Genomic DNA, 55916 nt, shown 5'->3' with positions numbered 1-55916 from the left:
GTAGGGCAAGTGCTGCGAAGGCCAGTATAAGGTTCCGCATCAATTTCTCCACATCGTTTCCGAAGGACATATCCGAAAGCCCACTGATCGGCAGAAAGTTCCATTCCCCACCAGGCCGGATTTTGGAGACGCCTGATGAACCATGAGTGACCCCAATAGATAGCCGCTCGTCAACCGTGTAGCGACATTGCGCGGCCGCACCTCAAGCGGGCTCGTTGAGATGCCCATTTGCAAGGCCGGATTTCTCGCTTCAGGTGAGACGCCTTTTGCCTGATGCCTGGCCGGAGCCATCTGGCCCTCATAGGTGAGGTTGCAGCGTCAGGCCTTGGCGGATCAACCACCTCATGTGATGTCGCAGCGACCATTGCGAGCGCAGCCTATGTCATAGGTTAATGCGCTGCTCGAGGGGCTCGATTATGGGTGTGCAGCACTCCTGTGCCCCGTGCAATGAAGTCCCGGCCAAGGACCTGCCTCGGCATCCTGAATTCCCAGTTCCCGACCAGCAGTCCGGCGCCTCGTTACGGCTATCCGGAACTTTTGACGCGGATGCAAGTTCGATAACCAACATCAGCTAGGTAGCCACTTTGTCACCCACTTCATCCTCGGATGTACTTATCCGCAAGCTCCAGAGCATCTCGGATCTCCGAGAGGGCGATATTGATGTTTTGAAAGACATCCAAATTCAGGAGAAGGATTTTCTTGCCAATTACGACCTGGTGCGTGAGGGTGACCGCCCTGTCAATTCGTTCGTGGTTTTGGATGGCCTGCTCGGTTCCACCAAACTTACCGGCGATGGCAAACGGCAGATTACATCCTTCTTTGTGGCTGGGGACATTCCCGATCTGCATGGACTGCATCTGTCGGTCATGGATTGCAATTTCACGACCCTGACAGCAGCCAGACTGGGCTTCATGCGACATGACGCTCTTCGAGCCATTTGCGAACAGCATCCCCGAATCGCGACGGCTTTTTGGCGCTCGACGCTGATCGATGCAGCGATTTACAGGGAATGGGTAACGAATGTGGGACGACGAGAGGCCTATACGCGCATGGCTCACATCTTGTGCGAACTGATCTTTCGCTTGCGCTCGGTTGGACGCATCCAGGATCACGTCGCGGATCTTCCCATTACCCAGGCAGCACTTGGCGATGCATTGGGCTTGTCTACAGTCCACGTCAACCGAATGCTTCAGGAACTTCGACGTAGAGGCCTCATCGCCACCACAGGCCCAAGGGTGCAGGCTCTTGATTGGCCCGGCCTCACTCGTGCAGGTGATTTCGAAACGACCTACCTGCACCAAAGGAACCCCGCAGCTTAGTGGTGACGGAAGCTTTCGGATGGCACGATTTTTCTTTGATAGTGGCGATCACGATGTGGTCATCCAGGACGAAATCGGCATCGAATGTGCCGGTCTGGAGGAGGTGCGCCGCGTAGGCTTCGAAGGCCTTATCGACCTTACGAGAGATGCACTGACCGAGGTGGACGGGCAGCAAGTATTTGTTGAAGTGCGGAACGAAAATGGCGACAGGATTCTGAGGCTGAGCATCTCGCTTCAGATCAAGCTGATGAGATAACGTGCGATAGGACTTGCTGCGACAGAATGCTGCCGAACGCCGGCACACCAAACGGAGCGGCGACGAAACCGAATGCCGCGTGGCCGGACTGACGCACGAAGATGCCGCCGCCATTTGCGACCAGCTCGGGTTCTCCACATTGGACAAATCGGAAAGCCGCAGCAGAAGGGCATGCCCGCCTCAGTGGCGCAATCCGACTGATTTAATCGATGTCGCGATTTTTGTATGAAGTTCTGGAACGCGCACTCTCAGCGCTCGTTCATGTTGTCTCAGCAGAGGGTCGTCGAGATGCAACGAAAAGCGAACGAGGCAAGCCGGGTTGCGAAAGGCCAGGACCTTGAGGTCGAACATCTGGTCGAGCTCACGGAAATTGACCCCAAGCAGGCACGAACGCTGCTTCGCAGGCATGGCTCCGATTGGCCGAAGCTCAAAGACGAGGCGGAAGCTCTGAAGAAGGAAGACTAATCGTCACCTTCCGAGCGGTTGGCGAGAAAGCAGTTCTAGCTCATCCTCATCCGTGACCCCAGCCTGGTAGTAAGCCAGAATACGTGATGCGCGCCGCTCCTTCTCGGTTGCGGTTTCGTTTTTGATTTTGCTGCGTGCGAAGACGCGACTGAGCAGGGCAAGTTCTGATGGGGTGAAGGCGTCTCTATGCATCGCATCTCAACTCCCGCGCGCCCGTCTCGAGAGCGTCGAGGTGGGCTGAAGCCGTGTTGCAGCCTCTGCGCGTCTTTCGGAGATTAAACAAAAAGGCTGTCCGCACCAGCCAGAAACGGTCTTTTTCGGGTTCACGGCGTGATCTGCCCGGCGGCCGCAACATCTGGCTCGAGGGCGACAGCGGAGAAACCGGCTTCAACCCGATCGCAAGACGCCTGGCTCCTCTGTTTCCTTGAACTCTTCCGTATCCCTGGGCGCGGCGACCAGATCCTGGAATCCGAGAGTGGCGACGAGATAGCCTGCTTCGTCGTAAACCTTCGTCACCCAACTGGTCGGGTCCACGCCATCGACAATTCCGTCGAGCATGGCCTCCTTGGCTGCACGCTTCGCCTCTCTGACAGCCTCATCTCGATCAGCCATATCGGCAAAGATTGCAGGCTGGGCCATGCCTTCGATAAACTCGAAGCGGAATTTCGGCATCGGTCGCTCCAGTCATTGTGCCAGCGCATCGGACATTTCTGGCAGGTTTGACGCTCAACGCGGCGGTGTCGAAAAGGATGCAGCGGGTTGATTGCGCTTGATCATCAAACCTCAGGCAGCATTGCTGCCTCCCATCTCCCAGTCGCCTTGCCAACGTGCGCGCACGGCGATCATCAGTGTGGCCGCTTCCGTCATTCCTGTTTCAAACAACCTGATCAGCTCTCTCGCTACGGCGTTGGCCGCCGCCGTGTCGGGCAAGATAGCAAATTCCTGGCACAGCGCGTCGAACGCGTCGCGAAGGATGTTCAGGTCACTGGGGTAGAGAGCTTCCGTATTCGTGCGGGTTGGTCGGCTAAGCATCAGGCGCTCCTATTCGGCTACAGTGGGATTGCTCCCAAGCAGCGGCGCCCGTTACACAGCCGCTGACAATGGCTTTATGCGGCACAGCCCAGCAGGTGTCATTAAACTATGATGCACGGCGCGTCGTTCGCCCGTTGAGGGCGCATATGGAGTTGTCCTTGGCTGTCGTGACGCAAGTTTCTTCGCAATGCGTCGGCGGCCTAGCCCCGACCTGTTGTCCGGCGCCTGGAACTCTTCGCGACTGACGGCATTATCTAGTCCGACCAACCGGGGGCGAAATGGGAGTCACGTCACGCGAACGTTCGTCTGAAGTGCAGCGCTTCCAGCTTCTGGCGGGGTTGGGTGACAGGATTCGGGAGATCGATGATCCTGCCGAACTGGCATTTGCGGCAGCGGAATTGCTTGGGAAGCATTTTGGCATCAGTCGAGCCGGATATGGCACGATCGATCTCGAGAAAGAAACGATAGTCATCGACAGAGACTGGAACGCGCCGGGAATCCGAAGTCTGGCCGGAACTCTGAACTTCAGGGACTACGGCTCCTATGTCGATGATTTGAAACGAGGCGAGACGGTCGTCTTCGAGAATGCCGAGACAGACCCGCGAACCCACGACCATGCCGAGGCTCTCAAAGCAATCAGCGCCCAATCCGTCATCAACATGCCGGTTACGGAGCGCGGCGGGTTGGTTGCGTTATTGTACCTCAATCACTCCGAGCCAAGACACTGGACGCCGGCCGAGGTTGCTCTGGTTTCGGAAGTGGCTGACCGGACGCGCACCGCAATTGAACGGCTTCGTGCGGAGAAGGCCCTGCGTGAAAATGCCGAGCGCCTGGCCTTTCTGGATCGCCTCGGCAGAGAGATATCCCCGGCGACAGATGCCGACGCTGTCATGGAGGTCACCACCCGTCTACTTGGCGAACATCTAGGCGTTTCGATTTGCGCCTACGCTGACATGGAGCCGGACCAGGACCACTTCACCATTCGCGGCGACTGGAGCGCTCCTGGCTCGCCTAGCATCAGGGGATACTACAGTCTTGCCGATTTCGGTCGCCTCGCTGTTGGCAATCTGACCGCCAATCGGCCGCTCGTCATCAACGACAATCTCGAGGAAATTGCGCCCGAGGAAGCAAAGACCTTTCAGGATATCGGCATAACGGCAACGATCTGCATGCCCTTGGTCAAGCAAGGCCGGCTGGCTGCGCTAATGGCCGTTCACGACACGCAGCGCCGCGTCTGGTCGCAGCGCGAACTGTCCTTGCTGGCGGAGGTGACAGAGCGGTCATGGGCTCACATCGAGCGCGTCCGCTCGGAACAGGCTGCCCGAGCGAGCGAGGAGCGGCTAAGGCTAGCGACCGATGCAGCCGCTATCGGAACGTGGGACTATGATCCCATCACAAGGGTGCTGCGTTGGGACGACCGATGCAAAGCTCTCTTCGGTCTGCCACCTGAGGCGGAGGTGACATATGAGAGCGCGTTCCTGGCCGGTCTCCATCCAGAAGACCGTGAACGGGCGGATGAGGCCGTACGCCGGGCGCTCGCGCCGGGCGAGTCTTCCCGCTACGACATCGAATATCGGACGATCGGGCTGCGCGACGGAAAGGAGCGTTGGATAGCTGCAACGGGCGAATCTCTTTTCCGGTCCGGACGCGCGGTGCGTTTCATCGGCACCGTCATGGATATTACCGCGCGAAAGCGGGTGGAGAACCAGCTTCAGATGATGAATGCGACTGCCGCCGCCGTGGCAGCCGAGCTGGACGTGGAGCGCATTGTCCAGATTGTCACCGACGCTGGCGTCGCGCTGTCAGGCGCGCAATTCGGAGCTTTTTTCTACAATGTCCTCGATGACACGGGGGACAGCTATGTGCTCTACGCCCTGTCGGGAGCGCCACGCTCCGCTTTCGAAAATTTTCCCATGCCACGCAACACGGCCGTGTTCGAGCCTACTTTTCGCGGGACGGGCGTGGTGCGTTCCGATGATATCCTCATGGATGTGCGCTATGGAAAAAATTCGCCGAGGAAGGGAATGCCGGAAGGCCATCTTCCCGTGCGATCCTATCTTGCCGTGCCGGTCATTTCGCGATCGGGCGAAGTGCTGGGTGGGCTGTTCTTCGGACATTCCGGTTGCGGTGTCTTTGCCGCAGAGCATGAGACAGCCTTGCTGGGGCTGGCCGGTCATGCCGCCACGGCAATCGACAACTCCCGACTGTTCAAAGCGCTGCAGACGCTCAACGCCACTCTTGAGCAGCGTGTGGCTGAGGAAGTTGCCGAACGCGTCCGAGCAGAAGAGCACCTGCGCCAGGCGCAGAAGATGGAGGCCGTGGGACAGCTTACCGGTGGCATCGCCCACGACTTCAACAATATGCTGGCTGTCATCATTGGCGGTTTGAATCTCGTGCAGCGCAAGCTCCGAAACGGCGACACGAACGTGAACCACTTCGTCACCGGTGCAATCGATGGGGCACAACGCGCTGCGGAACTTACCAAGCGGCTGCTTGCCTTCTCTCGCCAGCAGCCCTTGGCACCGACGCGCCTGAATCCTAATCGACTCGTCTCCGGCATGAGCGAACTGCTGAGCCGAACGCTTGGAGAGACCATAGCAATCGAGACGGTGCTCGCCGCTGGGCTGTGGCATGTGGAGGCCGATGCAGGGCAATTGGAAAGCGCATTGCTCAACCTTTGCGTCAACGCACGCGATGCCATGCCCGGCGGCGGAAAGCTCACGATTGAAACGTCTAACGCCCATATTGACGATCGGTATGCGAGAGAAAACGCGATCTCCTCGGGCCAGTATGTGATGATAGCGGTCACCGATTCCGGAACGGGCATGACTGCGGACGTGCTGGCAAGAGCCTTCGATCCGTTCTTCACCACAAAGGGAGTCGGCAAGGGTACCGGATTGGGACTTAGCCAAGTGTATGGGTTTGTTCGTCAGTCCGGCGGCAGCGTCAAGATCTATTCCGAACTCGGTGTCGGAACCACCTTGAAGATCTATCTACCGCGGTCGCATGGCGGCATTCCCGACAGCCCGGCCGCCGCCTTGGCGGGCGAGCATCCGGGACATTCAGACGAGGTCATCATGATCGTCGAGGATGAAGATCGTGTACGCCTGATGGCCGCAGAAGCGCTGCGAGAACTGGGCTATTCCGTCCTGGAAATGTCGGGGCCACGAGATGCACTTGCCGCCGTGGAGAGCGGGCATGTGCCTTCGCTTCTGTTCACCGATGTGGTCATGCCGGAAATGTCAGGCCGCGAACTGGTGGACAAGGTCAGGACATCGCACCCGTCACTAAAGGTGCTCTACACCACCGGCTACACGCGAAACGCGATTGTTCACAATGGCACGCTCGATTTTGGAACGGAGCTTTTGACCAAACCCTACACGATCGACGAGCTGGCCGAGAAGGTCCGAAAGGTGCTCGATCGAAAGTAACGATCGGCCAGAGGCGATGTACTCAAGCGGCCGACCCAAATCCACTGCAGGCACGGCGGGGCGGTATGATGCCTCGCCGGAACCAGGGGGGACTGCCGCGAGTTCTCTGGAATGGCAAATCATCCGATCACCAGCGCCCTTACCACAATCGGCACACTGACTTCCCGTCCCGCTGCGTTCCTGGTCTTGTTGGCCTACGCAATTCTTTGGATGATTTTCGAGCGACAGAGCTTGGATTGGCATGGAGCCGCAACATTGTTCACCTGGGCGATGACGCTGTTCATCCAGCGCGCGGAGCACCGCGACACTCAAGCGATCCACGCCAAGCTGGACGAGATCCTGCGGTCAGATCACGCGGCTTCAAACATCACCCGGATCGACGATGAAGAGCCTGAGGAGATCGAAAAACATCGCCATCGCCAGCAACAGGGCGATTGACGTGCAGCCTTTCGGTTCCGTTGCGTCAGGCGCCCGCAAGAAGACCTCCCGCATTGCGCCTTGGCGAAAGGTGCTCATCTATCTGGCCATTGCCGCCATCGGCAGCCTGCTCACGGTGTTGATCATAAACCTCACTCCACAGCCGCGCGTTCTACGATCTATCGTCCCCCACCGGTTCGACGCTACGGATCCCCAATTTCCCAAGACGATGAGCAGCTATTCGCAAGGGCAGATGTTCCGTTCCAACGCGGTCCAAACTCTCGTCAACGGAGACGAAATATTTCCCTCAATGCTGCAAGCAATCGGGGCGGCTCGATCCAGCGTCAACATGGAAACGTATATTTATTGGTCAGGAGCCATCGGCTACGAGTTCGCGATCGCATTGGCGACGAAGGCCCGCGAAGGCGTGGAAGTCCGCGTGAACGTCGACTGGGTTGGCAGCCTTCCCTTCGACGAGGACCTGATCCGCATCATGACGACGGCAGGTGTGCGGTTCGAACGCTATCGGCCGCTACGCTGGTATACGTTGGACCGTGTAAACAACCGAACTCATCGCAAGCTGATCGTTGATGGCCGGATCGCTTTCACTGGCGGGGTCGGCATTGCCGATGATTGGCGCGGGAACGCACGCAACTCAAATGAATGGCGCGACACGCATTACCGGATCGAAGGACCAGCCGTGCCCGCATTCCAGGCGGCGTTCGCCGAAAACTGGCTTGAGACGACCGGCGAGACATTGCAGGGCGGGAAGTTCTACCCTGCAGTTGCGGCCGCTGGCGGTCTCGATGCGCAGTTGATACTTTCTTCGCAGCCAAACGGCTCGGAGAACATGGAGTTGATGATGTTGGCGGCAATAGCCGCGGCCAAGGATCATCTGCGCATCGGCATGGCCTACTTCGTGCCGGACGACATCGCGCTGCAGCAGATTCTTGATGCAAGGAAGCGAGGCGTCTCGGTCGATGTCATCGTTCCCAATTGGCTCACGGATGTGCCTGTGGTGCGAAAGGGCTCGCGCTTTTTCTGGGGCGAATTGCTCAAGGCCGGTGTGCGCATCTTTGAGTTTCAACCCACAATGTACCATCCCAAGCTTTTGATCGTCGACGATGCCTGGGTGAGCTTTGGCTCGGCTAATCTGGATGAGCGATCCTTGCTCCTCAACGATGAGGCCAGTCTGAACGTCTACGGCTTGGAATTCGCGCGGACGCAAATAGACGTTTTCAACGAGGACCTGAAGCGATCAAGGCAGGTCAGTCTGGAAGAATGGCAAGCGCGTCCGCTAAGCGAAAAGGTCACCGACTACTTTGCGAGCAGGTTTCGCTCCCAGCTCTGATAATGGCGAGGAGGCGGAGATCCAAAGTCCCCGCGATTGCTCGCCAGGTATTTCGCAGCCTTGCTGGATCAGGTCGCGGAAGCCCTCCCTCCCAGCCGCGCTCGCCGCTGGACTCTCCCAGTGTTCCGCACGGATGTGGAGAGCCTAAAAGACTTCGATCACCTTACGGCTTCTCTTTTTGAGAGCCTGGATGGGTTTGCGGCGAGTTTGCGGCTGCGCCGGCGACGACTCCACCGGACGCTGTGCAAGCCTTGCTTGTCTCAGCCGCGCCGTCTTCTCGGCGCGTTGTGCGCGTTCAGCGTCCAGCGTCTCTTGGCTGATGCGTTTGGCGCGGTCGTATCTTTCCTTGTCATGATTGCCCGTCACGGACACCTCCTAGCCAGCAACAAAAATCCTGCGAACCTTTTTGGTGACACGCTGCTTGCGTTCCATGGGAGACGGCGTGATGGCCTGTGCGAGGCGCGCTTCCTTCAACCGCGCCGTCTTGGCGGCGCGCTCAGCACGTTCCTTGTCGACAATGATTGCTGCAGCTGATGTGGTCTTCTCGTTGCGAGCGTCATTATTGGTCCGCGGCATCTCAGCGCCTCGCCTTAATTCTTGTCGCCCGCAGAGCCATTTTGTACCTGGGTCGTGCTCTAACCTGGTGTATCGCCCCCTTGGGCGAGATTTTGCCTCGATGAGCCGGCTTCTTGCGCAGGTGGTTGTCGTTGTCCGCTTGTGGGATGGCCATCTCGGTTCTCCTATGCGGCCGAACTTCGATATGACCCAAGTGTTCCAAGGCAACGCGCAAGCTGCTGGGCTATTTTCGATGCAAGGAAACGCGCTTCAGGCGCGTGATCGGGGAACCGTGACAGGGGGGCCGTAGCTGGAACTTTGAGAGCGCAGATAGCGTCGGCGCCTGCACACGGCGGACCTCTCCCAAACGCTGTCAGCCGCGGCGGTGCGATTACCGGCAGCAAAGGAGCTTGGTGTCGACGATGAACTTCCTGGCGACGAGATCGTTCGGACTTTGCTGCGGCGCAGGATCCCCCCGCGAGCGCATTAGCTGGGTGTTGTAGGGCGTTAGGGCCGTTGAACCACCACCGGGGTGTGTCAGTAGCACCTTACAGGCAGCCGCAGGTCCAAACGAGCAGCACCGTTCCAAGCGCATAAGGGACCAGAAGCAAACCTATCGTCACCCAGAAAGCCGGCTCTGCCAAGGCGGCCATGTCCTTGCGAAACTGCTCCATGGGGCTACCCCGGCAACTTCGACAAACGAAAAGAGCTGATCTGGTATGGCCTACGGCCCGCTTTTGGCATCTTCGACCTCCAGCGCATCCATGAGGGCTGCCACATCGCTGGGTTCGCCAGCGGCGTCACCATGCACGCCAGTTCGCGATTTCTTGAGCGCTTGCTCGATCGCATCTTCAATGTTTCCGAGCTCGTCCTCACGCACCTCGCGACCATAACCGGCCGCTTCGGCATCCTGCTCGAATTGCTGGGCCAGCACGGCGAAGCTCACTTCCTCTTGGCCGGCAAGAGTGCCGACATTCTCCTGCAGCCAGCTTTCAAAAAACTCTTTGGTCGCGTTCATCGGATAACTCCTCCACCGGATTAAGCGCGGCGGCGATCCGAAGTTCCGCCATGGCGTCACTTTCTCAATCAGACGAACAGAAGCGCGTGCGCTGACATTCACGGAAGGCAGCTGAACTTTCAGGTGCCACATGACCGCCGCTTCATTTGGCCTTTTGCGTATCCGGCGCGAACAGGGCTTGGCCTGCCAGCTTCGCGTGCAACGTGCGGGCCAGGTCAAGATGTTCAAGCACCGTCCGCAGCTTTTCGGAGGCGAAGCGCTGAAGCGCTGCATCCTCGCCCGAACCTATCTCCCAAGCCAGGAGCTGCGCCGTCCTTTGGTGATCGACGATCTGCGCCCTCAGGTACGCCAGCTCAAACGCGGCGCCGTCGAGCTTTTCGAGATCGGAACGGATTTTCTTGTGATCTGGGTCGAGCCCTTCGGGAAGTGGAATCTTGCTTTTATCGGCCACGGATTTCAGCTGCTCATTGGCCTTGTTGTGATCATCGACCATCCGATTTGCAAATTCACGGAGGTCTTCGTGGCTTGTCTTTCCAGCCGCGAGTCGCCCGAACTCTATCTCGGCCCTGCCGCCTGCCGTAATTAGCTGTACGAAAAGCCGATCCTGATAATTCGTCTGGTGCGGTGCTGGAACTCCAGGCTTCTCCATACTGGTATCGGGGGCAAGACCGGCTGGATTGCCAATTTGCGCCAGCGCACAGCAGGGCGACACTGCCAGGACTACTGTCATTATGGCGGCACGCATGAACTGTCCTCCATTCAATACCTAGTTGATTGTCGGCCGCGGTTTTTCCCGGATGATGTCTAGAGCGTGAGCAAATAGGCCACCAATGCTTCCTTTTCCGATTGGTCGAGCTTCGTTCCGAGCACCAGGTTGAAGAACTCAACGGTATCGCCCAGCGTCATCAGACGGCCGTCATGAAGATAGGGCGGAGAATCCTTGATCCCGCGCAACGTGAAGGTCTTGATGGGTCCATCTGGAATGGCAACCTGGTCGTTGAACGTCTGACCAACTTTGTAGAATCGCTCGAGCTTCAGGTCGTGCATATTGTTGTCCATGAAGGACTGGGCTGGAACATGACATTCGCCGCAGCGGCCCTTTCCCATGAACACCTGCTCGCCCTTGATCTCCAGCGCACTGGCGGTAGCCGGGTCAAGTCGTCCAAAGGGATCGAGCTTGGGTGCCGGAGGAAAATCGATGATGTTCTGCATCTGCGCCATCATCGCGACCTGGTTGGGCCGATCCGGCAGGTTCACGCCCTTGCGGGTGGCGCTCACGTGATCGCCGTTGAAATAGGCGGTGCGCTGTTCGAACTCCGTAAAGTCTTCCACGGAACGCAGCGAGCGCTTGGATCCGTGGATCTGCTGGTTGAACAAGCCGCGCAGGCTGGTTGTGTCGAGCCGGAAGCGCTCGGCTTGCGGCCGCACGTCCGGGGTGAGGTGAAACGCCCCGTTGGTGTGGAAATTGGAATGGCAATCGAGGCAAGCGACACCCGTGCTTTGCATCGCTACCTTCCTGTCCTCGGTCTGGTTGAATTCCTCCTGCGGAAATGGCGTCAGCAGCAGACGAAGTCCTTCCATCTGCACGGGCGTGATGATGCCGTTCATGTATTCGTAGAAGTTGCGTATCGTCAGCAGATCCCCTCGCGACACATCTCCAAGCTCCGGGTGCGTGGTCAGAAATATTGGAGGTGGAAACTCCGGGGTAAGGTGATCCGGTAGATCGAAATCGACGTCGAAGCGGCGCAGATCGCGTCCTTCATCAGCGCCGATCTCTCTAATCTCACTTTCAGGAAAGACCTGACCTCCGGCGGCCTGCTTGACGTGCGGCAACGGTAGGAAGCCTTGCGGCAACAGACCACGATCACGAATTTCCTGAGGGGTTTTCGCTGCCAGGCTGCTCCAGGTTTCGCCTGCCGGCAGTTTCACTCGCGAGCCTTCTTGTACAGCCTTGCGCCCGCCCGACATCATGACGCCGGGCATCGGCCGGTCGGCCAGATCGTAACGGCTCTCGAGCAGGCCGCGTTGCCGTTGTGTCACAGCCGGCTTTTGCGCCTCGTCAGTTTCCTTGACCGCAGAAAAAGGCAAGCTTGGCAATGGACGATACGTCAGATCCGGCGGCAGCGGGTCCGAAGCAACATTGAGCGTGAACGTTGCAGCGCCAAGCAGGACCGGCAAACCAAGATTGAAGATACGCGACATATCCCCTCCCCACAGCGTTGAATTTGGCCCCAACCAGTGCGCGCAAGCTTTGTTCCATAGCTTTGAGAGCCCCAACGCTCACGCTCGGCTTTTCGATGATCACCGGTGTCGCTGCTTTGGAGGGTGCGATCTGCGTGCCTTGCCTGCGTACCGTTCTCGCCATCTTCTGGCTGATGACTGCACGTCCGCTGCCGACTCGTGGCCTTGCAGCAGGCCTGCATCGAGCGAAGCTATCTATCCCGACATTCCGGATTGTATCACCCCATCGGGCGACGACCCGTCAGACATCGCCGCATTGTTGATCTGGTCCGTCCCGAACTGAGCGACCTGAACCATCATGGCCCTGGCCTTTGCAATGAGTTCATCGTCGGGAAGAGTATGCCCGGCCTGCAGGGTAACTGTAATACACTCGCCTCCCTCGCCCCGAAATTCCACGACCGGAGCCTGGTCTCGGCTGACGACAACTCCCATCATCTGCATAAAAACCTCCTCGTCGCTTCCTGCATTGGCCAGACAAACGCAACCCAGCTCGGCTATCTAATCCTTGACATAGGCCCCAGGTTGACGCCCGCCTCTGGGCGCCTTGGCGTCTTTCGAATGCTCGGCGACCGCAGGGCCTGCTCCGGATATTTTCTCTGGGGCCGGTGAAGGTGTCGCCGGCTTTGACGGGGTCCTGCCGCTCGATTTCTCGGGGCGGGGTGATATGTCAGTTGAAGACTTGTCTGAAGAAGTCATGGCTCTTTCCCTAGCGCGAAACTCCAATACCAACCTGCGAAACGCCGGGACGTTCCATCGCGATATGATCTCCGTTGTTGAACCTGGAGGCCTTGCTGGGGCGCACCGGCAACGGGCTGATTTCGCAAGACGAATGGCAAGCGGCCAAGGCGCTCGGGCAAGACACAGCCTGACACATTGCGGCGCGGGTATTGGAATGCGAGCCGACGCGAAACGCTTCATTGAGATCATCCATCACGGAACCCGCGGCAGGCAGCAGCTTCGTCATTTCTGCAGGAATGCGTTTTGCCAACGCGGACACCGCGACCATGCCCGTCGCCCGCCACTCTCTCCTGGTGCCAAGCGCCCGCTTGCAGCGCCTACCTCAAGGAGCCTGCAATACAGGCTGACTCCGCAGCTCAACCGATGAGGAACAATATCTCCCTTTGAAAGTTCTGGCCGACCCATGAAGGAGGTATGAAATGTCAGAATCACGCGAATGGCTTGTCCAATGGCTCAGGGATGCTCACGCCATGGAGGAGCAGGCCGAAACCATGTTGAATGGGCAACTGAACCGGATAGAGAACTATCCTGAGCTCAGCGAGCGGATTCGCCAGCACATCCAGGAGACCAGACAGCAGGCTGCTCGGCTGGAAACCTGTCTTGACCGCATCGGACAAGGATCTTCCACACTGAAGGATGCCGGCGGCAAGCTGACGGCAATGGCGCAGTCGCTCAGTGGGGTGTTCGCCGGGGACGAAGTGATGAAGGGATCGCTTGCAAGCTACACGTTCGAGCACATGGAAATCGCCTCCTACACAATCCTGATCGCCGCCGCCAAATCGCTAGGCGAAGCAGAGGTCGCCCAGCTCTGCGAAGAGAATCTGCGTGAGGAAGTTGCGATGGCGGACTGGTTGAAAAGCCATATTCCAGCGACAGCCGAGCAGTTCCTCGCGCGGGCCGACTCGGAGAGTGACAACGCCAAGCGCTGATCTACGATCGTGGCTCGCAGGCGATAGTGAGCGCCGGTCAGCGCAGCGTACGGGCCCACGCTGACCGCCGTGGCGCGGGCCCACATAGCAACTACCTTGACCAGGTAGTATTCGTATCGGTCTTGGGGGTGACCGTCCTGTTTGGGCGGCAACGACAAACCATCGACCTGGTCTGATGACGGCAGTTCCTCATGCGGGCGTGGAGCGTCATTCCGATTGAAAACAGGAACTGAGAGAGCGGCATCTTGCGTCAAGACGCAAGTCGCAAGAAGCATCGTTAGGCCACTGAAGTGAGAACCTCCGTCGGGCCGGGCCACGAAACATTCGGCAGCGGTCGGGCGTTGTCTCGAGAGTTTGGGGCGACCCGCACCGCCATGTTTTCTTGGCAGGTGATCGAGTGCGTTCTGGGAAATGCGCGTGCCACCGGCCTCCGTTATGGCCTGACGATTCGTCCCATCAAGCTGGTCGTTTGTGCCCTCATGCGAGGAGGAAGTCCTTCCAGGCCGAGCGGGTCAGGCAACACCGAAGTATTTTTTCATTACCCTTGCTGCTCGCACGAGTGACGACCAATCAGCTCCCATAGTGGCGACGAGGTCACTAGCTTCTTCGCTGGAAATGCCGGTGCGGGCGGCGAGCTTCTTCGCAAGCAAATCGAAAGCCAGTTCGACTATCGTCATCGTTCAGCCCTTTCGCTAAGCTCTCCAATACCCTCTCGGAGGGTCTCTCGCATTAGCCCATGTTAATGACGCCATTATCCGCGAGGCGAGAAGCAATTTCCTTCACCTCGTGGGCGGCACGACCTATCTCGAATTCTGCAACACACGCAGGGCGCCTGGCGCGCTGCTGTCGCTTCCGATGATGCACAAGAGTGAGAACGGTCGCCGCTCACACTTCATCACCGCCAATTTTCAGATCGCAGACGGCCCGGCTGCCGACGAGATCGTCGTGGCCATCGGTGCTGCGGAGGCGGCTGGGTCGGCATGCGTCAGGAAGGCAGTCGCCGATTGACGGGAACAATTTAGCGAACAGTAAATTCAACGGTCTTCTGGTAGGAGGCAAAAGTGTCCCAGCGAAGCGTCGACAAAGACCGATTGGAGCGCGCAGACCGCGAGGCAAAAGTTGCTAACGCGGCCGAGAGAGAGGCGCGTTATTTGAAAACTGCGCGACTTCGAGAACAACGCCTTGCTGCCGAAGCCAAGGGTCCCCAGGCTTCGAAGAAAGGCCGATCCAGGAGCTAAGGCGCTTAGCCGCCGAGGCTGGCCGTGAGACAGCGACGCCCTTCTGATGGAACATACACCACGCTAATAGTTCTAGCGCGCCGGGGCACGCGACGATCCCGGCACATCCTCATTGGGGCGCCCGCCGCTGCCGTCAAGGAGGCCGGCGCAAGGCGCGCTCGACGCCTGAGCGAGGGCAACATCATGAATCCCGAAAAGCCCAGCATTTATGCGCCATCCGCCGAGCTGCTCGCTGCCATGGCTAATGAAAAGCGCCTTCTCGCTCTAATGATTCTTGCTGACGGAGAAATGTCCGTTTCTGATCTGGCGCCGCGATTGGGGCTTAGCAACTCAGCACTCTCCCAGCATCTCGGCATGATGCGAGAATCTGGTCTGGTCACCCGGAGGCAGGAGCGCCATAAAGCGTACTACTCGTGCACAGATCTTGCCCTGAAAGTCCTTGAGCTCCTGGACTGGCTTGTTGAGCGGAAAACTCTGCCTGGCCGCGACCATCATCCATAAAGCCGGACCTTTGGAAGGTTGCGATGTCGGGACTCAAGGCTCGTCACCGGATTGTGGAGATTTGTAAGCTTCGACCCCGCCGCCAGCGATGGCGGCGGGGTTGGATGGTTCGTTCAGTCGTAAACCTTGATGATTTTCCGGGTGCCCGGGTCCACCAGCACCGTGCGGTTGTCGACCACAACGTAGCGATATTTGACGTTGGGGACCTCATGGATCTCAACCGTTTCCGGCAGGGCTGTCCCGACATTCAGTTCCACGCCGGGGAGCTTGACCGACGCCAGGGGCTGCTTCTTCACATATTCGCGGATGACGGTGTCCTGTTCCGGCTGGATGATGATGTCGTCCGCGGCGGCTGAGCCGATCCCAGCCAATAGCAACATCGCTGCTGCGGTGTTCTTTAGAAGCATGTTCATATCTGCACTCCTGTAGGGACGGGCGCAACACGATCATCGTCCCGCGCCGCCCGGCAAGTTGAACATGGAGCCGCCCTAAACGTTCCGACCTAGGTACTTAGGTCTAGTCCCCTTGGGACCTAAGTCTGGTTCTGGAAACCGCATTGGTCCTGTCAGCGGCAGCGGCTGGAACGCTTGGCTTCCGCGGCTGTTGTCTCTCGAATTTGGAAGAATGCAGATGGATAAAGTGTGGACCAAGCACGCTGGTTATTCGCGGCTGTTCCCTTTCTCGTGATGGCACTCGTTCTTGGCTGGCATGTGGTGGATCGGCGGGCAAACGTCCCTTCCGACGCCGAACCCGTATCTTTAACCTGCAGTAGGTGACCTGATGTTGCGCGACAAGGAGAGTCGGATCTTAGAGGCAGGCCTGTTGGCGGCGGTGCCTGTTTGTGTGGCGATTACCGCACTGGTCGCCTTGATGACCTTGGCCAGCATATGAATCGGTTCCTTTTCGCGGCCTCCGACTTCCTATCTCGGCCGCCAGGCTTCTATGTCATGCTCATGGCAATGGTTTTGTGCACCGCCCTGGTGCCTTTTGGACTGACAAATGCGGTCACCTATGCCCTGTCGGTTGCCGCCATCGTGATCACCGGTGTTGTCCTTTTACAAGGCTATCGCGATACCGCCGCCATTCACGCAAAACTCGACGAGATCATCGTTTCACTGAAGGAAACCAGGAACGACGTTGTCGGATTGGAGCATGCCGAGCCGGACGAGATCAGGGAGAAGCTTGTAAAACTCGAAGAAGAAGCGTCCCAAACGATCGGGGCTGCCAGGCGCGAACTTTCGAAAGCAACAGGAGAGAGATCATGAACAATCTCATTTGGCTCGTTGGTGCGGTGGTCGTCGTCTTGGCGATTTTGAGTTTTTTTGGCCTTCGGTAGGCGACGAGCATTTCCGCCGACAACCTGAAGGATCAGGGGGAACTACACTTGGCGTCGCAAATTGCTTTCATGAATGACAATCAGCCGCCCCCCGACAAGTTGATATCCGAGCCACCGCCAGATTGGCAGGGCGTGTTTTTTGCCACCGCTGCCCTCGTCTCGTCCTTATGCGCCCTGCTGCTGGCATTTTGGATGTCTGTTTGATCGCTGTCGGAGGGGCCATTGTCCTATAAAGAGCCAAAAAGGTTTGGCATCAAAGTTGCTTTGACAAGTTGGGGCGGATGAAGCCCGCCGCTTCGCAAATGGGGCGGCGGGCTTTCATAAGCTAACCCTCAGAAACGAGCCTTGGCCGGCATTTTACTTGGCGAAGGTCACGCATGTCGACCTGCTGACGCCGCAGGGATGCCTGGGTAAGCGCAATCTGTGGCGCTACCGACGTCTTTCCGCCGTGTGGTGATCTTCTGGTCGGCCGTCCCGTCTGCTTCAGGCTCTTTGCCGGCAAGCATACCAAACTCACCGTTGGTTTTCCGCCATCAGGTCCCCTCTGCGAGCAATGGCAACTCTTCGATCGGTCTGGGGTTCCTGGACAATCTGGGATCGGTGTCACTCCGCCCAGCTCGTGACGGCGGGAATGGCGCCCCGAAAATATCCGACATTTATCAAGGCCCGGAACAAAGATGGCGCCGGGAGATTGGAGTTCATCGTCCTCCTCAACCAAGGAACCTAAGCATGAGAACCAAACTACGCATGGCATCGCTGTCGATCGCGACCGCAATGACCGCTGTACTGCCTGCCTTGTCAGCAGAGACGGCCCAGGACTTCGTCACGAAGGCCGCGATCGGCGGGATGTTCGAAGTGCAGTCCAGCAAGGTCGCTCAAAGCAGGCTCCAGGATCCGACCCTTAAGGATTTCGCGCAGAAGATGATCTCCGACCACGGTGCTGCGAACGCCAAACTCGAGAGTATTGCCGGCGAACAGAAATTGCAGGTGCCCGCCGACCTCGACGCTGCCCACAAGAGCGACGTCGACAAGTTGCAGTCAGCTGCGGCGCCAGTCGATGCAACCTATGCCGACATGCAGAAGACGGCGCATGCCGATGCTGTAAGCATGTTTGAAAGCTACGCCAGGGACGGCGAGAATTCCGCTCTCAAGTCGTTTGCAAGCGAGACGTTGCCGACCCTCAAGATGCATCAGGAGATGGTTGGCAAGGTCGCGGCTGCCGCTCCTGCCCCCGACAGTTCCGCGCCAGCCGCGTCCGATGCGGCCGCCACAAATTCTGTGGCCCCGGTGCCTGGCGCCAACAGCTTCACCGAGGACCAGGCCAAGAGCGCCATCGAAAAGGCGGGCTACTCGGACGTCTCCGCCCTGACGAAGGATGACAAGGGCATCTGGCGTGGAACGGCGAGCAAGGACGGCAAAGCAGCACCCATCGCCCTCGACTTTCAAGGCAACGTCGTTGCCGGCAAGAATTGATCACCAACCAAGGACAAATCAGATGAAAACCGTAACAGGCCTCTTCGACAATTATGATCAAGCAAGCGACGCTGTGGGCGAGCTTGAAGCCACGGGCGTTCCGCACGACGATATTAGCATCGTGGCGGGTAATTCGGGCGGCCGGCTTACGGGCGAAGCGTCGGAGGCTGGCGAGGATGCGGCAGCAGGGGCTGGTGTCGGCGCCGTAGTCGGCGGGGCCGGCGGCCTGCTCACCGGCCTTGGCCTGATGGCCATACCTGGTCTCGGCCCCGTGGTTGCCGCGGGCTGGCTGGCAGCGACTGCGGTCGGCGCTGTCGGCGGTGCCGTGGTCGGTGGCGCAGCTGGCGGCATCATCGGCGCGATGACAGAGTCCGGTGTGCCGGAAAGCGACGCACATGTTTATGCCGAAGGCGTTCGGCGCGGGGGAACAATGGTTATAGCCAGGGTCGAAGACGACCTTGTCCCCGACGCGGAACAGATACTGAAGCAATATAATTCCGTCGACATAGCCCATCGGCGAACCGAATACGAAGCAGGCGGTTGGACCGGCTTCGATCCAACGGATGAAGTCTACACAGGTGATGACCTGGAAAGCGCCAGAGGTCGTCGCAACGTGTGAGATGAAATGACTGGGCGGCTAACAGCCGCCCTCGTCCTTCCTGCGCGATGTGCAACGCTGGTATCTCAGGTAGCACCAAGGTCGAATGGTCGTCGCGACGACTTGCAGTTCACCAGGGCCCTGCCGCTGAGCAACACACGACTTGTGATGCTGATCGCAGCCCGAAAGGGCCTCGTATTCTCGAAGAAAGAGTTATCGGCCTGTCGTCATCACGAAGGTGAACCGGCTTTTCCTAGGTGAGAAACGACGTCAATACTCCGCCAAGCCCCTGACAATCTCGCTGCGGTGTATAGTCCATGGCCTAAGGTTTGTTTGCTGGCTTTCCCTTTGCCCCGATAGAGCGGCCGGAACACAGTTTCTGTTGCCGCGGGCGGGACGAGAGGGGAACTGCTGGCGACACTGACCGCAGGTTGGCCAGCCCGCGTCAGGCTTGCGCGGCGACCTCATTCACGAATGTGGTGTCGTGTGGGATTTCCAAGAAGGCATCCGAATATCGGATGTCAGTTCATTGGCCAGACGATCATAAGCATCGGCACAGCAACAATGACTACGAGGAAAGACAGGGGCAGTCCCAGACGCGGATAGTCGCTGAAGCGGTAGCCACCCGGCCCCATGACAAGCGTGTTGCACTGGTGTCCGATCGGGGTGAGAAAATCACAGCCGGCGCCAATGGCGACAGCCATCAAGAACGGTTCGGGCCTGTAGCCCAGATCACTAGCAAATTCGGCGGCGATAGGCGCCATGACAAGGACGGTGGCGGCATTGTTGAGGAATGGCGTAACGGCCATGGCGGCGACAAGGATGAGCGTCAGTGCGCCGGACGCCGGAAGGAGGGTCCCCAGTCTAGCAAGCTCGCCGGCAACTACTCCCGTAGCTCCTGTACTGCGTAGTGAATCGCTCACTGGAATGAGAACGGCGAGCATGACGAGGATAGGCCCATCGAGCGATTGGTAAACATCGCGAAGCGGAATGACCTTGAAAAGCACAATCGCGACCGCGGCCGCGAAAAAAGCGACGGACACTGGCAGCAGCCCAAACGCCGTCGCCACCATGGCGAGAGCAAGGACCACTACCGGCACGATACCCTTGCGGACGCTACCAAGAAGGATAGCCCTTTCTGCCAGCGGTAAGCAGCCGAGTTCACGAAGTATCTCGGGCATCCTCGCTGCACTGCCCCGCAAGACGACAACGTCCCCGAGCCTCAGCTCGACTGCGGCCAGCCTGCGGTCGAGGCGCTCCCCACGACGGCTGACGGCCAGGAGGTTGACATTGAAGCGATCGTAAAGGGCAAGGCGCTGGGCGGTCCAGCCGATCAAAGAGGAGCTTTCACCGATTACGGCTTCGATAGCGACCATTTCGTTGGTGGTGTCGTCACCACCGCCCCTATCCCCGGTCACGCTGAGCCTGCCCTGGGAGACAAGGCGATCCAGCGCTTCTGGGTCGCCCTCGAGCAACAGGATGTCATCCACCTTGAGGACCACGTCGGGCAGTGGCGTCATCCGCATCGTGCGATTGCGCAGGATCGACGTCACGATTGCATCGCCCCCGGCGAGCTTCATGAGGTCTGCGACGGTTTTCCCGAGCACCGTGGAGTCGGCGACAATTCGAGCCTCTGTAAGGTAATTCTTGATGTCGAGGGCTTCATTCAGTGACCCGCCATGCTTTTCGCGCACCGGCAACAACCAATAGAAAAACAGCAGGAAGATCGTTCCGGCAGCGGCTATGGCAGCTCCAACAGGTGTGAAGTCGAACATTGTGAAGGCGGTTCCGATCAGCTCCTCTCGCACTCGGGACACTACGATGTTGGGTGATGTTCCCACCTGCGTCATTAGTCCGCCGAGCAGTGACCCGAATGCCATGGGCATCAGGAATATCGAGGGTGAAATGTTAGACCGGCGCGCGAACTGGAAGGCGATCGGAATCATGATAGCGAGCGCCCCGATATTCTTTACAAAGGCAGAGAGGATCGTGACCACGATCACCAGCAGCGCCAGTTGCGACCGAACTCCCGATAATTTCGGAGCAAAGCGCTTGATCGCTGCCTCCATGATTCCCGAGCGTGCTATCCCTGCGCTCACCAGCAGAGCACTGCCGACAATAACCACGATATCGTCGCTGAACCCGCTGAAGGCTTCGTCAAAAGGCACAATGCCAACCGCGACAGCAAGCAACAGTGCCACAGCCGCGACCAGATCATATCGATAGCGACCCCACACGAACGCTGCCATCATCACGAAGGTTACGGCAAATGACAAAATTTGCGGCGTAGTCATGTCTTCGAATGCCCCGGCCCGCCAGTGCGACTAATGAGAACGGCCAAACCGCCCCTTTTGTTGCTTCGCTCATTGCTGCGCCAAAGCGGTCCGGCGGCGTTTGGCCAGGAGCGGATCGGCAGCGTTTAGAAACGGATTTTACGAAGCGGTCTTCGGACTTTGACAGACATCGATGTGCCCCGACCAATCCGACGCTTCAGCCCCAAACCAGGAAGGCCCGAGCCGAGATCAAAAAGCATGCGCTTGCCTCATGTCGAGTCACCTGGAAAATCGCCCGGACACCACGGATCGGGCGGCGTGCGGAGATCTTTTTCTCACCTGAAGTGCCACAGCAACACCCCCGATATGCAGGGAGGGTGCCTCTGGTGCCTGACCCGTGTGCGAGCAGTTTTCTTCGCTACATTCGATTCTCAGGAAGCTTGAATCACGCGGCCTCTCTTTTGTTTTCGTAGCTGACAGGAGCCCCCTCGAAAGCCAGATCACTCCCGCGAGCCCAGTTCTTCTCAGCATCGATCAGCTCATTCTCCCCAGTCAAGCCGTTCAGAAACAGCCTGAGTACGTGCGCAGCTGTCCGTTCTCCGGCCCGCGAAGCAACAGGTACGCCGCGCTGTTCGCAGACCGTCGCACAAACACGGGCAAGCATCACAATATCGCTCGGTTCCAAAAATCGACCTGGATACAACATACCGTCCTCTGTTGGAAAGCCTCGTGAGCCTTTGATTACGCGAGGTCACCGGCAGCAACAATCAACTATGATAGTCTGCACCTCGACTGGGTCAGTAAATTTGAGCGGCCCTTCAGACGATCAGCATTGCGCCCCTCCGGATCGGAAGGACGGGGCTATCAGGTGGGTTTTCCCGGCAGGTCGATCCGATTCGAATCGCGTGGGCTTGGGAAATGCGCACGGTCGCAGGTCTAAGGCAAGTTGGCCGGTGAAATGCCATGTCGGCATTTCGGGCACCTCGAATTGAAGCCTGATTTGCAGGAGCTGGAATCGCTTGATGGCGAAGACTGCGCAAATCAGATCGAGGCGCGCGCCATCGCCCGGTGAAAGGGACCTCGACGAGTTGCCGCGTAAACGTTTGGAGGCCTGACCGTCGCTCATCCCCTCTGCCAAAGCAGGGAACAAGATCCTGTTTGCAATGTTGGGCGAAATGCCAATTTCTTCCCCCGGTCATGAATTCGACGTGGCTATTGTCGGCGGCGGCCCCGCAGGACTTGCGGCAGGCATGTATCTGGCCAGATTCCTGCATTCGGTGATCGTGGTAGACGCCGGCGACGCACGAGCCAAGCTCATTCCAAAATCGCATAACTGTCCTGGCTTCCCGGACGGCGTAGGCGGGTCAGAGTTGCTCGGCCGTCTCAAAGCCCAGGCACAGAGATACGGTGCAGGCGTAGTGGACGGTCGTGTAGCGGGCGCCAAGAAGCGCGACGGGACCTTTGTGCTGACGACCACCTTCGGGACCATCCGAGCAAGGCGCGTGGTTCTTGCAACCGGGATCGTGGACAAGGCCCCGGCAATAGAAGGGCTGGAGGAGGCCGTCGCGGCCGGCACTGTCCGACTGTGTCCGGTCTGCGACGCCTATGAGGCCGTGGGCAAGCGCATCGGCGTCGTCGGCCCAGAGCGTCTGGCGCTCAAGGAAGCCCTGTTTTTGAAGGAGTACAGCGGTCAGGTTACCTTGCTCGCCAACTATCCGGAGGATATTTCCGATGCCGCCCGCGGCATGGCCTCGGCAGGCGCCATCGAAATCTGGGACACCGTCGAGGATCTTGTTGCTCGAGCAACCGGGTTCGGCGTTGTCATGGCCGACGGTGCGCCAATGCGGGAATTGGATGTGGTGTACCCCGCAATGGGGTCTGATGTGCGCTCTGAACTTGCCGCCGCACTCGGTGCAGAGTGTGACGCGCAAGGATATGTTCTGGTCAGCCGACACCTCGAAACGTCGACTGCGGGTCTCTATGCCATTGGAGACGTGGCTGAGGGCCTCAATCAAATTGCCGTTGCGTTTGGCCATGCCGCCACCGCAGCAACACATATCCACAATGCACTTCAGTCTAGACCGGAAAGCTGACCGGCCACCCTAGCACAGGGCCATAACGCTCCAGGTCAGTGCGCTTCGAAGGACGCTTCAGATCCGCTCACCGGTGGCCGGCCTCGGGCGCGAAACGTTCAAATCAATTTTGTCCGGCAGGTCTGGCCAGGCATTTTTGATAGCGGTGGTTGTCATTCGATGGACAGGCGGGATGATGACCATCCGGACGTGTCGTTCAGGCCAGAGCGGGTTCCCGAAAATCAGAAAAACGACTGCTACCAGGACACTGACCAACCCCGCTGCAAACACGTTCGCGATGATCTCACCAGGCTGCATACACTCTCCATGAATGAGTACCCGCCACGCCAAGCGAGCCGTGGCGGGTAAACAACCAACCGACGATGAAGGGACGATGATCGACGGTCACATTCCAAATGTGGAAAAGGCTTCCTTGTTTCATAGGTCAGACCTTTGCGATTCCATGTCGGGCTTTGGTCGGGCCCAGACACGGTAGAGTGCTTGCAATGAGGTGTGTAGCAGCGCCAGCGCGAAGGCCCGTCATCAGCAACAAACCAGTTTGCCTGGATCCGCAACATATTTAGTGGGTCCGCCCCCACTTGCGGGTAGAGGCGGACCCGGGCGAGGCTTGGGGACCTCGACCGGCAGCGGGGGACGCTGCCGCTCTTCCAACCTGCCGTGGCATATCAGGTTCCGCTGATTCACAAAAAGCCGGCCACCGCGAAGTGGTGGCGGGCAGGTTCTGGAGTGTGCTGGGACCAACCAGCATAGGTCAACGAGCCGCAACAGGGTTGGTTGCGATAGCGGGCGGACGCCCGCCAACCCTCAGCGCTCGCTTCAGGCGCCCACTGCTTGCCCCCCTCGTCCCAGTGCCGGCCTATTGCCTGACGCATGCATCGCTGAGACATCGCTCGTGACGACCGTCCCCCGCGCGGGAATTGCTCGATCTTTCGATCGTCGATAGATCGAAGGAACATTTTAGACGTATCGAATGTTCAAATCCTATGGACAGCCGAACCCAACTTTCACCAGCTCAATCGAGAGCAGCACGCGCCCTGCTGAACTGGCCGCGAGTACGGCTTGCCGCAAAAGCGAGCGTTAGCGAAATGACGATCAGAGATTTTGAGAACGGTATTCGAAATCCGCGTCCCCACAAGATCGCGGCCATGCGTCAGGCGTTTGAGGACGCGGGAATTGCTTTCACCTTCGAAGGCGCTCCATCGCTAGCCCGCCCTGAAGGGCATAGCAGTCTCTCCACCACCAATAGAATGTGGCGCAGCCGGCAGAGACAAGCATAACGATAAAGGTCCTTGAGCCTCGTATTAGCAATCCACTTGACCCACAGCCCACCTAAAGGGGCGAGCCAAGAAACCGGTCAAGCCGTTGAGGCGTCGTTGCTGTATGCATCGTTTGAACATTACTTCGGATACGCTCCTGACTTCTTCATTGACCTCGTCAGGCTTGGTACCGGCATCACCGGCGGCTGGTCCGCAAGGTCGCTGGCAGCCATGGGGGGAGCCGGTTCTGGAAACGGCAGATGGCTCGCGATCCAATCGTCGAGGAACGTGCGGCATCATCCGGTCAAACCAGGATCGTGCCATAGAGGCTGTCGATGGGCTGGCGGAAGCGTCCATGCAGTCACGATGCTTTCAGCTCATCGAACCTCGGGCGCCAAAGAGTGTTCCGTTGGTTTTTGCTGAAATGGCGGGAACTTTTTCCTCCGGCGGTGATTTTTCGTCGCCATGACAAAACTGTCTGACCTTGGACCTCGCATCCCCCGCAACGGGGGTAATTGCATTCGCGAAAAGGACCGCTTCTACGCGTGTCCATCTTGCGGCCAGAAAGTCGATCAGACCGATTTGCGGCAAGTCATGTGGCACGAACGGCCTGGCCACGAGCCGCTGGAGCCGGAAGACAGCGCGACGATAATCAAGTTCCCGGAGCCCCGGAAATAGCGATCAGTCGCATGTGATCCGCCGTCCATCGAGGCAGCGGGCGCGACTTCCCCCCCTCGCAAAAATTAAAGGAACAAAGGTCAGATCTCGCAGTTGTGCGATCACCTGGGAGGGAACGATGTTGCATCACGAAATCGGCACTGTTTCGGACTGGTCGAAGTTGGTGGCGGACGATCCTCTCATCGCCGCCGATATCGCCCAGCGTCTTTCTGTGCTAGCGTGCAATGACAAGTCTACCGCTGCCCACGTCCAGTCGCCCAGCGCCGTGAGATTTCGAGGTTCCGACCTCACCAGCCTCGCAGCACCCACCGAGTATCCGCGGCCGATTGTGCTTCTAGCGACGATCTGTGGGTCGACGGTCGTGGGTATAACGCTGCTTCTGGCGGCGGCAGTTTGAGCCACGGGACCTGATGCCGCTCCCCCAGACACTGTCTTCGATTGAGATGACGCTCGAATGTCCGGCATGCGGAACGGCTTTCATCAAACCGGGGCGTTGGTTCATCGCTGCCGCCCACTATCGGTGCGAAGGTTGCCAGCGTTTACACCGCCTTACCTATCCAGAAAAGGTGGAATTGTTCGACAGAAATACCAAGCGTCTGACGACAGTCTCGCAGCGAGGGACAACGAGGCCGCGCGAGTGCCCCAGCTTACAAGGCAACGACAAGGCCAGTGACGCTCCACCGGGACGGGAAGGGTAACCGACGAGGCAGCGGAAGAGTGTTCGCCTGCCAGCACGTCCGACTGATGCTTGGTTCGAGTACTCGTTTTCTGACCATCTCGTTGACGCGCGGAATTTCGTTCATAAAACCGAGGAGGAACGGACCAGGCGGCGACGGGCCGCACCAGACCGCTTGGCTGTGCAGGGCAAGCTGCATACCGAACATCGATCTTTTCATCAGGTTCCAGCGCCGTGGTTCGGACCGGAGGAGGCCGGTTCTGGTAAGGCAGCGTCCAGGTCGCCGACAGGCACCACACGAACATATATCCCAAAAATTGCGATCGCATCGGGAGGACTTCGAAACTGTCGCCAACTTCAGGCACCGATGATGGGAAGCGACGCGCGCGTGTCCGGCCAAAGTCGCTATAATGTCCAAGGTTGCATCCCAACAAAAAAGCCCGCCACCTTTCGGCGGCGGGCAGTCTCACAGGGGGAAAACACACTGAACGGGAACAGTGCCCCCTTCGAAGCTCGTTGATGCGAGAATGTTCCAGCGCGTCCGCCAGAATAGTTGAAAGCTCACATGGGAGATCGCATGCTCTATGGGATGCGATTTTCAAACTGGCCACACAAACTGGCTATGATCGCCTCTGGAACGACGTTCTCTGCCGTACGGCGTTCCTTGAGAGCCCGCCTAGCTGCCCCTTGATCTGACTGTTTCAATCGCTCTTTGTCTGACGACGGTTCCCTCATGGGTCGTCTCTCCAGGCTCGGCTCCGTCCCCAACCATCTCCGCCAGCCGGCTGAGGAAGTCCACCAAAGCAGCTTGCGGCTCGTCGATTTCGCCGACGACGACCGAAATGCCCCAACGTCCAAGCACGGCCTCCTCCACAGGGTTTCGGCTGGTCATGAAGATGAACGACGGCGGGCGATCTTTCTCATAGCCGGACCGATGCCACGTCTGCCAGAGACGGTGCAGCAACAACCGAATGTTTGGGTCGGAAAGGCTATAGCCAATGAAGAGGATCGTGCTGCCGAGTGCATCCGAGCGAAAACGCACGTCCAGCGGAGAATTGAAGGAGAGACGATCAAGGTAGTCCGTTTCGGTGAGGACGAGGGAAGAATCCTCGTCGAAATCACCATGGAATTTGACGATGTGGGTAACGCCTTGGCGGGCCTGCGCTACATCGCGTGCATTGGCCACTTTCACGTAGTCCCGACCGTATATTTCATAAGCCAGTTCCAGGTTACGGTCATAATTGGTTGTGTAGATGACAGGGAAATCGAGCTTCACGATGAGACGATGCAACTCGGATTTCTCGATCCGGTCCTTGGGGACAGACCAATTTCGGTCCATCCAACTGCGAAGTGGCCCGATGCTGCCATGCTTGATCCGATAGTACTCGGCCAGGGTTTGAAAACGATCGCGTCGCATGGAAAATTCGTCGTCGACACCGAGCTCCTTTGCCATTCGCTCTATCAGCTTCTCCCAAGAAGGGAGTCCAACACTGATCGACACCCCTGCCCCAACAAACAGAATTGCGCTGCGGTGGTGAATTGCGTTGGCGAGCGAATCTACAGGGTCATCGTTCATGGCCAAGGCTTTCGAGGCCACGCGCGCAGGCAGACCCTAAAGGCGCTTGTTGTTTCGGTTGCTGTCGATCTTGGAATGCAGCCAACCATCTGGAACCGCACGGCTCATGGCAGCCGCATTGTGGTTTGCTGCCCGCGACCGGCTCCTGTTTCTGCTTACCGGTCATGTGGATCCGGTTCTCCGCCAGCCACTTGCCGCGGCTTCGTTCCAGTCGCGCAATTGCTGAGAGCCTGCGTCGCTTCGGGCCAGGGAAGACGGCGAGAGGGTAGTTCATTGTCGTGACGGCGATGATTGTCATTGCGGCCTAAACACCCGTGGGCTGACATGTTCCTTGTGCTCGAAAATATTCCATGTGGTGCCTTCGCCAGAGCTACGGGTTCAATGCGGGAATGGTCTCGCGTCCAGGGTCGCGGCCCGCCTCGCCGAAAGCGGTGGCATTGCAGTGTGCGTGACCGTCACGGTATGCGGTCACCGCCTCCCCCCGGAATTCGACCACCTTGTTGACCACGACGATTTCCTGCACCTGCCTGTCTTCCTCCCTTCACATCTGATCGTTGTAGGGCTGCTTGGTTATCCCGACTTGCCTGGCCAGCTCGGCAAACGGTGGCACACCCGCTTCGAACTGTTTGGTGTTAGCCAACCGCAAAAGCCGCAAAGGAAAACAGACTGCGTCCCGGTTGGCGGGCGACATGTCCTCGAAGAGGCGCTCATCAGCCGTGAACGAGGCCTCCGCGGTTTTCAAAGCCATATCGATATCATCAACCGAAAGAAGGCCCCTCCGGACCAAGGCGTTATTGACGGCAGCGACCGCCATAAGCAAACCTTCCAATTGCAGGTTGGCGACGTTCATGGGCCATTGTCCTTCATATCGTTGGGCGCCCGTCTATCGATTGCGTGCGGCGATGGGATTGCCGGCTTGCTAGAGCGTTTCGGCTGCGCGGCCGCGCCGGAACTGGCATCTGGTAGCGCCATGGCTTGGATCTCCGCTGGGCTGCTGGACAACTCTCCACATGCCTCGAGGTTCCGGATCGCCATGGCAACCTCGCAAGCAGAGGCAAGGCTTCAGCCGGAGCCAACAGCGTGTCTGTCGGCGAGCCATGGGCGGGAAATCTCGCGAATGGAACCGGAATACCACCACCGAACTCAGGCTGAGAAGTGCGTTCACCATAACCATGCCCTTTGAGGGTGGTCGCAACAAAAACTCTTCCGGTTCGGGCCCCTTGAAGTCGTCACGGACCTCGCCACCAAAGCCACCTCTTTTGGGCCGGCGCTTCAAATGCGATCAATCGGGTGGTTGCCAACTGCTCCTCGCGCGCTACCTGCTTCGCCCAAGCCGGGCGCGAAGGGTGGGAGCGTGCCTTCGGGGATCGAACAAATCCGGAGTGAACGTTGATCGCTCAATTCACCGCAGCGGGCGACGGACTTGCCTACGACATCTGCATTGTCGGAGGTGGCACTGTCGGCCTGGCCATTGCCGCGGCGCTCGAAAATGCAAAGCTACGCGTCTGCGTTCTGGAAGCGGGCGGCAGGTGGCAGACCAAGAGATCGCAGGAGCTCTACCACGGCATTGTCGCAGATCCCCTCGTCCACCCGCCTGTCCAGAATTTCCGGATACGAGCGCTGGGAGGATCGAGCCGAGCATGGGGTGGCCGCTGCGTGCCGTTCGATGGCATCGACTTCCAGAAGCGGGAATGGGTGTGCAATTCGGGCTGGCCGATCACCTATGAAACCCTGCTGCCCTACTACCGTCGGGCGCACGAGGTGATCGAGGTCGGGTCTTACGACTACGATCCAACAAGCGCGTTGCCTGGTTCTCGCGTTGAACTATTCGAGGGCGTCGACGGCGATTTGTTCAGGACCCGCCTGGAGCGGTTTAGTCGACCAACCAACGTGTGGAAACGGCTTTCCGGGTTGCTGCGGACTTCGCGTCATATCCACATCTGGTTAAACGCTGCGGCGACGGGAATTCGCCTGGCGCCGAACGGGCGTTGCGTCCACCACATCGACTGTGTTGACTTGAAGGGCACAAAGCGTGAGGTCACGGCTTGCCATTACATTGTAGCCGCCGGCGGCTTTGAGACCACCCGATTGCTACTTGCCTCGAATGATGTGATGCCAGCTGGTATCGGCAACGCCCGAGATCAGCTCGGTCGTTTCTATATGGCCCATCTGGGAGGCACAGTCGGAGCACTAAAGTTGCCGAACGCCCAGCAGGCGGTTGCTTTTGGCTACGAGCGGGACGCGGCCGGCATCTACTGCCGAAGGCGGCTGTCGCTCACGGAGCGAGCGCAGCGGGAGCATTGCTTGCTCAACCAGATCTTCCGCACCCATCTCCCAGATCCAGCCGATCCCAGCCACAACGACCCGATCCTCTCGGCGATGTATCTCGTGAAAAAGACATTTCTCCCGAAACACCTCAGAGGTCGGCAGCAGCATTCAGTGACGCTGGACCAAAAGCTCGCGCACGTTCAGAACGTCGTATCGTCGCCAGTGCGCCTCGGGCGCTTCGGTTTGCGCTGGATGGCGAACAGAACTTTCGCACGGCGAAAGCTGCCCTCCATCGTATTGGGGCCGCGCGCCAATGGGGTCAATCTTGAGTTTCATTCGGAACAGGAGCCGAACCCCGCAAGCAGACTGACGTTGGTGAGCGAACGCGACCGATTGGGTATGCCGAAGCTGCGCGTCGATTGGAAAACCACGAGCAACGATCTCCAAAGCATCGCGCGCGCCTATCGACTGCTCGGTTGGAAGCTGGAGAAGATCGGAGCTACCATTTCAGGATTTGAACCTGGCCATGTGATCGAAATGGCAGGCAAATCAGGCGCCATGGACGGTCATCACCTCGGTACCACGCGAATGTCTGCGAGCCCGACCGACGGGGTTGTTGACGCTGAATGCCGAGTTCATGGACTGATGAACCTGCACATCGCGGGCGGCTCGGTTCTGGCAACATCCAGCCAGGCGAATCCCACCTTGACGATTTTGGCCCTTGGGCTCCGCCTCGCCGACAGGCTTCGCCGGTGATGATCACACCGGCAGCTGCTGAGTGACTGCGCCCAACTCGCGCCTAACGTGGGCTGCTTCATCACATTCGGAGGCCGCTTCCTGTGTGTCAGTCTATCTGCTGCCCGCACGTATCGCGGCAGCGTCTCTAGTTCGCGCCGCGCGAATGTGGGCAAGCTCGCCAGCGAGGCACGCATACTCGTAAGCTGGTGCTTAAGGCTCGTCCGCCACCTTCGCCATCTCTGTGCCATTAAGCGGCGAAAAACGACGCGACCGCGCAGCCGGTTGGCGGCTGTAAAGCATCCGAGCGCAGTTCGTTCGGCCTCGATTGGCGCCTTTTGCAAAGCGCCGTGCAAGAACCGTGGCTCGCAGCAGGCCTTACCCGACTGGAGTCGATAGCGAGGAGAGGAGTGCTTCGTTCAAAATCCCGCCATCGTGCCAACTTGCGCGCTTGATTGTTCCATTTCAGCACGTGCGCCGCTGTCTCCATTTTGCGACCGCTTGCCCGAAGTCGGGGTTCCTTAAAATCAAAGCGGCCGCCTCGCAACTTCGGCCGTAGTCGTACATTGTGCGATTCACTGCGTAGGAGTTCACAACATGCCGATAACAACCCGGAAGCAAAAGAGCGACTTTGCCAATGACAAACCCATCTTCGAGGAGGATGCTGCCGTACTGGAGAGCATCGCGGGCCACGAGGATAGACACGGTGCGGGACCGGGCGTTTTGGGGTCCCACGACATCGAACAGCCGATCGGCGCGCAGCCTCGAAGCGAGATCACGGGCCGTCACGACGAGGGAGCCGGCGCAAATGAAACGGTCGACGGGTTGAGCGACACCGAAGAGATGACCCGCAGCTTCGCTGAGGACATCCCTACCGGACGAAGCGAAGGAGATGATGAAGACGTTCCGGTTTTTGAGCGAGGGCGGACCAGAACGGATCTTTGAACCAACGACGATGCTCCGCCCCCGCCGGCTTGGTCGCGTGGCGCTTAGAAGCGCCTGTAGACTGGCTCACCCATAAAGCGCACCGCCGGTCCCTCCCCACGCCGGCGTGGAATTTATACACCTAAGGGCCGACCTGCTCGCTCGTTGTTGGAGATGATGCCGGTTGCAGGGCTCGGATGTTGTTTCATCGGCGTATCAGGCGGCGACGCTCGGCAGGTTAGCAGATCCGAGGGGGGAACAAACCCGGCACGGTGATGGTTCGGTGGCATCAAAAGGTGATTGGGAACGATGGGTAAGAAGCCCAAACAGCCCTCAGAAGCCACGGCGGATCGTGAAAGGGCGATCGAAGCGCTCTACTTTGCGCGCAAGTGCGGCCTCACCAAGGAGGAGGCACTCAAGATGCTCAGGGAAGCCCAAATCAGGATCGATGGTGGACCCAAAAAAAGCTCCGGCAACCGAACTTAGAAGCGATCGTCGATCGCTCGTCACAGCCAGCGGCGGCATGATCTTCTTCACCTCCGACACGCATTTCAACGATCCCCGCATTCTGCGGCTCGGCCCCCGCCCCTTCAGTTCATTGGCGGGGCATGACCAAGCACTGATTGAACTTTGGAACGAGACTGTTGCTCCAAGCGACGAGGTCTGGCACCTCGGCGACTTCGCCAAGGGATCTGCCGAGACAGTGTCTTCGCTGCTGTCCTGCCTCCACGGCACGAAGCACCTGATCATCGGCAACAACGACGGCGTGGTAACGCTCGGCGCTTCGGCTTGGGCAAGCGTCCAACACTACAAGGAGCTAACTGTCGAGGGCAGTTTCCTGGTTCTTTGCCACTACCCGTTCCGCACCTGGAACCAGATCGGCAAGAAATCAATAAACCTGCACGGCCATTCTCATGGCCGGCTGAAGCCAATGACGCGCCAGCACGATGTCGGCGTTGACGCCTGGGATTTTCGCCCAGTGACTTTTGCTGCCATTCAGGCCAGGCGCCGCCGAGGTTAGCGCAACAGAGGGCCGAGCGATCGACGTCTTCACGTCGTGATGCTAGCCGCAAAGAGAAGCCCAGAATCCTGCCCCTGGGAATGCAGCCTTGCCTGGAAGCACCGCAAGTAGAGCGCCCACCCGTCTGCGTGACAACCTTTGGGTGCCGAACCCCCTCGTCACCACGGCGGAGCGCTGGCGCGTCAATCGTTCATCCACCTCGCTCTGAACGAGCTTCAATCGCCGTCCTTGGCGACCTCAATGCCACATTCTTTCTCTGAGCCACTTGAGAAGCCTGTTCCCTCCGATTGACCGGCGGACTCGAGCGGCAGCCCACTGCCCTCTGAACGTGGTTCCGACATGGCAACTGCAGACGATGTCATGCAATTCCCCGTCGGACAGTTCGAAGAAGCGCTTTGCTTCCCCATAGGTGTCATCCTTCAGGCCTAACGCACGCAGTAGCGGGTCCTCGAAGGCCACTGTAATCGGCGAGCCCTCACCGCGCGCCGCGTCGCGAGCTTCGCGCTTCAGATACTCAGTGCCAGTAAGCGCTCTCAGGCGTCGCTCGGGACGTTGTTCCAGCAACTCTGCCCAGCGCTCGATTCGCTGTTGGCGGGTCATGATCGGGTATGTCGACAGGGGTTCTACATCTGCAATTGTCTGCAGTTGGCTTAGAGTTTGGTGTTCCATCGTCGGCTCCTTTTGATCGAAGTCCCTTCCCCACAAAAATTATCGCGCGCCGACGCGCTGACAAGAGCTGGCAAGGCGGCCTTACCCGACAATGGATTGCGAAATGACGAAACAGCGCATTGCTCCGCCGGCGCGCGAAACGATATCTCACTCCTAATCAGAGCGAAGACGTTCCGAACGGACAGTTCGCCACCCGCCTACGGCAACTGTTAAATTAGCAACGTCTTATGGAACTTTGGGGCTGGCGTTTCATTTCATCGGCATGGAGGCCACTGTGATCCAAGGTACCGGGACCGGAGCGAACGTGTCGCTGCGCTACTCACTGGTTCTGCCGATATACAACGAAGAACAAGTGCTGCCTCGCCTGGTCGAGCGCATCAGGTTGCTAATCCACCAGCTGGACGGTGAGACCGAGGCTATTTTCGTTGATGACGGAAGCCACGACGGTAGCGTCAGATACCTTCGGTGCGTGGTTGCCGCCGAGCCTCGTTTTCGGCTGATCGAACTTTCGCGCAATTTTGGGCATCAGATAGCAATTACAGCCGGTATGGACGCCGCCCAGGGGGATGCTGTCATCGTCATGGATGCCGACCTCCAAGACCCACCCGAGGTGGTCCTCGATCTGGTGGCGAAGTGGAAGGAAGGTTTCGAGATTGTCTATGCCCGGCGCGTTAAACGCGAAGGCGAATCTTTGTTCAAGCGCTTCACGGCAAGTCTCTTTTATCGCTTACTGGAAAAGATGACGACCGTCGACATTCCGCGCGACGTTGGAGATTTCCGGTTGGTCGGCCCCAAAGCGCTGAGAACTTTCAGACAGATGCCCGAACAGGATCGCTTCGTCAGGGGCATGTTTGGCTGGATGGGATTCAAGCAGGCGGCGGTGCCGTTCGAACGTCCAGCACGAGCCCTTGGCCAGACCAAATATCCATTCTGGAAGATGGTGCATCTTGCTGCTCACGCCATCGTCAGCTTCTCGGAACGGCCGCTGCGCCTGGCGCTCTGGGGTGGCTTGGCCATTTCTGCGCTGGCCGTCGCCTTTGGTGCGTTTGCAATTTATGCCTGGGCTTTTGAAACCGGCGTTGTTGCCGGCTGGACCTCGACCGTGATGATTGTATCGCTCCTGTGCGGCATCAACCTTTTCATGACCGGCGTAGTCGGGATGTATGTCGGAAGCATCCACGCTGAAGTGAAACGGCGCCCACTTTACGTGATCGATCGCCTCACCGGCTTCGACCGGGCGATGCCTGCCGTTCCCGTCAAGAACCGACGATCGTCTCGAAAATCCCGGATTGGAGTGCCGGCCAATGTCCGAACTCTTCGACAGTTATAGATCGATCTATGACGAGACAGTCCAGGGATCGATCCGATTTTCGGGGCTTAAGCACGACTTCTTTCTTAAGGCCAAGGCCGAGTTTCTGCGACGCGTTGTGGTTGAACGAGGGCTGGGCCCTGATGGCTCGGGTGTGCGGGCGCTTGATGTCGGCTGCGGCGTAGGCGTTCTCCATCCATTTCTCAAAGGCGCCTTCGCGTCCCTGGACGGCTGCGACATCTCGCCGGACTCCATCCTGCGTGCCAGGGAGGAAAATCCTGGCGTCATGTACAAGGTCTGCTCCAGCCTGACCCTGCCATACGACAACGGCGTCTTCGATCTGGCCTTCGCCAGCTGCGTCGTCCATCATGTACCGCCAGCTTCCTGGCTTGAGTTCGTACGCGAGATGCGGCGCGTCCTTCGCCCGGGCGGTGTCGCCTGCATCATCGAGCATAATCCCTATAACCCGCTGACGCGTCTGGCTGTGTTCCGGTGTCCCTTCGACCGAGATGCCGTGCTGCTCAGCGCAGCCAAAACAGCGTCACTCTTGCAGATGACAGGCTTCACGAACATCCGGTCCGAGCACTTCCTGCTGCTGCCGTCAGGCAGACCGTTTGCCCGAAACGTCGAGCGCATGCTCGCCCGCCTGCCGTTGGGAGCACAGTATGTGTCTAGTGCGCGTGCCTGAGCACCTGTCTCCCGGCGACGACGCGCTCACGCTGCTGGCACGCTTCGGCATGGTCGGCATCTCTGCCACAATTCTGTATGCCGCTTTGGTTGCCGCTTTTTCCAAATCGCAACTGCTCGGTTTCACGCCCATCCAGGCTTCGCTTGGGGCATATGCCGCAGCCACCTTGTTTTCGTATCTCGCGCACAAATACCTGACGTTCGTGTCGGGCCGGTCGCATCGAACCGCAGCGCCACGTTTTCTCCTGCTGGCGGCAACAGGCTTTGCCATTGCCTATGGCGCGCCGGCACTTATGACGGTGAAGCTGGGCTTGCCGCTCGTCGTTCCCGTCCTGATTACGTGCCTGCTCGTTCCCACCATCAATTTCTTCGTCCTTGACCGGTGGGTTTTTGCCGATCGCCGTCCCGGTCGGCAGGGCAACCGCTCCCGCCAGCGGCGATAATACTTAAACGGCGTCCAGTCGAAACGACACCAATTTGATGGAGCGTTTGTAAATGCTGCTGGCGGCCTTGCTGGGCGGGATCCCGTCGAGATAGTCAAACGTCATCTCGAACGTGCTGGCGTTCGAAAAAGCTGCGTGCGGAATGAAGAACGAGACGGTCATGGGTTGCTTGCCCGACAGCGTAACCTTATGCACGGATACGCCATGGACTGAGATAATCACCCTCTGGGTCATCTGTGGCGGACGAACGACAGCGGCCATTTGTAGCGTTGCCTTTAGGCCGTCGCGAAGCGGCGGTATCTGCAGGCGGAGCCGCGAGGTTTCACCCAGCGAATGCGTGCCGTCGGCTGCTGGCCCCGACCAGCCACAAACTTTCATGCCGGAAGCCCGTCTGGCGCCGTCGGACCGGAAGGACACTGTCTGGCCGAGTGAGTAGATGCCAACGGTATCGCGGTTGAGGCAGGTTGTCGTGCGGTCGATGTAATAGGCCCGATAGTCGGGGTGGACATTCGGATGGAGAGCCAGCGCAAGGATGAGGATTTCTGACACGGCCAAAGCCGCGGCGAGCGCGTAACACCCAAGCGAGATCGCGCGTGCGTAGGGGTTGCCGACGTCAGACCAAAGCAAGGTAGCCCCCAATCCATGCCACTGTCATGAAATAGCAGGCGACCAGAAAGAGAAACAAAGCGGCTATCCAGGTCAGTTTCGATGCCGACAGCAAGAACGCCATCAACAGTATCAGAGGCGCAAGCCCAATGACGTATCTGACCATGGAGGCCAGATTCGTAATCAATGGCACGACAATGCTGATCGCGCAAAAGATACCAGCGCCATATTGCTTGCGAGCCATCAGCACGACTGATAGCGCCAGCCCGGCGATTGCCGCGAGCGCACTCCATTGCGGCGCCGTGGGCAGCCACCCGGTCTTGGGAAACGCTGAGAGGCCGTCCCACAGAAACAGGATCGGGTTCCCAGCCACTCGTCCAAAGGCGCGTTGGACGTGCAGGAACGCAAAGCCGTCGCCGACAGTGACATACAAAAACAGGATGTAAGCGAACAAGCCGGCAGGCGAGATCAAGATAGCGACGAGCAGATCCGGCCGACCGAGCACCCAACGAGGAAAGGAGAGTGGTGAGCCGCCCCCTTTCCGATGCTGTTGGAACATTTCAATGACGGTCGCAAAGACGACAAGGACCCCAACAAGCCGCGTTGCCGAGAGGAGCGCTGACGAGATGCCAGCGGCGGGATAGCTGGAGCGTTTGAGTGCCAGGAAAACGCTCGAGGTCAGGAGCACGAAAAGAGGTTCGGAAAGGAAAGTGGTGAAGTGGAAGGAGAACGGGCCACTAAGCAAAAAAGCGCAGTACAGCACATAGGCCTGCATGTTCTTCTTCAGCAGCGGCCATGCCACCAGACATGCGGCGTAGCTGCATGCAAGTGAAGCGACGGTTGCGACCACTATCGTGGGGAAAGGAAAAATTGCTCGGATCACCGCTACCAGCAACGGGTAGAATGGAAAGAAGCCCCATCGTCCGACATTGCTTTGGTTCGGGATGGGAAAGCGCTCGTAGCCGCGTTCGGAAATATCCACATACCAGTGGCAATCCCATCGGCAGAGCGCACGAGCATAAGCCTCGAAGCCTGGCTCTGCCAATGTTGAAGCAACAGCGGCATAACGGATGGCAAGGCCAGTGAAACCGAACAGGAGCGGGACTGCCACCACCGCTGCCGCTACCATGTGGCGCCTGTTGATCGTCGGGCCGTAGTCGGGGAAAATCTCGAACTGCTCTGCGCCCTTCATCGACGGCGCATCGCCGGGGCTCTTGATGGCCGGGACGAGATTGTCAGTCCCGGATTTTCTCATCGCGAAGCACCGGCGCGGCGCGTTTCCATCCCCTGATGGGAGCCCGCTTCGACTGTGACCAAACCGCCGACCGTGGCCTTGCCAGCTTCATAGTCGACCGGCGTGGCGTGGCCCGGCGCCTTTGCCTTCTCCGGCGCGTTGCTTGCCCGACGGTCGTCGCGCAGTTCCAGATGAGTGACGCCGCCTGCCGTCACCTCGAGCCCAAAGTCGATGCCAGTCTGTCTCTGCGCCATGTGAGAGATTCTGGAGCGCGGCCGGCGGTCGTCAAGAGGTTGCTAATATTCGAACGGCAAAGGGCAACAATCCTTTGCCTGCATCACATATCAGTTCATTTTGAACCAGCCTTCGGGAACGCCTAAGGGCCGCGTTCGGCACCTTTGCCAAGGCGCGTTGTAACAAGCCGCAGCAACCGTTTGCATTCCGGCTCATGACGCAAAGCTCCGGCCAAGGACTCTTTTCAGGCCGGTCGTGCCAAGCGGCCACGGCCCCAAGTCGCGCATGTCGACCTGCTAGCAACAGACCAAGGAAATCATAATTTGTCGAGCTCGCCGCTTCTCGTATGGACCGGTCGTTGTCGCCGTTTTGATGACCTCGGGACGATCGTGGGGCCAAATTGCTTGCCTAGTGGAGGTCAGCGTCGTCGACGGGCGGAGGCGCGAAGACCGAGATCGCCTTTGGATGGACCTTGAAATGGGCTGGTGTCGAGGTGACGATCTCACCATCGGTGTTGACCGGCATCGGCTTCTCCGTCTCGATGTCGAACTCGACGCACCTAGCCGTGCGCACCTCTCGCCAGGCGCCATGCCTTCCAGACCGGAAGGAGCGGAGCATCAGCGCCAGCTTCCAGAGGTTCGTCATTTCCAAGCTATAAAGATCGAGATGTCCGTCATCGATCTCGGCCGTCTCTTCCACCACGTTGCCGCCGCCGTAATGGCGACCGTTTCCCACCGCAATCTGGTAGGTTTCGACGTCGGTCGACGCGCCTTTCTCAATAATCTTCGCGTGGAATCGCGTGGCCCGCGTCAACACTTTCACCGCCGCCAGCGCATAGCCGAGCCTGCCGAAACGCTTCTTCAAAGTGGGATCCAGACCCTTCGCCAATTCAGTGCTGAGTCCGATACTCGCAACGTTGAAGAAGGCATTGCCATTGACCGTGCCGATATCGATCTGCCGGAGTCGGCCCCGCACGATCACGTCAGCGGCCTGCAGAAGATCCATAGGGATGTCGAGTGTGCGAGCGAGGTCATTAGCCGTTCCCATAGGAATAATGCCCATCGGCAGGCGGCTTTCCACTACAGCCATCGCCGCCGCCGACAACGAACCATCGCCACCGCACACGACCACAAGGTCCGCCGTTTGGCGCAAGCGAACGATGTCACGAGCGATCTCCGGCAACGCCTCGAACTTTTCGACAGTGACAGAAAGCCGGCCGCGCTCCAGCCGCTCCACAATCGGGGCGATCAGCTCCTGGCCGCGCCGCGCCTTTGGATTGAGGAGCAGCAATGCGCGCCTTTTGGCCAGTTTGCTCATTCAAAGATCGATCCGATGGTTCATAACGCATGCACACAAGGCGGCTGTTCATTCGACCGCAGCCGACGTTTTTGGCTCTCCGGACCTACCTCCACCGCGGTTGCGAACGGCGCAATTTTTTGACCTCCAGCGGCCCCTGGATCGCTATCCGAGTTCGTGGCCGTCACGCCGTGCACAACCGTCCTGGCAATTTCGCACAGGTTCTGGTGGTGCGTGAGATAGACCACTTGGCCAGCACATGCCATTCCCAAACAAGCTGAAACCTCCTCGGAGAGGACATGGTCGAAGGAATGATCATCGGCGCGCCTATTTATCGCGGAAGAGGTTGAAGCGCGGTCGATCGCATCGCGGATATATCCGGGGCGGATTTGCAGTCCGTCCTTCAGCGCGCCGCTTTGATGCTCCGGAACGTCGCCGGCGTCCCGCTGGAGCCTGAGACAGAAGATGCGCTCAAGCCCATTGCCGGAGAGATTTAAATCGGCAGCGCCAGATCGGCCTGGCTCTGTAAAATCTGGGAGCCGGTCGCGATTGGCCGGAACCAAACAGAACAGCCGTAATTATCAGCCGAGGGAAGCAACCGCATAGGAAGCGGAACGATGGCTGAAATTCTTGAAACTTGGCAGTTCAAGGTTGCGCTTCAAACGTGCTGAGAAATCGTTGAGGCGCGCAAAGGAAGAAACGGACAGGAAAAATGGCGTGGTGAATATCGCCCTGTGCTGCAGGGTCCGGGCAGCTCAACAGCGCGTGACGGAGGCCTCGGGAGCGCCAGACCAATATCTATACGCGGGCGGCCTCCAAATCACCCCCGAATGGACATGAAATGGCGAGGAGTTGCCGTCATGACAATACTGTTTGAGCCGCTGGACTCGGATTACCATAAGCGCAGCGTGCTTTACCACGCCACGCGGTTGTCGATGCTCCACGATCGAATGCTGATGCGTTTCGACAAGGTAGACGAAGCGGCCGATAAGGTTGAAGCCGCAGCGGCCGTGCTGGTCGATATCACCCACGGCTCTGCCCTTGACGCGTTCCAGAACTCGGTGTTGCGGAATTCGTCGGCAGATTTCCTTCAGATGGAAACGGGTCAGACCCTCGGCCTCTGATCTGCGAGGAATGGCCGCAAGCGTTCGGCGGCTAGGGGGAAGGTCCCGCATCCGCGCCCGATGGGCAGGGCTCTCGCGGGTGTCCCGCCAAACTTGCGATTCGGGTCCAAGGTTCCGCTCAGAAGCCTGCCACGTTTCGGCAGCATTCTCGTTGGTGCGCGCTCTTCGCCCAACCGGCCCCAGTCGCCCCACTTCACGCTCAAGCCAGCTTCGCCTGACGGACGCGTCCTACCCCTCGGGCATTAACGTTTTGATAACCCTCCTGAGTTTGAAGACAAAACCTATCGGCTCCTTTTGCCTTGCATCGTGTTAGGGCTTGGAACAAACCAACGGAGCTGCAAGCAAAATGGCCGCCGTAACCAATGCCAAGGGCGTTCCGCTCCCCTATAGTGGGTCCTCCGCAAGGTGGTACTCGGCGACGAATTCGGGCCCGGCCCTCTACGGCAGCATCTACAACGATTCGCTGTATGGCGACGGCAGCGTCAGCGTTACGATGTATGGCGGCCAGGGCGACGATATCTACTACCTGTACTCCGCGAAAAACAAAGCGGCGGAGCTGCCCAACGAGGGCATCGATACGATCTCGACCTGGATGAGCTACAGGCTGCCGGCGAATTTTGAGAATCTGACGGTCACCGGCGATAAACAATATGCCTTCGGAAACGCATTGAACAATATCGTCGTCGGCGGTTCCGGCCAGCAGACGCTCGACGGCTTGAAGGGCGACGACGTTCTCAAGGGTGGCTCCGGCGCTGACATTTTCGTCGTCAAACCAGGCAATGGCAGCGACCTTATTCTCGACTTCGGCGCCGACGACACCGTGCGCGTCGGAGGCTACGGCTTCCTCTCTTTCGACCAGGTGCACGCCGCCATGGTGCAGTCGGGATCGAACGTCCGACTTACCCTGTCGCCAACCGAGTTTCTCGTCTTCGAGAACAAGACCATCGACCAGTTCAGCGCCAACCAGTTCGATCTCGCCCTGGACAAGTCGCATCTGACGCTCACCTTCTCGGACGAGTTCAATACGTTGAACCTGCACAGCGGTTCTAGCGGGACCTGGGATACGAACTTCTGGTGGGGTGCTCCGAACGGCAGCTCGCTCACCACCAACAGCGAGCTTCAGTGGTATATCGACACCAGCTACGCCCCCACGAGTTCGGTCAACCCGTTCAGCGTACAGGACGGTGTTCTCACCATTACGGCCGCCCGGGCTCCCGATGCGATCAAGCCCTACATAAACAACTATGATTACACGTCAGGTCTGCTGACGACCTACCATTCCTTCGCACAGACCTACGGCTATTTCGAAATTCGAGCCGACATGCCCGAAAAGCAGGGTGCATGGCCGGCCTTCTGGCTTCTTCCGGCGGATGGCTCCTGGCCGCCGGAACTGGACGCAGTGGAGATGATCGGCCAGGATCCCAACAAGCTCACCCTGACCAGCCACTCGAATGCCACGGGGTCGCATACAAAAGTGACCTCGACCGTATATGCAGCGGATACCGCAGGGTTCCACAAATATGGGGTGCTTTGGACCCCAAGCGAACTGGTCTGGTATTTCGACGATGTCGAAGTTGCCCGCGCACCAACGCCTGCCGACATGCACAAGCCAATGTATATGCTGGTCGACCAGGCTGTCGGCGGCATGGCGGGAGCGCCCGCCGACGGGCTTGCCACCCCTTCTGAAATGCACGTCGACTATGTTCATGCCTACGCGCTGAATGAATGGTTCATCTAGGTGCCATGCTGGAAGATGGAGTGAAACCGACATCCTTCACCAACTGGTCTCGAACGCGTTCATTGCCGCTTGCCGCCGCACTAGGCCCGAGGTGAAGGACGATGTCTCACTCCCGCCCTTCTGAGCCGCCGCGAACAACGCTCACGGCCGTATTGGCTTCCTTTCGGCGGGCATTCGCCGGCATCGCCTTGATGAGCGGGGTCGTCAATGTCCTGGCGCTGACCGGCTCGTTCTTCATGCTGCAGGTCTACGATCGCGTCATCCCCGGCCGCAGCGTGCCGACGCTTGTCGGCCTTTGCTTGTTTGCGGGCACGCTGTTCCTCTTCCAGGGCGTTCTTGAGCTGATCCGATCGCGGCTGCTGGTGCGTATCGGCATGGCGCTCGATGCGCGGCTCAGCGGGCAGGTCTACACCGCACTGATGCGTCTGCCGTTGCGCACGAAGCTTCCCGGCGATGGCTTGCAGTCATTGCGGGACCTCGATCAGGTCCGATCGTTCCTGTCGAGCGCTGGGCCGACCGCGCTGTTCGACCTGCCCTGGATGCCGCTTTATCTCGCAATCTGTTTCCTGTTCCATTTCTGGATCGGCATGACCGCGCTCTTGGGCGCCATCATTCTGTTTGCCCTGACCTTACTGGCGGAACTACGCACGAGGGAGACGGCGAAACGTGCTAACAGCCAGGCCGCTTCGCGCAACACGCTGGCGGAAGCGACACGCCGCAACGTCGAGGTGCTTCAGGCAATGGGTTTTGGCCCACGCATTGCCGATCGCTGGTCTGCCGTCAACGACGACTATCTCAAGACGAATGCCAAGGCGAGCGATTTGGCGGGGACGCTCGGAACGATTTCGAAAGTCGTGCGCATGATGCTTCAATCCGGCATCCTGGCGATCGGCGCCTGGCTCGTCATCCATCAGGAGGCAACAGGAGGCATCATGATTGCCAGCTCGATCATAATGAGCCGGGCGCTGGCACCGATTGAACTCGCGATCGTGCATTGGAAGAGCTTCGTCAGCGCCCGCCAGGCCGGGGCCCGCCTCACCCACCTTCTGGGGCTGCTGCCCGAGGCTGCAACAACTGTCTCGCTGCCGCCGCCGTCGTTTCGCCTCTCGGTAGAGCGCATCAGTGTGGCGCCGCCGGGCGAGCGCCGCCTTGTCGTCCAGGATGCGGGCTTCGTGCTGGAGAAGGGCGCCGGCCTCGGCATCATCGGTCCGAGCGCTTCGGGAAAATCCTCGCTCGTCAGAGCCATCGCCGGCGTCTGGCTGCCAGTGCGCGGTACCGTCAGGCTCGACGGTGCGACGCTCGACCAGTGGTCGTCGGAAGACCTAGGCAAGCATGTCGGTTATCTGCCGCAGGATGTCGAGCTGTTCGACGGCACCATTGCCGAGAACATAGCTCGCTTCGAAACCCGGCCCCCCTCGGACAAAATACTGACCGCTGCGCGCGCCGCCGGTGTTCATGATCTGGTGGTTCACCTGCCTGAAGGTTATGAAACGCGCATTGGCGAGGCCGGGTCGGCGCTTTCGGCGGGCCAGCGACAGAGGGTCGCTTTGGCGCGTGCTCTCTATGGCGATCCGTTTCTTGTCATACTCGACGAGCCGAATTCCAATCTCGATGCCGATGGCGAAGCCGCCTTGACGGCGGCGATCCAAGGCGTGCGCGACAGAGGCGGCATGGCCATCGTGGTGGCGCATCGCCCGAGTGCATTGCAAAGTCTTGACCAGATCCTTGTCATGACGAACGGCAGCATTCAGGCCTTTGGCCCGAAGAATGAGATCATGACCAATGTGACCCGTCCCATCAGCGTTCCGTTGAAAGTTGTCCCAAGTCCTGAAGAGGCGGCGCTCTGATGCCGGAGAGGGCGACATCGGTGATCGACCGGGCCATTCGACGTTATCTGCTTGGCGGCATTGCGACCTCCATCCTACTGGTCGGTGGAGCGGGCAGCCTTGCCGCCGTGATCGACCTCTCTGGCGCGGTCATTGGATCGGGAAAGCTGGTTGTCGATTCCAGCGTCAAAAAGGTGCAGCATCCGACGGGCGGCGTGGTCGGCCAAATCTTCGTGCGCGAAGGCGATGCCGTGCAAGCGGGACAGGTTCTGATTCATCTGGATGAAACCGTCACCCGCGCCAATCTGGCCATTGTCACCAAGAGCGCGGATGAACTCGATGCCCGCCTGGCACGTCTCAAGGCCGAGCGCGATGGTGCGGACGCCATCGGTTTTCCGCCGTCGCTGATGTCTCGGCGGGACGATCCGGATGTCAGCGGAACAATGGCCGGAGAGCAGTCGCTCTTCGAGTTCCGCCGGCAGGCACGCGCTGGCCAGAAGGCGCAGTTGGCGGAACGTATCTCCCAGCTCGCCGAAGAAGTCTCCGGCCTGACCGAGCAAAAGGACGCCAAGAGCCAGGAAATCAAGCTGATCGGAACCGAGCTCGCGGGCATGCGCACATTATGGGAGCGCAAGCTGGTCCCGATCGATCGCATCACCGCGCTCGAGCGCGAGGCCGTGCGGCTGGAGGCTGAACACGGGCAGTTGATCGCGGCGATAGCGCAGTCGAAAGGTCACACGTCGGAAATCCGCCTGCAGATCATCCAGATCGATCAGGATCTGCGCAGCGAAGTCGCCACGGAGCTGCGTGAGGTCCAGGCAAAACTCTCGGAGCTAGTCGAACGCAAGGTATCGGCCGAGGACCAGCTCAAGCGCATCGACATTCGAAGCCCGCAGGCCGGCGTCGTCCTTCAGCTTGCCGTACATACGATTGGGGGTGTCATCACTGCGGGCGAACCGGTCATGCTCATCGTGCCGGTCGCGGACCGACTGACCGTCGAAGCCCGTGTCGCTCCACAGGACATCGATCAGCTGAAACAGGGGCAGGAGGCGACGCTGCGGCTTTCGGCCTTCAATCAGCGGACCACGCCTGAACTCAACGGAAGCGTCAGCAAGATCTCCGCCGATCTCAGCACCGACGAGCGCACCGGCGCCGGTTATTACACCGTGCATATCGTTTTGCCGCGCACGGAACTTGCCAGACTCAAAAGACTGACCCTGGCGCCCGGCATGCCGGTCGAGGTGTTCTTCACGACCAGCAGCCGCACGATGCTGTCCTATCTCGTCAAGCCCCTGGCCGATCAGATTCAGCGAGCATTCCGGGAGGAGTGAAGCGCGCCTGGGCTGCAGCGACCGGCCGCTTCCCGCCGCGAGCATTCATCGGCTGGGAAATTGGCAGAATGCTGCTTTCGGTTTATTGATCCTCGACGACTCCCTGCTGGCCTCGATCCACTGGCCGCCTCCGAGGTAAAAGGCATGGGGACGTCGAACGCGGGCACGTTGGCTTCAACGCTCAACCGGCCTAGGGGTTAAGGACCGAGTGGAGCCGCGCCTTGAGGGTGGCTGCAGCATGCCAGGACATAGCCGACCGAGTTCTGCCGCGTCCGGCATGGCCAAAAATAGGAATTGACCCCTCGCCCGAGTCAATTCTTGCTTGACATTTATGTTCCCGTTCTGTTCACTTCCCGAGCCTGCCGGAAAGGCCAACTGCCATGCTCATGCCGATCATCACGTAAGGCGCTCAAAGGGATGAACCTGCTCAACGGCGAACTTAGGAGCGACTTGATGTGCTCCCTCCATCACGCGTGCGACACGCTAGGAGGAACCGCGATGGGAACGATGTACTTCGATGCCGAGGTCAAAGCCGAGTTGCACTCTGAAGCCGTGAAGCTTGTCGCCCGCTACGAAAGCCCGCTTGAGACCGTGAAGGCGCTGATGGCCTACAACCGCGAGCCAGAGACTCAGATACTCGCCATAGCCCAGGCATCCGGGGATAGGTTCCATTGGCTACGACGATACGCCCCCTGTTGTAGGATGACCGGCGTGGACATTGCGAAGTCCCGCCCTGCGGCTAGGATAGCGCGGATGAACGGAACGACCTCCGAGGCAGCTTGTGCTGACGCACTCGCGGCGCTCCGCACGGCAGGGCGAGGCCGGGAAACGAAGTTGCCCATAAACTGATCGGAGGAGACTTGGTATTGCAACCCCTCGCGCGACCTCGGCAGGTTGAATCGTTCCCGGCGTGACAGGAGAGCTTTTTAGCCATGCATGACCTTATCGCTTTCATACAAAGCAACTCTGCGCTGGTGGCGGCTAACCCGTTGGCCTTTGCTACGTCTGCCGCATTGTTCGGCGCCGGCGGATTTGCCGTGGGGCGCTATTTCCTTGCGGAGCGCATTGCCAATCTGGAAAGCCGGATTGCGCGGCGCGACGAGGAGATCACGGACCTGAAGGCCAAGCAGAAAGCACCGGACCCGGAAGGCCCTGTGCCTCTATTCGAGATGACAGAGATGCTTCCCCCTGCGCCGTTCAACTTCAACCGGCTGTTGGTCAGCGGAAAAACACCCTCCAGGTTGAATAGTTTACTCTCCCAACAGAAAGCACCAGGCTGATCGTGGTCACGGCCTTCCACCGTCATGAGACCGGCGACCTGCAAACCGGCAAGCATGCTGGCCTCATTGCGTGGTCGCGCGAGGGTAACCCTTCGGTGGCTTATGGCGAGCCGACGACTCTGTTTGCGGGTGGCGACGTGCCGGACATGGAATAGCTGGAGGTGGTTTCATCCTTGGCAGCTACTTTGAATGCGTTCCGGAATTCTGAGGTTGGCATTTCGTCGGCGAGTGCAGCGATGCAAACGCGCATCGCGTAATCCACCTGTTTTGGAATGCGGGACAACGAAAAGATCCGACAGGAATGCCAACCCCCTACTCCACGATCTTCCAGTATGAGTCCTTGCGGATCACCTTTCCGTCACGAAATGTGTAGAAATCGCAACCTCGAACTTCCTTTTTGACGCCCTCGCGGGTGGTGCCGGTGAGGGTCCATTTCGATATGCCGGTGTTGGCAGCCTCGTCCGCAAAGTGCTGTCCACTGCCGTAATGCACATCGGGCAAACCCTCAAAGCGTGTCGCTAGCGCGTCTCGTACGCTGCGCTTGCCCTCGCAGCGCGTTCCCCAAGGCTCGGCCCCCCTTGGCATCTCCAGAACGCAGTCGTCGGCAAAGAACGCCATGATGCGGTCCAGATCGTGCGCATTGAAGGCCTCGCAAAGCTCCGTCAATGTGGCTCGAATGTCCATTCGCGAACGGCTCCTCGGATTTCGAAGTAGGTCACTGGCGGCGGATCCGGTCAAGTGTCCAGCCAGACACCCTGGCTATGACCGGGATGGAGCGCGGCTTCCGCCACTCACCCCTTCTTAGCGAACGCCCAGACCATCAGCGGGTATTCCTCGTCGTTACTGAGATCCCGCCACAGGCCGTAGGCGCGAACAGGGCCACCGATATGGGCCCTGGCGCAGGCCTTGTTGCCCCAGCCGTGGACCTTGACGTTGGCTTCGGGGAAGCCGCCGTCCACCATCAGCTGCTTGAGTCCGGCGGGCGTCCATCTGTTGTAGTCGTGCGGTCTGGCGTGCACGCGAAACAGGAAGGGCGTTGCCACCATCGCCCAACCGCCGGGTCGGGTCATGGCGTGGATGTTCCGCACCGCCGCCTGCGGACGCTGCACGTGTTCCAGCACCTGGTCGGCGATGACGATCGAATACTGCTCATCGGTGCGGTCGTTGCAGATGTCGAAGGCGGGGAAGTCGACAGAGCGGTAGTTGGAGCACATCGTGCGCCAATAGCGGTTCCAGCCGGGCGAGATCTCGATCACGTCGGAGGATTTACGGTTGCTGGCTTCGAGAAAGAGGCTGAAAGCCTCGATCTGGCGGATACGCAGCCAGTTGCGGGAATCATAGCCAAGCAGCCGCTTGGCTGCCTGTTTGCCACGGCTCTTCAGGGTGCCGGCAAGGCTCTCAGTCATCACGACCTCCAGAGACCCGCCGTCCTTGCTGGTAGCACTATGTTATGGGCAAAAGATGACAACGCAGCGCCGCCGCCGGCGGCGCGATCAGAAACAATGTACCAGCAGGGCCACCGCCCCACAGTGGAGCTTCCGTTCCCATTTCCCACTCAGACAACGGATGAGCAGACTAACCCTGCTTAATAATCGCCGTTGTAGTACCTGTCGTCGCACGGCGCCGTGTAGATGCGGCCGCGGCGGTCCTGGTAGCGGCACATCTGTTCGCCGCGACGCTGCGGCGTAGTGGCCGAGCCGACGACGGCGCCGAGCAGGGCGCCGCCGGCAGCGCCGATGAGCGTGCTTTCGGTGTTGCCGCCGATGGCCTGACCGACGAGGGCGCCGCCAGCGCCGCCGATCAGAGCGCCAGTTCCGGCCCGCTGCTGGCCTTCGGTCTGCGCGCACCCGGCCAGTGCCGCGGTCATCAGCACGGCGGCTATGACTTTGTGAACGTTCATGTAAGGTCTCCCTTGAAGGCCTGATATCCCTATGGCTTGCCACCTGCGGCTGCAATGCGGCGGAACGGGGGCACGAGCCGTCACGATAAAAGACATGGTTTCTCGGGTGTTGATAGAAGCCTGCCTGCTATTTTCCTCGCTTCTCGTTTTATGGCGACAAGTCCCATTCGGTACAAAGTGTCGATCATTGTGTAACGAGATTGAAGCCTCATACCGCTAGGATCGTCCGGTTCAAGCGGACGTTCAATCTGCCTTCCAGGCGCTAAATGATGGAACAGGCGCACACGGTCCGTCGACCTGCTGAGAACGCACAGCGCGTGCGCGCAGCTCAATACCTGCGAATGTCCACCGACCACCAGAGCTATTCGATCGACAATCAGAAGGATGCAATCCGTGAATTCGCGGATGCGATGAACTACGACACCGTGGCCACATACGAGGACGCCGGTCGCAGCGCTTGAACCTCGAAGCAAAGGCTGTTGGCGGATGTCGAAACGAAGAACGCGGATTTCGAATCGTCATCGTCTACGATGTGAGCCGCTGGGGGCGATTCCCGAACCCCGATGAGAGTGCGTCGTACGAGTATCGGTGTCGTGTTGCCGGCGTTGAATTGAATATTTTGGCGAACAGTTCGCAAACGATGGCAGCATCGGATCAGACCTGCTCAAGGCGATAAAGCGCACGATGGCGTGCCGAGCACAGCCGGGTGTTGTCGGTCAAGGTGTTTGCCGGCCAGTGCAGGCTCGTTCGAATGGTGACACCGGCAGGGAGGGTCGGCCGGCCTGGGCCTGAGGCGCCGGTTCATCGACCAGCTTGGGTGCACAAAGACCATGCTCGCTCTCAAAGAGTACAAGGGCCTCCAGACGGATCGGGGCATCCTCGTGCCTGGACCACCTGATGAAATTGCGACGGTGCGCTGGATCTACCATGAATACGTGAAGGCTGGTCGGACCGAGCTTCAGATTGCGCGGTCGTTGAATGCCAAGGGAGTGGTCACCGGTCTCAACCGACCTTAGAATTTCCGCTGCCCAAATTGTAGGCGCTGCCGCGATCAGCCTAGCCGTTCATCGGGTGCAAGGCGGGACAGTAGGCCGCGAATAGAGAAACGCAGGCCATCCGACGCGAAAACAAGATCTGGAGCCTCTCCAAATAGGCTGGTCAATGCGGCGCGCATATAGCGTGTTCCATACCCTACTCGCGAGGGTTGAACTACCGACGGTCCTCCTGATTCGATCCATCTCAGCGTCAGCACTGGTTCCGAACTCGCCGTTATATTCCATTCCAATCGTATCCTGCCTTCGGGGCGGGACAAGCCGCCATATTTAATGGCGTTTGTTGCTAGTTCATGAAGCGAGAGGGCGAGAGTTGTACCGGCATCGCGCGAAAGCAGCACCTCGGGTCCGTCGATCGTGATGGCAGTTTGTTGCTTGGAAAGGTATGGCGCGAGGACCGATTTTGCGACATCCGTTAAGGCCACGGTCTCGCCACCGGCAGCAAAAACTGCAGAATGAACATCCGACAAGGCTCTCAATCGCCCTTTGAAGTCTTCTGCAAGCCCTTCTGCCGAGATCGCACCGCGCCTGGTCATATCGAAGATGGATATGACGGTCGCCAGGATGTTTTTCACTCGATGATTTAGTTCAAGGCGGAGTTCCGTCTCCCGCTCAAGATAGTCACGCACGTCGCGCTGGCGAATTCTGGTGAGGAGTGCCGACTGGATTCCGCTTATTAGTTCGAGCGCAGCCACTGGACGCTGATAGTATATCTGACGTGAACGTGGCCAGGCAGCACTCAGCGCCGCTTGGATGCGTGACTGCTGTGCCCCACGGTCCAACAAAACAACGATTGGGATTTCCGACCAATTCGGCTGCGACTGAAGGAAACTTTCAACTGTTGCGATAGCCTGAGGATTTAAGGCTTCATGGGTAACAACCAGCACTCCAGGGGACAGTGCAAGCAATCCCTCTAAGTCCTCGGGGCTCGCCGCTCGAGCCCGTAAACCACGTTCCTGCAGCAGGGAGGCGGTGTAACCAGCATCCTTGCGGTAAGGCGCCAAAATGAGCACCCAATCCAGTGTTCCCAGCCCGTTTCGCTCGACGTCGCTCACGTCTCGGGCAGAGGATTGTAGGCAACCACGGAAACGCCGGAACTCGCGATGAACAGTTCCCGGACATCGAGATCGTGGGGACCGTGGCGTTTCTTGACGACCGTGATATTGCGCCTCAGACGGCCTTCATGCTCGGACATGCGCAGCAGAAGCACGGTGTCGCCGAGAAAACTGACGTCCACGTCGATCCCAACATTCTGCCCGAGCAAACCATGCTGGGCGACAATGAGCATGGTTAGCACGTCAGCGCGAGCGAGATGTTTCAGGAGAGACTGGATGTCCAGCACCGCCTTTTCCCGGTGGGGAAGAGAATTCAGATAGCCGGTGAAGCTGTCAATCACGACTACCCGGGTATTGTTGCGACTGACGACTTGCTGCACAATCTGGCCGAACTCTCCGGGCGAGATTTCGTTCGGACTAAAATCGTAGATGACGAGTTGGCCATCCCTGTAGAACTGCCGAAGATCCATCCCAAGTCCCTCGGACCGGCGAAAGAAAGTCTCCAGCCGCTCCTCAAACAGGAACAGGGCCACGCTTTCGCCCCGCTGAAGCGCGGCAGTGGCGTAAAGCGACGACATCGTCGACTTGCCTGTCCCCGACTGACCAATCACGAGCGTTATGGTTCCCGATTCCTGGCCGCCGCCGAACATCTCGTCGAGAGCGTCTACCCCTGACTTGATCAGCTGCGGCTTGGTCACTTCGGCAGGCGACCCGGGCACAATCCTCGGAAAAACCACAACGCCTTCGCCTTCGCGAATAGCCATATCGTGATAACCGTCTGCAAACGGCACACCGCGCAGTTTGCTGACTTCAATACGCCGCCGCACGCCGCCGTAGTCCTCGAGAGATTTATCAAGCCGGATCACGCCGTGGGCAATGCCCTCGATTTCCTCGCCATTGTGATCGCCTCCGCTGGTCTGGGTGTCGAGCAACACCGCCACAATGCCCCGCTTGGCCAGGAAGGCCTTGAAACCAATCAGCTCGCGCCGGAACCTCGGTGTGTCGCCGGTAATCAGCCGGATCTCGAGCAGCGAGTCATAAACAAGCCTGTGTGGCTTGTGTTCTTCAATCGCGCATTCAATCGCCTTGCGCGTCTCATCCAATCGAAGGTCCGCAGTCTGGAAAATCGTCTGATCGGCCGCTCCGCTCAGGGTCTCCGAAGCGGACAATTCCTCAACGCGGATGCCATCAAGCGTCCAGCCGTGTGAGGACGCAATCGCTTGCAGTTCGGCGGCGGTTTGCGAAAGGCTGACATAGATGCAGCGTTCACCGGCTGCCACACCAGCGCGCAGGAATTGCAACGCCGCCGTCGTCTTGCCTGCGCCTGGATCGCCTTGCACGATATAGAAATTTGAAGCGGGCAATCCACCGCGAAGAATTTCGTCCAAGCCGGCAATGCCGGAACTTACAACGGGCTGCTTCTTTCGCTCGGTCATTCCGCCATCGTCTCCAAACAGGAATCGCAAGCCGCCAGTATCACAGGTTCGAAGTAGAACTGGGTGGAGCGATCGGCGGCCCGGCCCGGTATCTGAAATTCCAATTTCTGTAATGGCCGCGCCCCCGTCAGGCAAGTAGCTCGTTGCAGGCCACGGCAGTCACGGCCTGTGCCACAGCGCGCACGCCTTCCCATCGTCTGTGGAACCATCCAAGACGCCAGCAGTTTCACAGAGTTAACAAATGAACGGATGGGGTATGATTCAAGGAACCGTCGATAAAGCCGATGAGGATCGCTACCGCGTTCTCGTCGAGGCCGTTACTGATTATGCGATCTATATGTTGGACCGTTCGGGAACCGTGACGAGTTGGAACGCGGGGGCCGAGCGGTTCAAAGGCTATTCCGCCAGCGAGATCATCGGTCAGCATTTCTCGTGCTTCTACACGGAGGAGGATCGCGAAGCTGGTCTTCCATCGCGGACTCTGGAGACAGCAGTCCGCGATGGCAAATTTGTGACCGAGGGCTGGAGGGTTCGTCGCGACGGGACTCCTTTCTGGGCTCACGTTGTGGTGGATCCTATACTCGATCCAAGCGGCAAACTAACCGGCTTCGCCAAAGTCACCCGTGATCTTACCGAGCGCAAGAAAGCGGAGGAGGAAATCCGGAAAAATCAGGAGCAGTTCCAGCGTCTGGTTCAGGGCGTGACGGACTACGCGATCTACATGCTTGATCCTGAAGGCGTAATCACGAGCTGGAACTCGGGTGCAGAACGCATCAAAGGTTACTCGGCCGACGAAATAATCGGCAAGCACTTTTCTCAATTCTACACGCCCGAGGATCGCGAGCGAGGCAGTCCGCAAAGTGCCCTGGAGATCGCCGCCCGTGAAGGGCGAGTTGAGCGCGAAGGCTGGCGTATACGCAAAGACGGCACTGCGTTCTGGTCGCACGTGGTCATCGACGCCATTCGGCACGAGGATGGCGAACTCCTGGGGTTCGCGAAGATCACACGCGACATTACGGAGCGGAAGAAGGCGCAGGAGTCCTTGGATCAGGCACGTGAGGCCCTTTTCCACTCCCAAAAAATGGATGCGATCGGCAAATTGACGGGCGGCGTCGCTCACGATTTCAATAATTTGCTGATGGCGATTCTGGGTAGTCTTGAGCTGCTCCGCAAACGGCTTCCCGACGATCCACAATTGCTGCGTCTTCTCGACAACGCGGTGCTCGGCGCGCGACGGGGAGCGTCCTTGACGCAGCGCATGCTGGCCTTTGCCCGGCGGCAGCAACTCGATCCAAAGCCTGTCGATTTGATAGGGCTCATACACGGAATGAAGGATCTCTTGGAACGATCGCTGGGCTCAAGGGCGATCATAGAGACGAAATTTCCGCTCTCGCTTGATCGTGTGATGGTTGATGAAAGTCAAATCGAACTCGCATTGCTCAATCTGTGCGTCAATGCCAGGGACGCGATGCCTGGCGGCGGAACGATCGTCATCTCCACTCGGATGGAACAGGTCGGCGAAAGCAAAGAGGCTGGCTTGGCCCCGGGCCCCTACGTCTGCCTCTCGGTAGCAGACGCTGGCGAAGGAATGGACGAAGAAACACTAGCTCGGGCGACAGAACCGTTCTTCACCACAAAAGGCGTAGGCAAAGGCACGGGTCTCGGTCTGTCTATGGTCCATGGGATGACAGAACAAATGGGCGGGCGCCTGACGCTTAGGAGCCGCAAGGGAACCGGAACCACAGCGGAACTATGGCTGCCGATCGCAACCGCGAGCTCGGAAGTCGCGCGCGGGCCGGATGTTCTTGCCGAGGAAGCCATTGAGACGGCGTCGCTGCGGATTCTGGCAGTGGATGACGATGCACTGGTCCTTTTGAATACCGCGGCAATGCTCGAGGATCTCGGCCATACTGTCGCGGAGGCGCATTCTGCGGCGGCAGCCCTCAGGTTGCTGGAGGAGCAGCCGTTCGACCTCGTCATAACGGATCATGCTATGCCGAAGATGACGGGCCTGCAGCTATCGAATACGATCAAAGTCCAGTGGCCGAACGTACCCGTCATTATAGCAACGGGCTACGCCGAACTCCCGGGGACTCGCGACATCAAAATTCTCAGCAAGCCGTTTACTGAAGAAGAATTGGCGAACGCAATAGCAGCCGCTAATGTCGCGTAGGGTCGCCTTAGAGACCACCCCCTTTGAGTTCCTTGATGCGTCAAGCTGGGACAAGACCCTCCAATATTTTTCTCTGAGAGTACTTGCGAAGCGGCAACCTGCTCGGCGGTCAGAAGGGAGTTTTCTATGGAAAGTGTACGTTCAAGCAGCCGATTCGTGCGAGAGGACGACTTCGTTCTTCGAAAGATCGCTCTGGTCGCCTGCCCTACCAGCCTATGCCGCACTTAGCTCCCGGATCTAACTGTTTGCAAGGAATTGGGAACCCGCGAGGCGTTGTTCTCGCAGTCGCGCAGTCAAGCAGGAGTGCGGACAGGGCCTACCCAGCAGCGAAACAGAAGCGCTGGCGCTGGGTCTTCACCGGGGCTAAGGGCCATGTACGAGCTACCCTGCATGTCCGATTTTCAGCCTGCGCTAATATTGTAAATGAATGGTGACTGTGCGCACCGACTTCTCCGGGTCGTTGTGTTTGGCGTCCCTGTGGTTCCCGAAGGGCCGATATACTCCACCAGCGCGAGGCATGACCGCTCAGATTCTGTTGGTCGGCGCCAGGGTTCGCGCACCTCTGCGCCGGCCGCCACGGCACTTTGAGGTGAAGTGCCGCTCACCGGAGCTAGAACCCAGCAATTGGCCGACAATCGCCGAATAGCCGATTGGTTGAAAACGTACAGCGAATCCGTTGGGGTTATGCTGGACAACAGGGTAAACAATTCCTTTCGCTGGAAGGGAGGCCGCGATGGTTCGAACGCATTTAGAAGTTGCACAAGCCGTAATCGCAACCGGCTATCTTGTTCGGCATAATTCCATGATCGGAACTGCCAAGTTTCGCCAAGACGTGGATCGTTCAAGGCGCGCAATCGAGACATCGCGCGAACTGCTCAAACGCCTTCGCCAACGTCACCACGATGACATGGCGCGAGGGTGGGAAGATCCGGGCGTGGCAAGCGTCGCCGTCTCCGCCTTTGACGCCGACATTCTCCGCTCGGCATTCCGAGAGTTGGTCAGGCAAACGGGTGTGCCTGAGTATCAATGGCGTGATCTGGCCACGAGCCTGGCACATGAATTCGCCGGGTGCGAGCGAATGGAAACTGGCCTGGTGGATTGGATCACCAGCAAGTAGCGCTACAAGGAAACCTTTTTGGGGGTTCGGAATTAGGGTCGCATGGCCCGCTTCTTCTTTGATTTAACCGACGATGGCGAAGTCTTTCCCGATCCTGAAGGAACCGGAATTGCGAGCCGGGAAGCCGCTGAAGATGAGGCAGCAAGAGCGTTGCTTGAAATGGCCAAAGACCGGATGCCGGACGGCACTTTCAGAGAGGTTGCCATCCATGTCCGCGATCACACCAGCAAGCTCCTATTCACCGTGAAGGTCACGGTCGAGTTGGTGCGTGAGCCGCCCGATAGATGAAGACGCGGCCCTAGCTATTCATTATGGCTGCGCACCAACGCCAGCGGCATGCGGTCGCTGAGGCTGACATCATCCTTTCCGAACATCACGTCAACGCGCCGCATTATTGCTGAGTCCCACTAGCTGCTACAGCGGCTAGTCGAGAAGGCAGGCGCTATCCAGCCCTAAGGGGAGAGCTGGTTCCTTATTCCACCGGATAATGTCGACATCCTTCCAAGATGCACATCATGCCCGCTTTTGCCTCGATCAGGAAATAGTCAGATTCGTACGGAGCAGAGTCTGTACGATTCCAACCCTTTAACTTTGTACACCCCTGATTTGTAATTGGGCGGCCGAGGGGCCGCCGTGCATCAGGTTGCATTTCACTGTCAATCGCGCGCCAGAGGGCGTATCCTGTTGCGCTATGTCCACTACTTCCACATCCAGACCAGCTATACGGCCCTGATCAACGCAAAATCAAACCTTGAAGAGCGGTTGGCGCGCTGGCTNCTAATGTGTGACGATCGGGTCCACGGCGAGCGCCTTGCGATCACCCATGAGTTTCTNGCCGTCATGCTTGGAGCAAGACGCCCAGGCGTTACCGTTGGGCTGCAAGTGCTGGAAGGACGTGGTTTCATCTATTCTCGACGTGGCGAAGTGCACATCAGGGACCGCAGCGGACTTGCGGCCTGCGCAAACGGCACCTACGGCAAGCCAGAAGCCGATTACGTTCGGCTAGTT

Annotated in this window: 58 protein-coding genes and 2 pseudogenes (1 of these 60 running past the window's edge); 33 read left to right on the top strand and 27 right to left on the bottom strand. The window is 58.9% G+C overall.

The annotated features are described in order from the left end of the window. Positions 1-40: the 5' end (the start) of a hypothetical protein gene (locus tag M729_RS1000000139225; protein ID WP_013525124.1), read on the bottom strand. 458 nt of this gene lie to the left of the window's left edge; the window shows 40 of its 498 coding nt (coding positions 1-40); the start codon lies at positions 38-40; its stop codon lies off the left edge, out of view. Between the two features lie 544 nt (positions 41-584). Between M729_RS1000000139225 and M729_RS1000000137175 the strand changes: the two genes are divergently transcribed. From M729_RS1000000137175 to M729_RS01000000135015, 3 genes are all read left to right on the top strand, one after another. Further along, complete coding sequence (locus M729_RS1000000137175) at positions 585-1319, top strand: Crp/Fnr family transcriptional regulator (protein WP_013525123.1); 735 nt, start codon at positions 585-587, stop codon at positions 1317-1319. A 19-nt stretch (positions 1320-1338) separates the two neighbouring features. Further along, positions 1339-1575 carry a hypothetical protein gene (locus M729_RS0113735; protein WP_013525122.1) on the top strand — a complete coding sequence of 79 codons (237 nt, stop codon included), beginning with the start codon at positions 1339-1341 and terminating at the stop codon, positions 1573-1575. A gap of 225 nt (positions 1576-1800) precedes the next feature. After that, positions 1801-2040, top strand: coding sequence for a hypothetical protein (locus M729_RS01000000135015; RefSeq protein WP_032808429.1), 240 nt, complete (start codon positions 1801-1803; stop codon positions 2038-2040). Positions 2041-2427: 387 nt separating this feature from the next. Here M729_RS01000000135015 and M729_RS0113715 read toward each other — a convergent pair whose 3' ends face one another. Beyond that, positions 2428-2712: a hypothetical protein gene (locus tag M729_RS0113715; RefSeq protein ID WP_027161872.1), complete on the bottom strand. Its 285-nt coding sequence runs from the start codon at positions 2710-2712 to the stop codon at positions 2428-2430. A 111-nt stretch (positions 2713-2823) separates the two neighbouring features. Continuing rightward, a complete protein-coding gene (locus tag M729_RS0113710; protein WP_013525118.1) occupies positions 2824-3072 on the bottom strand; it encodes a hypothetical protein in 249 nt (82 codons plus the stop codon). A 278-nt stretch (positions 3073-3350) separates the two neighbouring features. Between M729_RS0113710 and M729_RS01000000135010 the strand changes: the two genes are divergently transcribed. The 3 genes from M729_RS01000000135010 (at position 3351) to M729_RS0113695 (ending at position 8271) form a co-directional block, all read left to right on the top strand. Further along, positions 3351-6503, top strand: coding sequence for a GAF domain-containing protein (locus tag M729_RS01000000135010; RefSeq protein WP_050596225.1), 3153 nt, complete (start codon positions 3351-3353; stop codon positions 6501-6503). Positions 6504-6614: 111 nt separating this feature from the next. Beyond that, a complete protein-coding gene (locus M729_RS0113700) occupies positions 6615-6941 on the top strand; it encodes a low affinity iron permease family protein (RefSeq protein ID WP_027161870.1) in 327 nt (108 codons plus the stop codon). Next, positions 6886-8271: a phospholipase D-like domain-containing protein gene (locus M729_RS0113695; RefSeq protein WP_084652622.1), complete on the top strand. Its 1386-nt coding sequence runs from the start codon at positions 6886-6888 to the stop codon at positions 8269-8271. Before M729_RS0113700 ends, M729_RS0113695 begins: the two co-directional genes overlap by 56 nt. A gap of 144 nt (positions 8272-8415) precedes the next feature. Here the strand turns inward: M729_RS0113695 and M729_RS01000000135005 are convergent, their stop codons facing one another. The 7 genes from M729_RS01000000135005 to M729_RS1000000138395 form a co-directional block, all read right to left on the bottom strand. Then, positions 8416-8637 (bottom strand): hypothetical protein, encoded by a 222-nt coding sequence (locus M729_RS01000000135005; RefSeq protein WP_032808424.1) that lies wholly within the window; start codon positions 8635-8637, stop codon positions 8416-8418. A gap of 9 nt (positions 8638-8646) precedes the next feature. Further along, the gene (locus tag M729_RS0113685; RefSeq protein WP_027161868.1) at positions 8647-8847 is read right to left on the bottom strand and encodes a hypothetical protein; all 201 of its coding nucleotides are present in this window, start codon (positions 8845-8847) and stop codon (positions 8647-8649) included. Positions 8848-9550: 703 nt separating this feature from the next. Beyond that, positions 9551-9844 (bottom strand): DUF768 domain-containing protein, encoded by a 294-nt coding sequence (locus M729_RS0113670; RefSeq protein ID WP_027161867.1) that lies wholly within the window; start codon positions 9842-9844, stop codon positions 9551-9553. Between the two features lie 142 nt (positions 9845-9986). Continuing rightward, the gene (locus M729_RS1000000137165; protein ID WP_084652621.1) at positions 9987-10589 is read right to left on the bottom strand and encodes a DUF4142 domain-containing protein; all 603 of its coding nucleotides are present in this window, start codon (positions 10587-10589) and stop codon (positions 9987-9989) included. Positions 10590-10648: 59 nt separating this feature from the next. Next, positions 10649-12046 (bottom strand): cytochrome b6, encoded by a 1398-nt coding sequence (locus tag M729_RS0113660; protein ID WP_013525109.1) that lies wholly within the window; start codon positions 12044-12046, stop codon positions 10649-10651. 234 nt (positions 12047-12280) lie between these two features. After that, the gene (locus tag M729_RS0113655) at positions 12281-12526 is read right to left on the bottom strand and encodes a hypothetical protein (RefSeq protein ID WP_027161865.1); all 246 of its coding nucleotides are present in this window, start codon (positions 12524-12526) and stop codon (positions 12281-12283) included. Positions 12527-12791: 265 nt separating this feature from the next. Continuing rightward, positions 12792-13091: a hypothetical protein gene (locus M729_RS1000000138395; protein WP_127371340.1), complete on the bottom strand. Its 300-nt coding sequence runs from the start codon at positions 13089-13091 to the stop codon at positions 12792-12794. Between the two features lie 151 nt (positions 13092-13242). On the opposite strand from M729_RS1000000138395, the gene M729_RS0113645 reads away from it, so the two are divergent. Continuing rightward, positions 13243-13752: a DUF892 family protein gene (locus M729_RS0113645; protein WP_024504634.1), complete on the top strand. Its 510-nt coding sequence runs from the start codon at positions 13243-13245 to the stop codon at positions 13750-13752. Between the two features lie 512 nt (positions 13753-14264). On the opposite strand, the gene M729_RS1000000138810 is transcribed toward M729_RS0113645, so the two are convergent. Then, entirely contained in the window at positions 14265-14429 is a 165-nt protein-coding gene (locus tag M729_RS1000000138810) for a hypothetical protein (protein ID WP_198032092.1), read from the bottom strand. A 109-nt stretch (positions 14430-14538) separates the two neighbouring features. Here M729_RS1000000138810 and M729_RS0113635 point away from each other — a divergent pair. Further along, positions 14539-14760: pseudogene (locus tag M729_RS0113635) on the top strand (amino acid synthesis family protein); the annotation flags it as partial. Positions 14761-15173: 413 nt separating this feature from the next. Next, positions 15174-15491 carry a metalloregulator ArsR/SmtB family transcription factor gene (locus tag M729_RS0113630; protein ID WP_050596224.1) on the top strand — a complete coding sequence of 106 codons (318 nt, stop codon included), beginning with the start codon at positions 15174-15176 and terminating at the stop codon, positions 15489-15491. A gap of 113 nt (positions 15492-15604) precedes the next feature. On the opposite strand, the gene M729_RS0113625 is transcribed toward M729_RS0113630, so the two are convergent. Beyond that, entirely contained in the window at positions 15605-15904 is a 300-nt protein-coding gene (locus M729_RS0113625; protein ID WP_013525105.1) for a DUF1236 domain-containing protein, read from the bottom strand. Positions 15905-16378: 474 nt separating this feature from the next. On the opposite strand from M729_RS0113625, the gene M729_RS0113615 reads away from it, so the two are divergent. From M729_RS0113615 to M729_RS0113605, 3 genes are all read left to right on the top strand, one after another. Further along, positions 16379-16756, top strand: a complete 378-nt coding sequence (locus M729_RS0113615; RefSeq protein WP_024504638.1) for a low affinity iron permease family protein — start codon at positions 16379-16381, stop codon at positions 16754-16756. A gap of 494 nt (positions 16757-17250) precedes the next feature. Beyond that, a complete protein-coding gene (locus tag M729_RS0113610) occupies positions 17251-18300 on the top strand; it encodes a DUF4142 domain-containing protein (RefSeq protein ID WP_348626668.1) in 1050 nt (349 codons plus the stop codon). 22 nt (positions 18301-18322) lie between these two features. Continuing rightward, complete coding sequence (locus M729_RS0113605; protein WP_013525101.1) at positions 18323-18919, top strand: hypothetical protein; 597 nt, start codon at positions 18323-18325, stop codon at positions 18917-18919. 500 nt (positions 18920-19419) lie between these two features. Here the strand turns inward: M729_RS0113605 and M729_RS0113600 are convergent, their stop codons facing one another. Then, positions 19420-21192, bottom strand: coding sequence for an SLC13 family permease (locus tag M729_RS0113600; RefSeq protein WP_027161861.1), 1773 nt, complete (start codon positions 21190-21192; stop codon positions 19420-19422). A gap of 1142 nt (positions 21193-22334) precedes the next feature. Between M729_RS0113600 and M729_RS0113585 the strand changes: the two genes are divergently transcribed. From M729_RS0113585 to M729_RS0113575, 3 genes are all read left to right on the top strand, one after another. Beyond that, positions 22335-23264, top strand: a complete 930-nt coding sequence (locus M729_RS0113585; protein WP_245267565.1) for an NAD(P)/FAD-dependent oxidoreductase — start codon at positions 22335-22337, stop codon at positions 23262-23264. Positions 23265-24247: 983 nt separating this feature from the next. After that, positions 24248-24541, top strand: a complete 294-nt coding sequence (locus M729_RS1000000137150) for a helix-turn-helix transcriptional regulator (protein WP_032808422.1) — start codon at positions 24248-24250, stop codon at positions 24539-24541. A gap of 775 nt (positions 24542-25316) precedes the next feature. Continuing rightward, positions 25317-25595: a hypothetical protein gene (locus M729_RS0113575; RefSeq protein ID WP_027161857.1), complete on the top strand. Its 279-nt coding sequence runs from the start codon at positions 25317-25319 to the stop codon at positions 25593-25595. 955 nt (positions 25596-26550) lie between these two features. Here M729_RS0113575 and M729_RS01000000134995 read toward each other — a convergent pair. From M729_RS01000000134995 to M729_RS0113555, 3 genes are all read right to left on the bottom strand, one after another. Then, the gene (locus tag M729_RS01000000134995) at positions 26551-27450 is read right to left on the bottom strand and encodes an SIR2 family protein (RefSeq protein WP_013525092.1); all 900 of its coding nucleotides are present in this window, start codon (positions 27448-27450) and stop codon (positions 26551-26553) included. A gap of 370 nt (positions 27451-27820) precedes the next feature. Further along, positions 27821-27973, bottom strand: coding sequence for a hypothetical protein (locus tag M729_RS1000000138390; protein ID WP_156949289.1), 153 nt, complete (start codon positions 27971-27973; stop codon positions 27821-27823). Positions 27974-27991: 18 nt separating this feature from the next. Continuing rightward, positions 27992-28300, bottom strand: a complete 309-nt coding sequence (locus tag M729_RS0113555) for a hypothetical protein (RefSeq protein WP_027161855.1) — start codon at positions 28298-28300, stop codon at positions 27992-27994. 539 nt (positions 28301-28839) lie between these two features. Between M729_RS0113555 and M729_RS01000000134990 the strand changes: the two genes are divergently transcribed. The 3 genes from M729_RS01000000134990 to M729_RS0113535 all read left to right on the top strand — a co-directional run bounded on the left by M729_RS01000000134990 (position 28840) and on the right by M729_RS0113535 (position 32398). Next, positions 28840-30474 carry a GMC family oxidoreductase gene (locus M729_RS01000000134990; protein ID WP_032808420.1) on the top strand — a complete coding sequence of 545 codons (1635 nt, stop codon included), beginning with the start codon at positions 28840-28842 and terminating at the stop codon, positions 30472-30474. A gap of 576 nt (positions 30475-31050) precedes the next feature. After that, on the top strand, positions 31051-31398 hold the full coding sequence (locus tag M729_RS0113545; RefSeq protein ID WP_027161854.1) for a hypothetical protein: 348 nt from the start codon (positions 31051-31053) through the stop codon (positions 31396-31398). 427 nt (positions 31399-31825) lie between these two features. Next, positions 31826-32398 (top strand): metallophosphoesterase family protein, encoded by a 573-nt coding sequence (locus M729_RS0113535; RefSeq protein ID WP_164752934.1) that lies wholly within the window; start codon positions 31826-31828, stop codon positions 32396-32398. A gap of 237 nt (positions 32399-32635) precedes the next feature. Here M729_RS0113535 and M729_RS0113530 read toward each other — a convergent pair whose 3' ends face one another. After that, on the bottom strand, positions 32636-33067 hold the full coding sequence (locus tag M729_RS0113530) for a hypothetical protein (protein WP_027161853.1): 432 nt from the start codon (positions 33065-33067) through the stop codon (positions 32636-32638). Between the two features lie 262 nt (positions 33068-33329). On the opposite strand from M729_RS0113530, the gene M729_RS0113525 reads away from it, so the two are divergent. The 3 genes from M729_RS0113525 to M729_RS0113515 are packed head-to-tail and all read left to right on the top strand — an operon-like array spanning position 33330 to position 35506. Next, positions 33330-34397, top strand: coding sequence for a glycosyltransferase family 2 protein (locus M729_RS0113525; protein WP_245267579.1), 1068 nt, complete (start codon positions 33330-33332; stop codon positions 34395-34397). Beyond that, positions 34372-35064, top strand: a complete 693-nt coding sequence (locus M729_RS0113520; protein ID WP_027161851.1) for a class I SAM-dependent methyltransferase — start codon at positions 34372-34374, stop codon at positions 35062-35064. Before M729_RS0113525 ends, M729_RS0113520 begins: the two co-directional genes overlap by 26 nt. Then, on the top strand, positions 35057-35506 hold the full coding sequence (locus M729_RS0113515) for a GtrA family protein (RefSeq protein ID WP_224673146.1): 450 nt from the start codon (positions 35057-35059) through the stop codon (positions 35504-35506). Before M729_RS0113520 ends, M729_RS0113515 begins: the two co-directional genes overlap by 8 nt. Positions 35507-35509: 3 nt before the next feature. On the opposite strand, the gene M729_RS0113510 is transcribed toward M729_RS0113515, so the two are convergent. The 5 genes from M729_RS0113510 to M729_RS1000000138385 all read right to left on the bottom strand — a co-directional run bounded on the left by M729_RS0113510 (position 35510) and on the right by M729_RS1000000138385 (position 39439). Further along, the gene (locus M729_RS0113510; RefSeq protein ID WP_027161850.1) at positions 35510-36133 is read right to left on the bottom strand and encodes a hypothetical protein; all 624 of its coding nucleotides are present in this window, start codon (positions 36131-36133) and stop codon (positions 35510-35512) included. Next, positions 36120-37367 carry a hypothetical protein gene (locus M729_RS0113505; protein WP_027161849.1) on the bottom strand — a complete coding sequence of 416 codons (1248 nt, stop codon included), beginning with the start codon at positions 37365-37367 and terminating at the stop codon, positions 36120-36122. The genes M729_RS0113510 and M729_RS0113505 overlap by 14 nt, the downstream gene beginning before the upstream one ends. Continuing rightward, complete coding sequence (locus M729_RS0113500; protein ID WP_013525080.1) at positions 37364-37600, bottom strand: hypothetical protein; 237 nt, start codon at positions 37598-37600, stop codon at positions 37364-37366. Before M729_RS0113500 ends, M729_RS0113505 begins: the two co-directional genes overlap by 4 nt. A gap of 388 nt (positions 37601-37988) precedes the next feature. Next, positions 37989-38897, bottom strand: a complete 909-nt coding sequence (locus M729_RS0113495; RefSeq protein ID WP_013525079.1) for a lipid kinase — start codon at positions 38895-38897, stop codon at positions 37989-37991. A 20-nt stretch (positions 38898-38917) separates the two neighbouring features. Then, positions 38918-39439 carry a hypothetical protein gene (locus M729_RS1000000138385; protein ID WP_156949288.1) on the bottom strand — a complete coding sequence of 174 codons (522 nt, stop codon included), beginning with the start codon at positions 39437-39439 and terminating at the stop codon, positions 38918-38920. A gap of 297 nt (positions 39440-39736) precedes the next feature. Here M729_RS1000000138385 and M729_RS0113485 point away from each other — a divergent pair, with 297 nt between their 5' ends. The 6 genes from M729_RS0113485 (at position 39737) to M729_RS1000000136475 (ending at position 46175) form a co-directional block, all read left to right on the top strand. Then, positions 39737-40000 carry a hypothetical protein gene (locus M729_RS0113485; protein WP_013525078.1) on the top strand — a complete coding sequence of 88 codons (264 nt, stop codon included), beginning with the start codon at positions 39737-39739 and terminating at the stop codon, positions 39998-40000. Between the two features lie 346 nt (positions 40001-40346). Beyond that, positions 40347-41738, top strand: coding sequence for a family 16 glycosylhydrolase (locus tag M729_RS0113480; RefSeq protein WP_027161848.1), 1392 nt, complete (start codon positions 40347-40349; stop codon positions 41736-41738). 101 nt (positions 41739-41839) lie between these two features. Further along, positions 41840-43585: a type I secretion system permease/ATPase gene (locus tag M729_RS0113475; protein WP_027161847.1), complete on the top strand. Its 1746-nt coding sequence runs from the start codon at positions 41840-41842 to the stop codon at positions 43583-43585. Beyond that, positions 43585-44895, top strand: coding sequence for an HlyD family type I secretion periplasmic adaptor subunit (locus tag M729_RS0113470; RefSeq protein ID WP_027161846.1), 1311 nt, complete (start codon positions 43585-43587; stop codon positions 44893-44895). Before M729_RS0113475 ends, M729_RS0113470 begins: the two co-directional genes overlap by 1 nt. A 417-nt stretch (positions 44896-45312) precedes the next feature. After that, positions 45313-45744 (top strand): hypothetical protein, encoded by a 432-nt coding sequence (locus M729_RS1000000139215; protein WP_244514442.1) that lies wholly within the window; start codon positions 45313-45315, stop codon positions 45742-45744. An 83-nt stretch (positions 45745-45827) separates the two neighbouring features. Beyond that, complete coding sequence (locus tag M729_RS1000000136475; protein ID WP_013525073.1) at positions 45828-46175, top strand: hypothetical protein; 348 nt, start codon at positions 45828-45830, stop codon at positions 46173-46175. 312 nt (positions 46176-46487) lie between these two features. Here M729_RS1000000136475 and M729_RS0113445 read toward each other — a convergent pair whose 3' ends face one another. The 3 genes from M729_RS0113445 to M729_RS0113435 all read right to left on the bottom strand — a co-directional run bounded on the left by M729_RS0113445 (position 46488) and on the right by M729_RS0113435 (position 48075). Next, positions 46488-46913: a nuclear transport factor 2 family protein gene (locus M729_RS0113445; RefSeq protein WP_280940165.1), complete on the bottom strand. Its 426-nt coding sequence runs from the start codon at positions 46911-46913 to the stop codon at positions 46488-46490. A gap of 53 nt (positions 46914-46966) precedes the next feature. Beyond that, positions 46967-47581 carry a methyltransferase domain-containing protein gene (locus M729_RS0113440; protein ID WP_024504651.1) on the bottom strand — a complete coding sequence of 205 codons (615 nt, stop codon included), beginning with the start codon at positions 47579-47581 and terminating at the stop codon, positions 46967-46969. Between the two features lie 179 nt (positions 47582-47760). Beyond that, positions 47761-48075: a YMGG-like glycine zipper-containing protein gene (locus tag M729_RS0113435; RefSeq protein WP_013525070.1), complete on the bottom strand. Its 315-nt coding sequence runs from the start codon at positions 48073-48075 to the stop codon at positions 47761-47763. Between the two features lie 269 nt (positions 48076-48344). Here M729_RS0113435 and M729_RS1000000139210 point away from each other — a divergent pair, with 269 nt between their 5' ends. Then, complete coding sequence (locus tag M729_RS1000000139210) at positions 48345-48536, top strand: recombinase family protein (protein WP_224673137.1); 192 nt, start codon at positions 48345-48347, stop codon at positions 48534-48536. Positions 48537-48905: 369 nt separating this feature from the next. After that, entirely contained in the window at positions 48906-49091 is a 186-nt protein-coding gene (locus M729_RS1000000139205) for a recombinase family protein (protein WP_027161844.1), read from the top strand. A 35-nt stretch (positions 49092-49126) separates the two neighbouring features. On the opposite strand, the gene M729_RS0113420 is transcribed toward M729_RS1000000139205, so the two are convergent. Beyond that, positions 49127-50182 carry a sensor histidine kinase gene (locus tag M729_RS0113420; RefSeq protein WP_024504653.1) on the bottom strand — a complete coding sequence of 352 codons (1056 nt, stop codon included), beginning with the start codon at positions 50180-50182 and terminating at the stop codon, positions 49127-49129. Then, positions 50179-51618 carry an ATPase domain-containing protein gene (locus M729_RS0113415; protein WP_027161843.1) on the bottom strand — a complete coding sequence of 480 codons (1440 nt, stop codon included), beginning with the start codon at positions 51616-51618 and terminating at the stop codon, positions 50179-50181. The genes M729_RS0113420 and M729_RS0113415 overlap by 4 nt, the downstream gene beginning before the upstream one ends. A 256-nt stretch (positions 51619-51874) precedes the next feature. Here M729_RS0113415 and M729_RS0113410 point away from each other — a divergent pair, with 256 nt between their 5' ends. The 4 genes and pseudogenes from M729_RS0113410 to M729_RS01000000134970 form a co-directional block, all read left to right on the top strand. Beyond that, entirely contained in the window at positions 51875-53791 is a 1917-nt protein-coding gene (locus M729_RS0113410; protein ID WP_027161842.1) for a PAS domain-containing sensor histidine kinase, read from the top strand. Positions 53792-54524: 733 nt separating this feature from the next. Beyond that, positions 54525-54908, top strand: a complete 384-nt coding sequence (locus M729_RS0113405) for a hypothetical protein (RefSeq protein WP_027161841.1) — start codon at positions 54525-54527, stop codon at positions 54906-54908. A 42-nt stretch (positions 54909-54950) separates the two neighbouring features. Beyond that, positions 54951-55196: a hypothetical protein gene (locus tag M729_RS0113400; RefSeq protein ID WP_027161840.1), complete on the top strand. Its 246-nt coding sequence runs from the start codon at positions 54951-54953 to the stop codon at positions 55194-55196. Between the two features lie 393 nt (positions 55197-55589). Beyond that, positions 55590-55916: pseudogene (locus M729_RS01000000134970) on the top strand (helix-turn-helix domain-containing protein); the annotation flags it as partial.

The sequence above is a fragment of the Mesorhizobium sp. WSM1293 genome (assembly GCF_000513875.1).
Classification (GTDB): domain Bacteria; phylum Pseudomonadota; class Alphaproteobacteria; order Rhizobiales; family Rhizobiaceae; genus Mesorhizobium; species Mesorhizobium ciceri.
Note: the sequence above shows the minus strand (reverse complement) of the source record. Positions and strands in the feature narration are given on the sequence as shown.

What these genes read in the sequence shown, in the direction of transcription:
- M729_RS0113735 (WP_013525122.1), top strand. Translation starts at nt 1,339, where the DNA reads ATGGCACGATTTTTCTTTGATAGTGGCGATCACGATGTGGTCATCCAG.
- M729_RS01000000135015 (WP_032808429.1), top strand. Translation starts at nt 1,801, where the DNA reads ATGAAGTTCTGGAACGCGCACTCTCAGCGCTCGTTCATGTTGTCTCAG.
- M729_RS0113715 (WP_027161872.1), bottom strand. Translation starts at nt 2,712, where the DNA reads ATGCCGAAATTCCGCTTCGAGTTTATCGAAGGCATGGCCCAGCCTGCA.
- M729_RS0113710 (WP_013525118.1), bottom strand. Translation starts at nt 3,072, where the DNA reads ATGCTTAGCCGACCAACCCGCACGAATACGGAAGCTCTCTACCCCAGT.
- M729_RS01000000135010 (WP_050596225.1), top strand. Translation starts at nt 3,351, where the DNA reads ATGGGAGTCACGTCACGCGAACGTTCGTCTGAAGTGCAGCGCTTCCAG.
- M729_RS0113700 (WP_027161870.1), top strand. Translation starts at nt 6,615, where the DNA reads ATGGCAAATCATCCGATCACCAGCGCCCTTACCACAATCGGCACACTG.
- M729_RS0113695 (WP_084652622.1), top strand. Translation starts at nt 6,886, where the DNA reads ATGAAGAGCCTGAGGAGATCGAAAAACATCGCCATCGCCAGCAACAGG.
- M729_RS0113685 (WP_027161868.1), bottom strand. Translation starts at nt 8,847, where the DNA reads ATGCCGCGGACCAATAATGACGCTCGCAACGAGAAGACCACATCAGCT.
- M729_RS0113670 (WP_027161867.1), bottom strand. Translation starts at nt 9,844, where the DNA reads ATGAACGCGACCAAAGAGTTTTTTGAAAGCTGGCTGCAGGAGAATGTC.
- M729_RS1000000137165 (WP_084652621.1), bottom strand. Translation starts at nt 10,589, where the DNA reads ATGCGTGCCGCCATAATGACAGTAGTCCTGGCAGTGTCGCCCTGCTGT.
- M729_RS0113660 (WP_013525109.1), bottom strand. Translation starts at nt 12,046, where the DNA reads ATGTCGCGTATCTTCAATCTTGGTTTGCCGGTCCTGCTTGGCGCTGCA.
- M729_RS0113655 (WP_027161865.1), bottom strand. Translation starts at nt 12,526, where the DNA reads ATGCAGATGATGGGAGTTGTCGTCAGCCGAGACCAGGCTCCGGTCGTG.
- M729_RS1000000138395 (WP_127371340.1), bottom strand. Translation starts at nt 13,091, where the DNA reads ATGGTCGCGGTGTCCGCGTTGGCAAAACGCATTCCTGCAGAAATGACG.
- M729_RS0113645 (WP_024504634.1), top strand. Translation starts at nt 13,243, where the DNA reads ATGTCAGAATCACGCGAATGGCTTGTCCAATGGCTCAGGGATGCTCAC.
- M729_RS1000000138810 (WP_198032092.1), bottom strand. Translation starts at nt 14,429, where the DNA reads ATGACGATAGTCGAACTGGCTTTCGATTTGCTTGCGAAGAAGCTCGCC.
- M729_RS0113630 (WP_050596224.1), top strand. Translation starts at nt 15,174, where the DNA reads ATGAATCCCGAAAAGCCCAGCATTTATGCGCCATCCGCCGAGCTGCTC.
- M729_RS0113625 (WP_013525105.1), bottom strand. Translation starts at nt 15,904, where the DNA reads ATGAACATGCTTCTAAAGAACACCGCAGCAGCGATGTTGCTATTGGCT.
- M729_RS0113615 (WP_024504638.1), top strand. Translation starts at nt 16,379, where the DNA reads ATGAATCGGTTCCTTTTCGCGGCCTCCGACTTCCTATCTCGGCCGCCA.
- M729_RS0113605 (WP_013525101.1), top strand. Translation starts at nt 18,323, where the DNA reads ATGAAAACCGTAACAGGCCTCTTCGACAATTATGATCAAGCAAGCGAC.
- M729_RS0113600 (WP_027161861.1), bottom strand. Translation starts at nt 21,192, where the DNA reads ATGACTACGCCGCAAATTTTGTCATTTGCCGTAACCTTCGTGATGATG.
- M729_RS0113585 (WP_245267565.1), top strand. Translation starts at nt 22,335, where the DNA reads ATGTTGGGCGAAATGCCAATTTCTTCCCCCGGTCATGAATTCGACGTG.
- M729_RS1000000137150 (WP_032808422.1), top strand. Translation starts at nt 24,248, where the DNA reads ATGGACAGCCGAACCCAACTTTCACCAGCTCAATCGAGAGCAGCACGC.
- M729_RS0113575 (WP_027161857.1), top strand. Translation starts at nt 25,317, where the DNA reads ATGTTGCATCACGAAATCGGCACTGTTTCGGACTGGTCGAAGTTGGTG.
- M729_RS01000000134995 (WP_013525092.1), bottom strand. Translation starts at nt 27,450, where the DNA reads ATGAACGATGACCCTGTAGATTCGCTCGCCAACGCAATTCACCACCGC.
- M729_RS0113555 (WP_027161855.1), bottom strand. Translation starts at nt 28,300, where the DNA reads ATGAACGTCGCCAACCTGCAATTGGAAGGTTTGCTTATGGCGGTCGCT.
- M729_RS0113545 (WP_027161854.1), top strand. Translation starts at nt 31,051, where the DNA reads ATGCCGATAACAACCCGGAAGCAAAAGAGCGACTTTGCCAATGACAAA.
- M729_RS0113535 (WP_164752934.1), top strand. Translation starts at nt 31,826, where the DNA reads ATGGTGGACCCAAAAAAAGCTCCGGCAACCGAACTTAGAAGCGATCGT.
- M729_RS0113530 (WP_027161853.1), bottom strand. Translation starts at nt 33,067, where the DNA reads ATGGAACACCAAACTCTAAGCCAACTGCAGACAATTGCAGATGTAGAA.
- M729_RS0113525 (WP_245267579.1), top strand. Translation starts at nt 33,330, where the DNA reads ATGGAGGCCACTGTGATCCAAGGTACCGGGACCGGAGCGAACGTGTCG.
- M729_RS0113520 (WP_027161851.1), top strand. Translation starts at nt 34,372, where the DNA reads ATGTCCGAACTCTTCGACAGTTATAGATCGATCTATGACGAGACAGTC.
- M729_RS0113505 (WP_027161849.1), bottom strand. Translation starts at nt 37,367, where the DNA reads ATGAGAAAATCCGGGACTGACAATCTCGTCCCGGCCATCAAGAGCCCC.
- M729_RS0113500 (WP_013525080.1), bottom strand. Translation starts at nt 37,600, where the DNA reads ATGGCGCAGAGACAGACTGGCATCGACTTTGGGCTCGAGGTGACGGCA.
- M729_RS0113495 (WP_013525079.1), bottom strand. Translation starts at nt 38,897, where the DNA reads ATGAGCAAACTGGCCAAAAGGCGCGCATTGCTGCTCCTCAATCCAAAG.
- M729_RS0113485 (WP_013525078.1), top strand. Translation starts at nt 39,737, where the DNA reads ATGACAATACTGTTTGAGCCGCTGGACTCGGATTACCATAAGCGCAGC.
- M729_RS0113480 (WP_027161848.1), top strand. Translation starts at nt 40,347, where the DNA reads ATGGCCGCCGTAACCAATGCCAAGGGCGTTCCGCTCCCCTATAGTGGG.
- M729_RS0113475 (WP_027161847.1), top strand. Translation starts at nt 41,840, where the DNA reads ATGTCTCACTCCCGCCCTTCTGAGCCGCCGCGAACAACGCTCACGGCC.
- M729_RS0113470 (WP_027161846.1), top strand. Translation starts at nt 43,585, where the DNA reads ATGCCGGAGAGGGCGACATCGGTGATCGACCGGGCCATTCGACGTTAT.
- M729_RS1000000139215 (WP_244514442.1), top strand. Translation starts at nt 45,313, where the DNA reads ATGAACCTGCTCAACGGCGAACTTAGGAGCGACTTGATGTGCTCCCTC.
- M729_RS1000000136475 (WP_013525073.1), top strand. Translation starts at nt 45,828, where the DNA reads ATGCATGACCTTATCGCTTTCATACAAAGCAACTCTGCGCTGGTGGCG.
- M729_RS0113440 (WP_024504651.1), bottom strand. Translation starts at nt 47,581, where the DNA reads ATGACTGAGAGCCTTGCCGGCACCCTGAAGAGCCGTGGCAAACAGGCA.
- M729_RS0113435 (WP_013525070.1), bottom strand. Translation starts at nt 48,075, where the DNA reads ATGAACGTTCACAAAGTCATAGCCGCCGTGCTGATGACCGCGGCACTG.
- M729_RS1000000139210 (WP_224673137.1), top strand. Translation starts at nt 48,345, where the DNA reads ATGGAACAGGCGCACACGGTCCGTCGACCTGCTGAGAACGCACAGCGC.
- M729_RS1000000139205 (WP_027161844.1), top strand. Translation starts at nt 48,906, where the DNA reads ATGCTCGCTCTCAAAGAGTACAAGGGCCTCCAGACGGATCGGGGCATC.
- M729_RS0113415 (WP_027161843.1), bottom strand. Translation starts at nt 51,618, where the DNA reads ATGACCGAGCGAAAGAAGCAGCCCGTTGTAAGTTCCGGCATTGCCGGC.
- M729_RS0113410 (WP_027161842.1), top strand. Translation starts at nt 51,875, where the DNA reads ATGATTCAAGGAACCGTCGATAAAGCCGATGAGGATCGCTACCGCGTT.
- M729_RS0113405 (WP_027161841.1), top strand. Translation starts at nt 54,525, where the DNA reads ATGGTTCGAACGCATTTAGAAGTTGCACAAGCCGTAATCGCAACCGGC.
- M729_RS0113400 (WP_027161840.1), top strand. Translation starts at nt 54,951, where the DNA reads ATGGCCCGCTTCTTCTTTGATTTAACCGACGATGGCGAAGTCTTTCCC.